Here is a 57,274-nt window from a genome sequence, read left to right as displayed (position 1 = left end):
CGTATGTCTAGGTCATCAGAGTATTGGTCAGGCCTTCGGAGGGCGCATTATCCACGCTAAGCAGATTATGCATGGCAAAACTTCCCAGATTTTTCATCGTAATGTAGGTGTGTTTCAGGGATTGCCAAATCCATTTATAGCGACGCGCTATCATTCGTTGGTGATCGAGCGCGAAACTCTACCGGCGTGCTTAGAGATTACTGCATGGACGGAGGATGGTGAAATTATGGGGGTGCGCCACAATGCACTGCCGATCGAGGGGGTGCAGTTTCATCCGGAGTCGATACTGAGTGAATATGGCCATCAATTGCTTGAAAATTTTCTGCTTGGCAGGCAATGATCTGTACATGCTTTTTATAAAATAATTTAACCAGTGAATCCGCAAGCAATATTGACACGTCTCATCGAGCATCGGGAGATTCCCTACGATGAGATGCTGATCCTTATGAGGAAAATCATGCAAGGGGAGCTTTCACCCGTGGTGATTGCAGCGATCATAATGGGGTTGCGTGTTAAACAAGAAACGGTTGATGAGATTGCTGCAGCCGCTCAGGTGATGAGAGAACTCGCCACGAGTGTGGAGGTGTCTGATTTAACGCATCTAGTCGATACTTGTGGAACAGGCGGAGATGCTTCCCATACTTTTAATGTATCGACTGCTTCAGCTTTTGTTGCAGCTGCCGCGGGTGCACAGGTTGCAAAGCACGGGGGACGCTCAGTTTCCAGTAAGTCGGGGAGCGCTGATGTGCTGGAAGCCATGGGAATCGATCTGGAGCAAACGCCTCAGCAAATTGCCCGCTCGATTGGTGAGATCGGTGTTGGATTCATGTTTGCGCCCAATTTTCATAGTGCCATGAAGCATGCTGCGCCAATTCGCCGTGAATTGGGTGTACGTACGTTATTCAATATTCTGGGGCCACTGACAAATCCTGCTGGTGCCAAAAACCAGTTATTGGGTGTGTTTGACGCCAAGCTCGTCGGTATTATTACGCGTGTGTTGCAGCGCTTGGGAAGTGATCATGTCATGGTTGTGCATGGGTATGATGGCTTGGATGAAATTACCATTACCGGAGAAACGCGTGTTGGTGAGCTCAAGCAAGGCAGGATTCACGAATACACGATCCGGCCTGAGGATTTCGGGATTGCGAGTGCGCCGATAGAAACCATAAAAGTATCCGATTTAGCGCATGCAAAAGAAATGTTGATCTCAGTTTTGGATAATCAGCTTGGGCCTGCAAGGGATATTGTTTTGTTGAATGCAGGTGCAGCTATTTACGTAGCAGGTATAGCGGCTTCTCTTGAAGCAGGTGTGGCCAGTGCGCGCGAGGTGATTGTCAGCGGTGCTGCGATGAAAAAAATGAACGAGCTAATCACGTTTTCAAATCATAAAAGTAATTAGAATCGAAGCATGTCCGATATTCTAAATAAAATACTGGCTGTCAAAGCTGAAGAGGTGGCAGCAGCGAAAGCATCGAAACCTTTGGCTGATATAAAGGCGGAAGCTGAGACAGCGATGTTGCCACGCGATTTCGTTGGTGCGATCCGCAGCAAGATCGATCAAGGGTTGCCAGCCGTGATAGCGGAAATTAAACAAGCAAGTCCTAGTAAAGGGTTGCTGCGTGGGCGAATCAGTTCTTCGTCATCTGCTTCTGATTTGACGATGGGAAATACGCGCGACGTGGTGATCGAAGGATTTGACCCGGCTGAGATTGCTGTAAGTTATGCAAAACAGGGTGCGGCATGTTTGTCTGTTCTGACAGATCGGCAGTTTTTCATGGGAAGTGCGGAGTACTTGCGGCAGGCGCGGGCAGCTTGCGAGTTGCCGGTATTACGCAAGGATTTCATGCTGGATAATTATCAGGTCTACGAAGCGCGAGTGATGGGTGCTGATTGTATCCTGCTTATTGTTTCTGCCTTTTTGTTATTTCCCTATCCGGGTGAGGGAGGCACGGTCGATCCGCTTGTACGAATGCGTCAACTCGAATCGCTGGCTCATTCTCTTGGGATGGCAGTGCTCGTTGAAGTGTATGATGCGGATGAACTTGATCTGGCTTTGCAATTGACTACGCCTATGATTGGCGTCAATAATCGCAATCTGCGCACATTTGAAACGCATCTTGATACTACGCTGCAGTTACTTGATCGGATGCCCTCTGAAAAAATCGTCATAACCGAGAGTGGTATTAAATCGCCCGATGATGTCGCTTTGCTGCGTGCGCACCAAGTAAACGCCTTTTTGGTAGGGGAAACATTCATGCGGGCGGATGATCCCGGTGTCGAGTTGGCGCGCTTGTTTTTCTGATTATTCTGACTATTTCGCCGTCACAATTGGCTTCGATGCTGATTGCCCTGTAAGCTTGACATTGTAAGGTGCACCATAACGGATTAAACTATTTTCCAGAACACCCGCCACCGGTATCAGTCTTTCAATGCAAGTTATCGTGGTTAATTAAACGCTATGAAAACAGAACCTCAGAAAAATAGGCCCAAGTTTCTGAACCTATTTAAGATTAAACAGCCGCTACCCGCTCAGATTTCCATTCTGCACCGCATCAGCGGGGTATTGTTATTTTTTCCCGGTATTCCTTTATTGCTTTATGGTTTGCATTTATCGTTGGCGTCTCCAGAAAGTTTTGCCGGGCTACAAGCAATGATGAATAATCCGCTCGTGAAATGTGCATTATTGCTGCCTGTATGGTTATTTATGCATCATCTTTGTGCAGGAATCCGTCATCTAGCCCTTGATGTGCATCTTGGTGTGTCGCTGGAGCACGCACGGTTCAGTAGCAAGCTGGTATTGTTCATGGGCGGTTTCTTGACAATATTGGTTGGGATTTGGCTATGGTAAAACCTATAAACCGGGTCGTAACCGGTGCGCATTATGGTTTGAGAGACTGGTTAATACAACGTGTCACGGCGATTATAATGTCCGTTTACGTGTTATTACTCGTCATCTTCGTCAATTTCATGCAAATAGATGACTACGCTGGATTGAAATCGTTTTTTTCTCATCAATGGGTCAGGGTGGTCACCTTTTTGTTTTTCATCAGCCTTTGCTGGCATGCCTGGGTTGGGGTGAGAAATGTTTTGATGGATTATGTTCATGTGATTAGCCTGCGTTTAACGTTGCACATCGCTGTCATTATTTCATTGTTTGGTTATCTTATTTGGTTTGCCGAAATTTTGTGGGGGCAAGGTGGCACTCGTTAAGCGTAAATTTGATGTAGTCATTGTTGGTGCAGGGGGGGCAGGGATGCGCGCTGCGCTCCAACTATCGGAGGCAGGCCTTAAAGTGGCAGTATTGTCCAAGGTTTTCCCGACGCGTTCTCATACGGTTGCAGCCCAGGGCGGGATCGCTGCCGCGCTGGGCAATGTCACCGAAGATAACTGGCATTGGCATATGTACGATACGGTGAAAGGCTCGGATTATCTTGGCGATCAGGATGCGATTGAGTTCATGTGCCGGCAGGCGCCAGAGGTCATCTACGAATTAGAGCACTACGGCATGCCGTTTGATCGATTGGATAATGGCAAAATATACCAGCGCCCATTTGGTGGGCAGTCGCAAAATTTTGGGGGGGCACAAGCTACGCGCTCTTGTGCCGTGGCTGACCGAACCGGACACGCAATGTTGCATACACTTTATCAGCGCAATGTCAGCGCCAATACCCAATTCTTTGTGGAGTGGATGGGTCTGGATCTCATTCGTGATGAGCTAGGTGAAGTGCTAGGTGTGACGGCGCTCGAAATGGAAACGGGTGAAGTCATGATTCTGCAAGCCAGAGCGACGTTGTTTGCCACTGGGGGAGCTGGCCGAATTTTCCAAGCAAGCACCAACGCGTTTATCAATACCGGCGATGGGTTGGGCATGGCTGCGCGCGCGGGCATACCTTTGCAAGATATGGAATTTTGGCAATTTCATCCTACTGGCGTGCATGGTGTGGGGGTGCTGATCAGTGAGGCTGTGCGTGGAGAAGGCGGATATTTGCTCAACAAGAATGGCGAGCGTTTCATGGAACGGTATGCGCCACATGCCAAGGATCTGGCGAGCCGTGATGTCGTTTCCCGTGCCTTGACAACAGAGATAAAAGAGGGGCGGGGCTGCGGTCCAAACGCTGATCATCTGTTATTAAAGCTCGATCATCTAGGGGCTGATGTCATCAAATCAAGATTACCTGGTATTCGTGAGATTGCCATTAAGTTTGCGCATGTTGATCCCATCATGCAGCCTATCCCCGTGGTGCCAACAGCACATTATATGATGGGGGGGATTCCAACCAACCTATATGGTCAAGTGGTAGCGCCCTATAAAACAGGACCGGAAGAGGTGGTGCCCGGCTTCTATGCGGTAGGCGAGTGTGCCTGTGTTTCTGTGCATGGCGCAAACCGGCTGGGGACCAACTCGCTGCTGGATCTGGTTGTGTTTGGACGAGCTGCGGGCAATCAAATCATTGAGGATTTGAAGCGTAATTCACACTATAAGCAACTTCCCGCGGATGTTGCGGATAAATCACTCGCACGCCTAGCTCGACTGGATCAGCAGAAAGATGGCGAGAATGTTGCACAAATGGGTGATCTCTTGAGGAAAACCATGCAAACATATTGTGGCGTATTCCGCTTTGCCGATATGTTAAAACAGGGGGTAGACAAAATCAGTGAAGTTGCTCAACGTATTGCTCAGACGGAAATAAGGGATAAAAGCAAAATATTTAACACCGCCCGAGTCGAAGCGCTGGAATTGGATAATTTAATCGAGGTCGCAATCGCTACCATGGTATCCGCTGAAGCGCGCTGTGAGAGCCGTGGAGCGCACACGCGGGACGATTTCCCGGAGCGTAATGACGACAAATGGCTTAAACATACACTCTTTTTCGGCGAAGGTCGGCGTATCGACTATAAACCGGTGCGGCTAAAGCCTTTGACGGTGGATTCTTTCCCACCGAAGGCAAGAACATATTAAGGGTACCTCTTTGAAAATCCCTATTTCGGCGCAATCCATTGCTGTTGACAAAAAATGTTCCAAAGAATGTTCTCTTAACTAGGAGGCTGTGACAACATTTTTGCTCTCGCCTCGTTTTGTTGAAAACGCTGAATTTTTAGAGATACCCTTTAAGTATTAGCGATTCTTGGAGCAATTATTCGAATAGCTTGTCAGCTCAATTTTGATTTGGATAGATTGAGTGCGCGCGATCATTGTTCTCTTTGTTGAGAGCTTTCCTCTTTGTTATTATCGAGTACTTGGAAAAAAACCTCGTCATTCCGTATCATTCCTAGTTCATTGCGGGCTAACTCTTCGATTGCATCGAGCCCTTTTTTAAGATTATTGACCTCAGCTTCCAGTACCGTATTTCTATTTTGTAATTTTTGATTGATCTTACGCTGGGCAGCAACTTCCTGATCGATTTCAAGTACGCTGAGCCAGCTTCCCTTACCATACCACAATGGATATTGTGCTAGAACAATCATGACTACAAGCAGGAAAGCCAGTTTTTTCATTACTTTAATTGATAATAAGCTTTGCGGCCCGGGTATCTGGCCATATCACCTAAATCTTCTTCGATCCGCAGCAATTGATTATATTTAGATAAACGATCGGAGCGAGAAAGTGAACCGGTTTTAATTTGCAGCGCATTGGTGGCAACTGCGATATCGGCTATGGTTGTATCCTCGGTCTCGCCTGATCGGTGTGAAATCACTGCAGTGTATCCTGCACATTTAGCGGTTTCAATCGCGGATAGGGTTTCCGTGAGCGTACCAATTTGGTTGACCTTAATCAATACGCTGTTGGCAATACCACGGGCAATACCTTCTCTTAGAATTTTGGTATTGGTAACGAACACGTCGTCACCCACGAGTTGTACGATTTTTCCAAGTTTGCGGGTCAGGAGCTCCCAGCCATCCCAATCGTGTTCGCTCATGCCATCTTCGATACTGATGATAGGGTATTTATCAACCCAACTAGCAAGATAATCAACGAGCTGAGTGGAAGTCAGGCTCATGCCTTCTGACTGAAAATGGTATTTACCGTCCTTGTAATATTCCGAACTTGCGCAATCTACACCAATCGCAACATCGGAACCTGGTAAATATCCTGCTTGATCAATGGCTTGTACAATAAGTTTGAGTGCTTCCTCATTATTCGCGAGATTAGGCGCGAAGCCGCCTTCGTCACCCACTGTCGTCGGCATATTTTTCTTGTGAATGAGCATCTTGAGGGTGTTGAATATTTCAGCACCACAGCGTATTGCTTCTCGGAAGCTTTGCATGCCTAATGGAACGATCATAAATTCCTGCATATCCAAATTATTATTGGCATGCGCACCACCATTGACCAGATTCATCATGGGTACAGGCAGGGACATCGCACCCACTCCTCCTAGATAACGATAAAGTGGCAGACCCGATTCTTCGGCGGCGGCTTTGGCGACCGCCAGAGAGACGGCTAGAATCGAGTTGGCACCTAGTCTGGATTTATTATCGCTGCCATCGAGATCGATGAGCGTTTGGTCAATGAAAGGCTGCTCGATCGCATCAAGCCCCATGATGGTTTCGGCGATCTCGGTATTAATATTCTCAACTGCCTTCAACACCCCTTTTCCGGAATATCGCTGTGCGTCTTGATCGCGTAGTTCGACGGCTTCTTTTGTGCCGACTGATGCGCCCGAAGGCACTGATGCGCGCCCAAGCACACCGGATTCGAGTAGGACATCCGCTTCGATGGTCGGGTTACCGCGGGAGTCTAAAATTTCACGGGCGATTACATCCACAATTGCACTCATGCTACATTCCTTGTCATTGTTTTACGTTTTATTTAGATATTATTGTTAACTCAATTAATTAAGCTGGTATGGAAAAAACTATTCTGCTTGTGATTCATAACCGTATCTTTTTAGCAAAGAAGTATTAACCAAATCTTGCTGGTGAATTAATAAAATTGAAGGTGTTCGGCGAATATTAGTTAATTTGCCGTCTATCTTTCTTTTCCGATCCGATGCGTTTGCTGGCAAAATCAATGGCAGCCTTTACGTAAGCCATGAATAATGGGTGCCCCTTTCTTGGCGTCGAGGTGAACTCCGGGTGAAATTGGCACGCAACAAACCAGGGATGTTCCGATTTAGGTAGCTCAACCATTTCGCATAGATTCTCTTCGGACGATAAGCCGCTTACCTGAAGCCCCGCCAGTTCTAAATCCGGAATATATGCCGTATTGACTTCATAACGGTGGCGGTGACGCTCGATGATTTTATCCTTGCCATAGATTTCTCTTGCCAACGAGTTTTCTTTAAGAATGCATTCTTGTCCTCCTAGACGCATGGTCCCCCCCAGATCCGTTTTGGACGTTCTTTTCTCGATACGCCCTTCGCGGGTGCGCCACTCAGTGATGAGCCCCAACACAGGGTGGGGCGTAGTGGGATTAAATTCCGTACTATGAGCATCCTTCAATTTAAGTTTGTTGCGAGCATACTCGATTACGGCAAGTTGCATGCCGAGGCAAATTCCCAAATAAGGAATGTGATGCGTGCGGGCATAATGAATGGCTGCAATTTTTCCTTCGACACCGCGCTTGCCAAATCCTCCGGGTACTAAAATGGCATCTTTGTCACGGAGACAATCTGTACCCTGTTTTTCAATTTCTTCTGAGTCGATGTAGCAAATGTCAATCTTGCTACAAGTATGAATACCTGCGTGAATCAGTGCCTCGGACAATGACTTGTAAGACTCTGTCAAATCGACGTATTTTCCTACCAAAGCGATTGTGACAAGATGCTGGGGGTGCTCTAGCGCATGGACGAGCTTCTTCCACACAGAGAGATCGGCTGATTTGGCTAGGATATTCAGCTTATGACAAATGATTTCATCCAACATTTGCTCATGAAGCAATGCGGGGATTTTATAGATACTGTCGACATCGATTGCTGATATGACCGCTTCTTCTTTGACATTGGTGAACATGGCGATTTTTCGTCGCTCATCTTGAGGAAGCATGCGGTCGGCACGGCAGAGCAGCACATCGGGTTGTATGCCGATTTCTCTCAGTTCTTTAACCGAATGCTGTGTCGGTTTTGTTTTAAGTTCCCCCGCAGAGCCAATGTAAGGCAATAACGTCAGGTGGATAAAGCAGGTATCCTGTCGCGGCAGCTGTACGGCCATTTGCCTGATCGCTTCCAAAAAAGGGAGGGATTCGATATCGCCAACTGTTCCGCCGATTTCCACGATCGCGACTTGTGCGTCATCCACGCCATTACGGATGAAAAGTTTGATTTCATCAGTGATATGAGGAATAACCTGCACCGTTCCACCCAGATAGTCTCCACGGCGCTCCTTACGAATGACGCTTTCATAGATTTGTCCTGTGGTGAAATTATTGCGCTTGGTCATTCTCGTACTGATGAAGCGTTCGTAATGACCAAGATCGAGATCAGTTTCTGCACCATCATCTGTAACGAAAACTTCGCCATGCTGAAATGGATTCATCGTACCGGGATCTACATTGATGTAGGGATCCAGCTTGAGCATGGTAACTTTAATGCCACGACTTTCTAAGAGAGCAGCTAGCGACGCGGCAGCGATACCCTTCCCCAAGGAAGATACTACACCACCGGTCACAAAGACGTATTTAGTCATGGGGGGCAATGTTAACTCAAAAAACGAGCAAATGAAACTCCCAACACCAACACATTCCTCAGTAAATAAATGTATTATTTTCGATACTTAATGGCACAGCTCGTTCTGGTATCGTTGTTAAATGAGGGAACTGTAGAATGCGTAGATTGAGAGAAAGCGCTCTTTAAATCAATATGTAATATAAAATTGTTTTGGTAATGCCATCAGTGATGTAGCATGTTTCCATGCAGGCAATCTACGCAGGCTGTTCATTATCGCTTTGTAAATGACAAAAAAGTTATTCGCATCTTTCGATAAGCCGTTAGGCGCAGTGTGCTCATACGTCAATTATAGTATTAACCGACTGCTTTTGCTTGGCATGGATGCTAACTTCACTAAGAGTTTGCCCATACAATAGCATTAAATGATGACGATCTAATCTATTTTGAGGGGTAATGAGCAAACTGCCTCTAAATCAGCGATAAACTTGAGTGCGGCGATCATGTGGCGCTATTCCAGAGTATACTCATCGCACCTCAAAATTCGGCAACTATACCTTCTCCCGCTGGGAGAAGGTTGGATGAGGGATGATAAAAAATCGAATTTTGAGGTGCGAAGTGTATATCTTCTCTATAGGAATAGGCGCATTTTAAAGCAATATTTTTTGTTTTAGCAGTAAAGAAAATGCATGGTGACGTTGTTTGTTCTCATTCTTGGGTCGGATCGGTGATAAAGCCGATTTTTGTGATTCCAGATTTGGCGGCCAGGCTCATGATACGGGCTACATGCTCGTAATGCGTCAGTTTGTCGGCGCGAATATGAAGTTCGATTTTTGGATCATTTTCTGCCGATTGCGTGAACCTTGGTGCGAGTTGCTCAAGCGTAATGGTCTCGCCATTCCAGAAATAACTGCCATCATCACGTATGGCAAACTCGATATGCTCGGGCTGGGTCGTATTCGGATTGCTGGAGGCTTTGGGGAGATCGATTTTGACTGAATGTGTCAAGAGCGGCGCGGTGATAATAAAAATAATCAATAAAACGAGCATGACATCCACGAGTGGGACGACATTGATCTCAGACATGGTCGTTTGCCCTTGATAACGGTCGGAGCTGCCAAATGCCATTATTGTCTCCCTTCGAGAGCAGGTGCCGCTGATGTAGCAGGTGCAAATGACGTTTCTCGGTTATCTGCTGACGATACTTTGACATCGTCACCCACTTTGCTGCCAACAGTCACAATTGTGAATAAATCATGCGCAAAGGCGTCCAGCTTGGCCATCCATAATCGGTTTCTTCTGACAAAAGCGTTATAGGCCAATACAGCCGGAATGGCCACGGCCAATCCCAGTGCGGTCATGATTAAAGCCTCGCCAACGGGCCCAGCCACTTTATCGAGCGTACCTTGACCGGAAAGTCCAATCTGAATGAGTGCGTGATAAATTCCCCAAACAGTGCCAAATAGCCCGATATATGGTGCAGCTGACCCTGCTGAGGCAATGATAGTGAGACCATTTTCAATACGGGTAGCTTCTTGGTCAATTCCATTACGCAAAGTGCGTGTCAAAAAATCACCAGCTCCTCCTGCCATCGCCAGTTTCTCAAGGCCATGTTTTTGTGAGTTAGTGGTAACGTCCAGGGCTAATTTTGCGAGTTGCGCAAAAGCATTATTATCGGCTGAAACATTTTTCATTTCTGCTTTTAACTCTTGCAGTGAATCAACTTCCCAGAATCGTTTCAGAAAAGTATTGGCTCTCCGAGTGGCCAAATAATTGCTGATGCTTTTAGTGATGATCAGATACCAACTCGCAACTGACAGAGAAAGTAGCAGAGCGAGCACGCACATGCCTACATGGTCTATCTGTGCTAGAAAATGAGAAAAGCCAAGAGATTGTTCCATTACATTAATTTCCTTGAATTACAAAATTAAAAGGTTGCAATGCGATAGCCCGGACAGGTTGACCATCACGGACGGCAGGTCGGCATCGCCAGGTTTTTACTGCTGCCAAGGCTGCGTTATCAAGGCGTGAATAGCCGCTGCTATTAATGATGCGTGTATTGCTAATACGACCAGACTCATCCAACTCGACTTGCAACATGAGTTTTCCTTCTTCACCCAAACGACGCGAGAGTGCTGGATATTCGGGCGCACTTAATTCTGGGCACGAAACCGATAATTCTGACGAAAGTGTCACAGGGCCTGTTTGCATTTGCTCTGGGCGAGCCGCAGCAACGGTTTGTTTCTCCTGTTTTGCGGGTGCTGGTTCGGGTTCCGTGACAGGTTCCGGAGGAGTGGGCGCAACAAATTCCTCTTCAAGTTGAACGGGCGTGTTGGCCACTATTTGCCGCTGCTTGGGTTGCGGCTGTACTTTTTTGACTACCTTGGGTTTTTCGGGCGGTGGAGGGACATGCTCTGCTTTTAAATCAACTTTGGTGGCTTCGGGCGATTCAATCTTGGGTTGTGGAGGGACGATCAACTCTGCTGAAAGCGTAACCGTTGGCGGCATGGTTGAGGGTAGACGATGATGCCACATGCCATAGATCAAGGCAGCATGGATCATGAGAACAAATATTAAGCTGATAATTGAGATCGCGGAAACGGTCGAATTGCGTTTTGTATGCTTCATGCAGTCAACGCCCTACAAGCGAAAAATGGTCTGGTCAAATTGTGTTTCAATTGGAGCTGAAAAGCAGGAATCGTAAATTTTCTGAGCGGCTTAGCTGTTCTTCAGAGGCTAATAAATTGATACGCTATATTAGCGTAAACGATAATAATTATCAATCATTGTGCGTGGTTATATCAACAAAAAGAAGTTGAATGGATTGATTTCTCGAGCAAAAGATGAAATGCTCGCCAAGAATGTCATACAATGCGCCATGCAAGACAGGAATCAGCCACGACCAATTCAGTACATTATAAAATAGCTCACGCAGTTTTAAGAGCTAGTTAATCTGCTAGTTAATCTTTATGACAAATTCGACCCCCCGTTTCTGGCGCCGTACACTCAGCATGTTTTACGATTTTTTACTGCTGCTTGCCATATGGTTTATTGCCAGTTTTATTTTTCATCTTGTATTTCGTGATACCACCGCTGTTTATTTTAGGCCACTCTTTCAGTTCTACCTACTGTTTGTGGCGGGCATTTACTTCATCTGGTTTTGGACGCACGGTGGTCAGACTTTGGCCATGCAGACCTGGAAAATGCGCGTCGTGACGAGTAACGGTCAGCGATTGACAACCCGGCAGGCGATCACACGCTACCTGCTTGCCGTCATTGGCATTACTTTTTTCGGGTTTGGCATTATGTGGGCATTGTTTGATCGCGATCGTCAGTATTTGCATGATCGGCTTGCCGGAACGCGTATCGTGAATGTAGAAAACTGAATGACGGCTGAAATTTATTTGCTGGTGTTTATACCCGTAATCGGTCAGAGGGATTCATGTTGAAAATATCGCTCAATACACAAATACTGTTAGGCGCATTGATCGGAATTTTACTCGGGCTGGGGTTGGCTACGCTGGATCAGGAATCATCGCTATCCCAAAACAGCTTGTATATCGCTGGCTTGATGAGCACGTTATTCATCGATTTATTGAAAATGGTGCTGGTTCCATTGGTTTTTACCTCCATTGTGGTTGGCGTAGCCAATTTGCGCGCCCACCATCAAATCAACCGGGTCTGGACAACCGCGATCAGTTTCTTTGCGGGAACGATGGTGCTTGCCATTCTTTTGGCGCTGATCGTCGCCAATTTGTTCCGGCCTGGTGAAGGGCTGGAAATTGCAATGTTCAAAGATGCGATGCAAAGCTTTGAAGTCAGGCAGATGACCTTGCGGGAATTTTTCGCGCATTTCCTGCATTCATTGTTTTTGAATCCGCTCGCGGCGCTTGCACAAGGTAATATCATTGCTATCGTTGTATTTGCGTTATTGCTTGGCATTGCCTTGGTAGTAGGAGGTGAGCGGTATCAGAATATTCTTGTGCTGATGAAAGAGTTTCTCGAGCTGATCCTCATGCTGGTCGGTTGGATCATGCGTCTTGCGCCATTCGGAATCATGGCGTTGTTACTGCAACTGGTGGTGGCGCAAGACATGACGCTGTTGACCACGTTGATCAAATTCATCCTCATTGTGATTGGCACGACTCTGGTGCATGGCTTGATCTTATTGCCACTCATTCTTTATTTGACGACAGGGATGACGCCGCTGCGGTTCTGGAATGGCGGACGTGAAGCGTTGATCACAGCGTTTGCGACCAGTTCAAGTGCCGCAACCATGCCGATCACGATGCGGTGCGTGGAACAGCATCTACACGTCAAATCGGATGTGGCGGGTTTTGTAATCCCCCTCGGCGCAACCATGAATATGGATGGAACAGCGCTTTATGAAGCTATCGCCGCGCTGTTCATTGCAAACTTGGTGGGAATCGAGCTGGATATCATGCAACAACTCATTGTTTTCCTGACCGCCATGCTGGCTGCCATCGGAGCGCCGGGCATTCCCAGCGCCGGGATGGTCACCATGGTGATGGTATTGCAAGCGGTGGGCTTGCCAGCAGAAGCGGTCGCTATTTTGCTGCCGATCGACCGTTTGCTGGATGCATTTCGTACCATGGTCAATGTCGAAGGGGATATGATCGGCAGTCTGGTGGTACAGAAATGGATAAAAAATACTTAATTATAATATCAATAAGCTACTGATTTTATTCATTAGTATCACTTGAGATGTGAATCCATCAAGGTGTATCAGTTTTCATTCTTATTTTCAGGTGGCTGTAGTGGTGTAACGCGTATGACACGCGGGTCATCCGCGAATTCAAGTAATAATCGACGAACACGCGCCTGCCAGGTATTGGCAAAAGTAGCGCGCGTGTCATCATCTGCGCGGTTTTGTAAAATTGCCATCAGCCGTCCGCTTTGTGCAGGATCACCTGGCACCCAGGAAACATCAAGTTCCACGGCTACGCAGGCGCCGGTATCGAGACGCTTAAAACAGATGGCTTCCCCTTCCTGATGGTCGGCAAAACTTAAGAGACCCATACGCTTAAAGCGACCTTGGATGCCCTGGAAGCCATTGGCGGCAGCTGCCCCTGTCAACAGGGTTAAAACCTGTGCCATGACCCCTGTTGTTCCTTCATGTTCAGGGGCAGGCATATGAACGGCAATCGCGCCGCGTTCAGCGAGTTCGTCTGGATAGAGCGCATTCAATGCAGCGCGGCCAATGAGGAATGCGCCGGCAACAGTCGGGCATGAATGACCAGCAAGCCGTACGGCATCAAGATAGCGGTATTCCAATATACCGTCATGCGCTGCACCGAGCAGAGCGGCGAATGGATCACGTGTTCGTATGACGGGTGCTAAATCATAAAAATCGGGAAAATTCACTGTGATGGCCTCTTTATATAATAATTATTCTGTTAATTCAATAATGGGGGTGCAGCTCAGCTACGAAGCGCCTTGTTATAGCGATACAAGCGCAAAGCCGGTTTACTGATATTGCGTTGTGATTACGATCTTATCGTTTTAAGTGCTTGCGCCCATTTATAAAGCTCATTGAGTAGCGATGCGCCTGAGTTGATATGATGTTCACTCGGCTTAAACCGCTTGTCTTCATCAAGGTGTGAAGAAACGTTCTGAATAGCCACAGCTTCTACCATAGGCATCATTTTTAAAGTCGTCAAGGTCAATTTCTCGACCAGTGCAGAGCGGAGCCCACCTGAAACACCACCATAGCTGACCATACCGGCAGGTTTATAATTCCACTCTTTGTAAACATAGTTGAGCGCATTCAAAAGCGATGGAGGTGGGCCAAAGTTGTATTCGGGGGTAACGAAAACATAAGCATCTGCTGCATTGACACTGGCAGCCCAGTTTTTAGTGTGTTCATGCCGATACCGTTGCAGAACAGGATGTTCCGGCTCATCATATACCGGAAGGTTAAATGTAGCGAGGTCAATCAGCGAGACTTCAAACTGGCCATGCTGTAATGCTATGCCATGGAACCATTGAGCGACATACGGCCCAATCCGTCCAGGTCGTGTGCTGCAGATAATAATTTGGAGTTTTAACTTCATTGTTTTTCTTGTTCACGAGAGTAATGATGAAATCCTGAAAGGAGGAAATAGTCGGGCGCTATTGTTTCTTATGGTGGTTTCCGTTCAGTGGATAATCCACATTTTATCTTTTATCAGGTAAGCATCGTCGCATTAAAAGGGTAGTGGCGTGGGGTATGTTGAACGGTTATCCATTGATCGGTCGTGAATGCAGCAATGGCCCAAACACCATTGAAACGGCCAACTCCTGAATTTTTCTCACCACCGAAAGGGTTGTAGGGCAGATCATTGACCGGCTGATCATTGACGTGAGCCATGCCCGTTTCGAGTCGCTGCGCAAAGCGGAGCCCGCGTTCGGCATCCCGTGTAAATACAGCGGCGGCCAGCCCTAATTCAGTATCGTTAGCGATGTTCAATGCCTCTTCCTCATTCCGCGCGCGTATGATCGGCGCGATCGGACCAAAAGATTCCGTTTGTGCCAATGCCATCTGGTTGGTGACTTGAGAGAATAGATGCGGCGGAAGAACAAGACCTTGCGCATCGCCACCGACGACCTGGCATGCGCCTGCTGAGATGGCATCCTGGATTTTGCTACGCAGTCCATTGAGCTGAGATTCATTGATAACGGGACCGATCAAGGTATCAGGGGCAGCTGGATCACCCACTTTCAATTGTCGTACCCGATTAGCCAAGCGCTCCAGAAATTCATCGTGGACGCGTTCATCGACAATAAAGCGGTTGATACTCATGCAGGTCTGCCCTTGATGGAGAAATTTACCGAACACGGCGGCTTCCACGGCTTGTTCCAGTTCGGCGTCTTGCAGAACGACAAAAGGGCCATTGCCACCTAGCTCCAGTTCGAGTCGCTTCAACACTGAACTTTCTGCTGACAGTTTGGCAATATTCCGCCCAACGGGCGTTGAGCCCGTGAACGAAATGACGCGTGGAGCAGGGTGGGTGACAAAGGCATCGCCAATTTCACTCCCTGCACCGACTATCACGCTGAATACACCGGGAGGGAGTCCCGCTTCTTCGAAAATTTTTGCGAGCAGCAACCCGCCCGTGATCGGCGTGTCGCTGGCAGGTTTGACGACTACAGCGTTACCGACAGCGAGCGCGGGGGCAGCCGACCGGACGGTCAGTTGTAAGGGCCAATTCCAGGGGCTGATGACGCCGACAACACCGACTGGTTTGCGGTACATGCGGCTTTCCTTACCGGGAATATCGGCAGGCAGAATCCGCCCTTCTACCAAATAAGGCAATGTGGCCGCTTCCAGCAGCACGCCATGCACTGCCTTCCATTCCAAGTTGGCTTTGATGCGTGTGCCGCCCGATTCATGGATCAGCCAGGCGACAATCTCTTCCCGCCGAACTTCCATGATGTGTGCGGCCCGCCGCATGACGGCTGCCCGCTCGCCTGGCAATAACGATGCCCAGGAAAGTTGTGCCTGTTGAGCGCCACGGTAAGCTTCATCCAGATCGTCGCGATTGGCGTGAGGTATTTCGACCAGCGTGCTGCCATCATAGGGGTTCAAGTCGCGAAGAACTTTCGCGCCCTTCCCATGCCGCCATTGTCCGTTGATAGGGAGTTGATCGAAATTTGTATAGGGTAAATGGGATTGTTCATTTATTGTCATAGTCTGTTTTCTCCCTGTGGGCAAATTCGGAGGCAGAAGCCGCGATCAGCGAAATGAAATTTCACATGGGGAGTGAATGCAATCGAATAATGGGCTTGATCGTCACGCCTTTCTCGCTGTCTTCAGCCGCCTGGTTGATTTGGTCGAGTGAGTAAAATTTCACCAGTTTATCGAATGGAAATCTCCCTTGTTTATAAAGTTCGACGAGGGCAGGAATAAAAAGATCGGGCTGGCTGTCACCCTCGATAATTCCAATGATGCGCTTTCCCGTCGTCATCACGCCATTCACATCGAAGTTCGCTTCAGTGCCTAATGCGGGCGCGCCGACGATTCCGCATGTACCGCGTATCGCGAGTGCATCGATCGCTTGACGCAAAACGGCAGGCCGTCCGCTTGATTCCAGCGCGAAATCAGCGCCACCGGCAGTTATGGCATGAACGGCTTCGACGGGATCGGCTTCACGGCTATTTATCGTGTGGGTTGCACCGAGTTCCATCGCCAGCGCCAGACGAGAAGGGACCACATCGGCAGCGATGATGGTTGTCGCACCTGCCACACGCGCGGCCATGATGGCGCTTAGCCCAACTGCGCCGCCGCCAAATGCTACGAAACTGCTGCCAGGGTTGACTTTTAATGCATTCATGACCGCGCCTGCGCCCGTTTGAATACCGCAGCCAAGTGGACCCAATAATTCAAGAGGTGCGTCTCTCGATACCTTGATGACGTTACGTTCATGTGCCAGAGCAAATGTAGCGAAGGATGATTGGCCAAAAAAATGATCGTGTACCGAGGTTTGCGCGGAATTTGATTCAAAAGTAGACGTACTGCCATCTTCGCGTGCACCTCCAAAATTGAGCGCGTAAAAGTGGGAGCAATAGGTTGAATCACCACGGAGGCAGGGTTTGCAGTGTCCGCACCACATATAGGTCAGAACGACGTGATCGCCCACTACTACTTTGTTTACACTACTGCCCACTTGTTCAACGATACCTGAGCCTTCGTGCCCAAGTACTACTGGGAGCGGCACGTCATAAAGCTGATCGCGTGCGACCATATCGGTATGACACATGCCCACGGCGATGATGCGAACACGCACTTCATTTGAGTGGGGTTCATCCTGCAATAGCTCCTCGATCTGAAAAGGTCCGCCTTTTTGACGGACAACCGCGGCTTGGATTTTTCTCATCTGCCCTCCTGATTGAAGGTGGTTATTGTTTCCTTGTCAGCAATAGCGCTGCTACTTGCAGGTATTCGAATCGATGTTATCGGCAATGGGCGTGGCAGATACTATCGAATTCCCGATTTTCCCGGTGCGAGTATGCCGTTCGGATCCAGTGCATCTTTGAGTGTTTTATGAATTTTGCGCTGTACCGGCCCGTAGGTTTCCGCCACTTTGTCCATAAAAGCGGTATTGACGCGGTAGGTACCATAGCCTTGCGCCGAGAATACGGTAAGCAACTCATCAAAGCACTGGTATGCTGCTTGGGTCTGCGCAGGATCGGTCTTATCGTATAGCACATCGACAATGTGGTGCATGTCACGCATACCCACGATGAATTCACCCGAGTAATCCAACCCGTATTTTGCAAGAATCTGCTTGGTCAGTGCCATCTGCTTGAGTGTTTCGCTGCCACGTGCTTGGGAAACAGGCGCAAACCACATAGAGCCCCCGCCCCCGCGCCAGTTGTATAAGGAAAATTCCGTCAGCGTCATATCTCCACGCATCAGTTTGGCACGGTAGTTAAAGGCTGGATCATCACCCATTTCTTGTTCGGTCAGGATCTTGGCTTTGCCTGATTGCTTAAAGGCCTGCGTAACAATCTGCCAGTTCACATCGATTTGCTCCTGCGTTCCATAGAGCGCGGCATAGACATTCCAGATACCCAGTTTATGATCTTTGCTGATTTTACGGACGGCTTCATCCGGAATTGCACCTGGCCCTGACACATAATCGCTGCGTCGGGCTTTCACGGGTGCTTCATACAGTGCGTGTGCAATCACGATTGCGTTGGGAATGACGCCACTGATGCGCAGGGGGCGGATCGTTTCGACGATCTCCACGATATCCTCTTCATGCTCGTATTGAATGACGAAGGGTTTATATGCCGGTGGAGCCGGCATGAGCCAGAAACCGAATTTGGTGACAATACCGTAGTTGGATTGTGTGAAAATCCCATCCAGATAGGGACCATACCCCCATTTGAAGACTTGCCAAGTATTGGAATTGGGCATCGAGCCCATGCCGGTGCGCAATACCTCACCATTGGCCAACACGACTTCCATACCACAGGCGAACAAGAAGTGTTCGCCATAGGGCGTGTAACCCACCCCGCGATCCAGTGTATTGCCAACCGGTCCGGCGATCGCGGAGGGTGCAGGCACGGATAACCATAAGCCTAACTGATGTTCATCGATATAATCGTATAGCTGCTGGTAGGTCACGCCAGGCTCAACCAAAGCGTAGGCCAAATCTTTATCGACTTCAAGAATGCGGTTCATGCGCTTGAGGTCGAGCACGACTTGACCGCGTTCTACGGGTGCTGCAGAACCATAACCAAAGTTTTTGCCTGTTGAAATCGTCCAGATCGGCACCTTGTATTGATTACAGATGGCAACGATTTTCTGGATCTGTTCGACCGTCGTCGCAAGCAGTGCGGCTGAAGGCGCATGATCGGCATCGGGAACGGGCATCATGGTCTTGATATAAGGTGCGAGCTGCTCTGCGTTGGTAAGGACGGCGGTGTCGCCAAGTATCTCTCGGAAACGGCTAATGGCCGTATCGAAAACTGTCTCAGACACGCCCTTGGGCAGTGCAATATATTTACTGGCCATGCTGTATTCTCCCTACACGTCAAATATAAACGAGACAAAATGCGTGCCTGCAAATACTTCTGTATGCAGGTTACGCTGATTCGATCTGCAAACGAAAGCGCGGCTCGTGCACGATGTTTGATGGCTATTGATGCCCAGTGCAGTTGTCACTAAGGCAAAGCTGGTCATTTCTACCCAGTTCTCAAGTTTGGGTACATCCGGGCCGCCAGAGGATGTGCCGGAAAAGCGGGGCTGCCAGCTGTGCGCCGTCTTTTCACCGATTAATACATTTGCCTCACTGGGGGGAAGGCCTGCGCAATGAAGATCGCGGACATCTTGCTCGGTTGACCGATAAGCGCTGAAACCAGCTATGGGCAGCGCCTCATCCTCATTACGAACGACTGGTTTTTCAAGAAAGTTTTCAACGATAGAAAATTGAGGCTGGTTTTGAATGAGCATCGTCGCGAGTTTTTCTCCCACGCTGTACGCGGGTGATGCAGTTGTCCAGCGATGGCGAAGCGGTATGAGCGCATCATTGGCGGAATAAATATGAAAACCGAGCGCGAGCAGCCGGCCGTCGATGTTACGGATCAATTCAGTCAATATCGCGGCATGGGCTTCATCGGTGATTGCGATCCAACGGAGAGGGCGGGGTTGTCGTAATAGGTCAGCAGTACCTGCTGGATTATCGAAGAGAATATCTTCTAGCTTCGCTATCGGCAATAATCCTTGCTGGCTATGGGTGTGGGCAGCCCAAGCTGCATTGGCACCCTTGATGAAGACTTCGCTGATCGGTGTATTTCCGAGAAGTAAACGGCTTGGGTGAACGCTTCCGCTCGCTACTGGGTTCACGATAATTGCTGGTGCCATGCCGGGTACACCGAGTGCGAGCAAAGTGCCGCCGGTGAGCATGCCTTTAATGAGATTGCGTCGAGTTTTATCCATAATGAGGGGCTCCCTTAATATCCCGTTTCGCTTTTTGAAACGAAGTCAGCAAGCTTGGCTAACGACTCGTCATCAATTACCGAAGCGCGAAAAGCGGGCATCGCCCGGTTTCCATTACGGACAACTGCACGGATATACTCGGGAGGCAGTGAGCGATTGCGTATAGGGGGAGCTACCTGGGCTTCATGACAATAAGCGCAAATCTTGGCATAGATTTCCGCACTATCCTTCCATGCAAAGCCTTGGGGAGAGGTATCTGGCGGTGCTGACCAAGCATGGCCGTTCACAAAGATGGCTGTAGATATAAGTATGAATAGATTTTTTCCCCACTTTGCCATATTCATATTGACCCTCCGGAGAAATCTAATAAAAATTTAGAAGTGGATCTAAATTAAATTTGGGATGTGTTCGTCCAATCCAATCTTAGGTGCATCCCTGCTGGCTTTTGCGTTATAAGAAAGCCTATTGCAGATTAGCAGAGTTTTCAGTATTCCTCAAAATGTTTTTAGCAGGCCTGTTTCCGAGTCAAATACCGTATTGACGCGTACTTTGAAAATTTAATGAATGCACAATAGGTTGCCGTGCTGTTATCACCCGCAGGTAGCTACGCGGAACGGCCCCGTGCTAAACGATGATCTGCGAGGTAAATCAGATCATAGATTCCTTGTTGTGAATATGGTTGGCAACTTAGTCGATTTGACTATCGAGCCCGCTTTCTGCAATCTCGGCGGCACGCAATAGTGCTTTTGCCTTGTTTTGTGTTTCAACCCATTCGCTTTGTGGCACCGAGTCGGCCACGATGCCGGCACCTGCTTGGACATGTAATTTACCATCCTTGATGATGCCGGTGCGGATCGCGATGGCAAGGTCCATGTCGCCATTAAAGCCAAGGTAGCCGACTGCACCGGCATAAATACCGCGCTTGGAGATTTCCAGCTCATCGATGATCTCCATGGCTCTGACTTTGGGCGCGCCGCTGACGGTGCCGGCTGGGAAAGTGGCGCGTAAGACGTCAATGGCATTCAGTCCTGGCTTGAGCTTACCTTCCACGTTAGAGACGATATGCATGACGTGCGAGTAATGCTCGATTTGCATGTTTTCAGTAACATTGACTGTGCCAATTTGGGCAACTCGTCCGATATCATTACGTCCTAAATCCATCAACATGACATGCTCAGCACGCTCTTTGGGGTCAGCCAGTAAATCCGCTGCTAAAGCCGAATCTTCTTGTAAGTTTTTGCCGCGTGGGCGTGTTCCAGCAATCGGCCGCACTGTGACGGTGTCATTTTCCAATCGTACCAAAATCTCGGGTGAAGCGCCGACGATATGGAAATGTTCCAGATGATAGTAGAACATGTAAGGTGAGGGGTTGAGGCTGCGCAGCGCACGATAAAGTGCGAGCGGAGAGGCAGAATAGGGTTTGCTGGTGCGTTGAGAAAGCACAACCTGCATGATGTCGCCTTCGACGATATAGTGTTTAGCACGTTCTACCGCAGCGATAAATTCAGCTTCGCTGAATTCACACACAGCCGAACCTGACTCGGTCGGCTTTTCGATTGGAATGGTGAGGGGTTGACGCAGTCGGCTTAGTAGCTCCTTGAGCCGTTTCCTGCCTGTCTCATAAGCATTATCCAGGGTTGGGTCGAGATAGATAATGAGGTAAAGTTTTCCGGAAAGGTTATCTACGACCGCTAATTCTTCGGATAGCAATAACAATACATCGGGTGTATGCAAGGTATCCGGACGCGCGCGGCCGGCTAGTCTGGGTTCGATGTACCTGACCGTGTCATATGCGAAATAACCCACCAATCCGCCGCAAAAGCGGGGCAGATCGGTATGGGGTGCAATGTTGAAATCAGCAAGGTAGGATTCGATAAAATCCAGCACATTGTTGACACTGATTTTCTTAGAATCTGCTCCACCGATAATTTCGATCTCGTTCCCATACGCTTCTAGGCGTGTTTTTGCGGGCAAGCCTATGACAGAATAACGCCCAAAACGCTCACCGCCCAGCACGGATTCCAATAGGTATGAATACGGTTGATTGGCCAGTTTGAGATAAACTGAAAGAGGGGTATCGAGATCGGCGAACGTTTCCAGTACCAAGGGAATGCGATTGTATCCTTGCGCTGCCAAATCGTTGAATTCACTCTGTGTCACACATTCACCTTTTCAAAACTGGATGTGGCTTAAAAATAGATGGATCATGGGAAATCATCGAAGCGCGTATTTTACAGGCAGTGAACGGTGTGAAGATCGTGAAAATTCAAATCACTTTTTTGATTAATTTAGACGCTTCAAACAGCGTAGGTACGATTGCATCACAATCTAACTCGCGTACATCACGCCCTTCATTATACCCATAGGGGACGCAGAAAATGTTGCAGCCTGCCGCGCGTGCTGCAATCGCGTCATTGAGCGAATCGCCAATCAACAGCAATTCATGTGGTACTATGTGGAAGTATTTGCAGGCATGCAACAGAGGCAATGGGTCTGGTTTCTTTTTAGGCAAACTGTCACCCGATAAGACGAGCTCAAAATACGCCAGCAAGTTTGTCGCCCGCAATAATGGTAAGGTGAATGCCTCTGCTTTGTTGGTGATACAAGCCAATTGAAACCCATTCTGTTTCAGCGCATTCAATCCTTCGACCACACCGGGGTAGGGGCGGGTATACGTGTATAAATGCTCACGATAATTCCGCTCATAGATGGGCAGCGCTTTGGCGAACAATTCGGCGTCCGGTTCGGTATCCAGGCTATTGGTCAGCGATCGTTTTACCAATTTTTGTATACCCTTGCCAATAAACGATTGAATGGTAGCGAGTGGTAATTCGGGTTTGCCGAGTTCCAGCAGCATTTTGTTCGCTGCATGAGCGAGATCGGCGGCTGTATCGAGTAACGTCCCATCCAGATCGATAACGACGACTTTAATCGGGATAGGGAATGCTATTTTATTCGTGTAGTTAACAGCGCGTTGTAAATTATCTTGATCCATTAGTGATCTGTTTGATTGATATAGGGTAATTGTGCAAATTTAAACTTTTGCCAGCTCGGCGCGCATGGCCGAGACGATGGTGTCATAGCGATGCGGGTCGCTATCTTTACCGGCGCCATAAATAGCGGATCCGGCAACAAAAGTATCCGCTCCTGCACGGGCGATTTCGGCGATGTTATCAACTTTCACTCCACCATCGATTTCTAGCCAGATATCTTTTCCGCTGGCATCGATACGCTTCCGTACAGCTTGTAATTTATTGAGTGCCTCAGGGATAAACGCTTGGCCGCCAAATCCGGGGTTAACCGACATGATGAGCACTAAATCCAATTTATCCAAAACGTGGTCGAGATAGCTGAGTGGTGTGGCCGGATTGAATACCAAGCCGGCTTTACACCCTTGTTCCTTGATCAGACCAATGGTACGGTCGATATGCCTGGATGCTTCGGGGTGGAAGGAAATAATGTTTGCGCCAGCCTTGGCAAAATCAGGAATGATACGGTCTACAGGTTCAACCATCAAATGAACATCGATAATCGCCTTGGTCAGAGGGCGAATCGCCTCACATACCAATGGGCCAATCGTCAGATTAGGGACGTAGTGGTTATCCATGACATCAAAGTGAATGATATCCGCGCCCGAATCGAGCACATTGGTGATTTCCTCGCCTAGCTTAGCGAAATTTGCCGATAGAATACTCGGAGCAATGCGATACATGATTGAATTAGCCTCTAGAATATTAAATCGTGCATTTTAACCGTAAATGAGCATTTCGCGTTAATGTTAATCTTCTGTTACTCATTTCTTTGTCATCCGTCACACCCGCAGCCGAGTAAAGCTTTGGCTTTGGCCCGCTACAGTGCGCTCATTGAGGAGAAGAGCATGATCTGCTAGAAGCTGATTTGTCACGTGATGATTGGCTACTTTGGCTTCCCGACCGAGGCGCAACCTCATTCGCTTTTATGATGTGCTTGTTGCACTGAACGCCAATCGATGTTCCGAGATTATTTCCTTGCAGCAATAAAAATAAAATGCCCCTTCAGGCATATTTGTAGTTAGAATGAGCAGGGCTACGTCCATCCGATTCGAATCATCAATTACCGGATACGCCGAACTAGTTGGAACAAAATTTTGGCTGGACGACAGAATAAAGTATGGCTGCCCAATATCACCTACATCTGGAAAACAGGCTGGCTTTACTTATGCTATGTACTCGCTGTTCAGCTATGAAATGGTAGGATGGTCAAGAGGGGGAAGGACGGCTCAGGATATCATGCTGGATGCGCTGAGAATGATTAAATTTCAGGCATCGGCCAACCTATGGCGTAATTTTCCATTCAGATAGTAAGAATACGACAACCCGTTTCAATAACGGGTTAATTCAATTATTGAATGAGTTAGAGTGAACCAGGAATTTGTTTCCCCGATCGCTATTTTCAAGGGAGTTTTGCTATGTCTGAAAGTGTTTACAAAGTTATCGAGTTAGTAGGGACCAGTTCCGAGTCTTGGGAAAAGGCGGCAGCTGCGGCCGTAGAGCGTGCCGCCCAAACATTACGCGATCTGCGCATTGCCGAGGTGGTAGAACTAGATATGCAATTGGAAGACGGCAAGATTGTTACCTACCGGGCCAAGGTCAAGGTGTCATTCAAATACGAAGAAGGTTGAGTTAGCAGTGGCGCAGATAGAAACCGGCTACAACCTATGTAGACATCGAACCAGAACTTGATATCGCCAGCCAAGCAAAAACAGTCACCGACGCCCGAGAAAATCTTGGAGAGGCGTTTGCACAGCACAATGGGGTCTTGAACACAATGAGTGATCCCGTTTTTGCTAGAGGATTTTCGGGCTGGCACTAAATATATCCCAACAACAAAAGCGGCCGATGGCAAAGCTTTTGTCTGAAATTGCAGCGCAATACAAAGACCGCAAAACGGCGATCATTACTGCTTACAAAACAGGTGCACAGCCAGCGAGAAATTGCAGAGTTTTATTAATTGCACCCAACGACGATTGGGGTTGTTGTTCGCAAGAATAAAAATTCTTGGTTCTGAATCTGATCTGTTTTGGTAGCGTATCCCCCATTTTTATGCAAACGGCTGACCACCTGAGCGAGCAATTTGAGCTGCTGCGAATGCTTGGATGCGGTTGACATAGTGGGTGTGGCTGATAACTTGGTTATCTAAACTCAAGGTAGATTAAAAAATATGCAACTTATCGATTTGGGGCAAGATTTGTTTCCCCATAGTTTCCCAATACTATTTTATCCGCCGGCATCAATGAAGATTTAGTTGTTTATTGGTGTCTACTTTACGTTCGGCAGAAAGACTTTCGAGATTTAAGGTAATGGCATGAAGATTAAAGATCTAATCAATGAAGCAGAGTCTTTGCCTGTGGAAGAGCGGGCTATGGTGGTTGACGCGCTTCTTCGCAGTCTGAATCCGCCGGAGTCAGGAATTGATAAGAAATGGGCGGCAGTTGCTCGGAAACGTCTGGAAGAGATCCGGTCGGGTACTGTGGCAGCCGTCCCGGGCGAGTAGGTTTTTGCTATGGAAAAGGTTTGAAGGATGAGTTTTCACTTTCATTCGGACGCGGAGGCGGGGTTTTCTGAAGCCATTCAATACTACGAGGACGCGGAGCCGGGCCTCGGGCAGGATTTTGCAGTTGAAGTGTATTCGGCGCTCCAGCGCGCCATCACCTATCCGCGTGTCTGGATGGTCCCCGAAGGGGAAGTCCGACGCTCATTGGTGCGGCGGTTACCGTATGGAGTTTTGTACTCCGAAGAAGGTGATGGAGTTCTGATCGTCGCGGTAATGCATTTGCATCGTGAGCCAGGCTACTGGAAAGGGAGGGTGTGAGTTGCCGAACGAGTAAGGTTAGGTCGTGCTAGCTACGACTTAACCTTACTCGTCATACTGCTGAACAAAAGGTTGGGAATATTCATGTTCCATCGTCATTCTCCTCATGGTAAAGTCACAAATAAATCCCTGTAGGGATGAGGAGATTATGATGAATGAATCGAAAAATTGGGGAAAACTTCTCCGCGATAGCGGTTCGTTCACCATCGCGTGGAGCTAACAGCGTGCCCGCTGGCGCGTTCACGCTGCAGCTCACGCATGTCGTTAGACTCCTGCCGGATTGAGAATGACTGATTTGGAAAATGTCGGATGAGGTAGCGAAATGCAGCGGAAATTCACGCTTGAATATTGGATTGATGATGGATGGTATGTAGGTAAATTGAAGGAAGTGCCGGGAGTATTCAGTCAAGGTGAGTCACTTGAAGAACTCGAGGAAAACATTAGAGATGCCTACTTACTGATGATTGAAGAAGAAACTCCTATTGTTCATCCAGGAGTAAAAACTAAAGATATTGCTGTGGATGTCGTGTGAAACGAGGGAATTTTATTCGAGAGCTGGTTGATGCAGGTTGTTACTTGAAGCGCCATGGAAGGATGCATGATCTCTATATAAACCCACGGAACGGCAAACAAGCTCCGGTACCACGGCATCCGGAAATCGGAGAGTCTTTGTGAACTTATCAGAAAGCAGTTGGGGTTCAAAGGCAAGTGATTGGACTAATCACGATAAATTTGTTCTCCCCCTGAAATCAAAGCGACCGATTGCGGGTAGAGTTAGAAGTCATACGAAGATTGTCGAAGACCAGACGGGTATTGCGATTCAACTGCTGCATTTTCTGAGAGATGCTGGATTTTCCCTTGGAGATGAGCTGAATAACACCACACGCGAAACATCGTAGGCGAGTGGCATTCTCAGGGCCGGCCGTGACCGGTACGGATGCGACTGCGATCCTCATCGAAATGCCAGTCGATCACATAGTGGCAGTGATTCTCGATTGTCCAGTGACCGCGATTCACTTTGAGAATGCGCTGCGGGCTTGCCTGTTCTGGAGTACGACTGGTTATCCCCAAAACGACTTCGAGGGTCACTTTTCCGTTTTTCGTATAAATGGTCTCCCGCTCGATCTGGCACACTTGCCCGACATGCGGGAAATCGAGGTATTCATTCAGTGCTGCACTGCACCAGATGCGACGGATATCAATTCGACCGTGATTAGGCGGCGTGATCTCGACAAAATCCGATTTCTTTCGATTCTCGAAAAGTAATGCGATGTCGTTCTTGAGCGTGGCTCGATTACCTTTGACCGTAAAGTGGTAGTGCGCCTTTCGCTCTACTACAAAGGAGGTGAATTTACGCTGTGTGAGAAGCGCATCGGTGGTGATGTCTTTGCCTTGAATATCGATATTGCCCAACAACGGGATGAATGTCCCGATTTCATTGGTTTGCTTGGCTTCATCGCCACCTTCAACAGCTACCGTGTCGACTTATTTTGAGTGATGCACAAAGCCGTCTTATGACCCACAACACATCATGATGTGCATTTGCCGCCCTGCTTACCCTGGTAGAGGATTGCGTCGTACAAGACGATGGAAGATTCCTGCCTATCTATACCATTCAACAGCCTTATATTGGGTGGATGTTCGCGTTAAAAATTTGTTCAGTCTTTAAAATTAACCGTCGTATATAGACAGCAGGTGCATTAAAAGCATGGACCGTGTGTATCGTACTTCCACTGTGATTTTTGCTAACTTCAAAAGGTGTTGATCCCTCTCTATAGCCTTGCCTTTGTATCAGGCGTTTGCTTATTGCAGCTTCAGGCTGAATTACCTGCTATGCAATGGGCTATCGTATTGTTGCCAGTTGCCTTGGGATTAGCTTTTTGTGCCTATAAAGTTCCTGCAGCATTGAGGCTAGTTTATACCTTTCCGGCCGGTATATTTTTTGTTGGATTGGGTTTTTTCTGGGCCGCTATGCTGGCGCATTGGCGGATGGCGGATGCTTTACCACACGAATGGGAAGGACGGGATATCGATCTGATTGGGGTGATTGCAGAGCTGCCCCAGCGGAATGATCTCAGTGTGCGTTTCCGATTCGATGTAGAGCAGGTATTGACCTCGGGCGCGCAGGTGCCAGCACGCATTCTATTGAGTTGGTATCAAACGCGTCGGAGAGGAGCGGGACGCAATGACGCTTCACTGCCTGATGTTAATGTTGGCGAACGATGGCGATTGACGGTGCGGTTGAAGCGGCCTCGCGGCAATGCCAATCCTCATGGATTTGATTTTGAGGCCAAGGCCATCGAGCGCAATCTGCGAGCAACAGGTTATGTCCGCGACTCTGAATTGAATCACCGGTTGGATGAATGGGTGAATCACCCCGCCTATTGGGTGGAACGGATTCGTCAGCAGATCAGGGCACGATTTGCTGAATTATTGACAGGACGAGATTATGCAGGTGTATTAATCACACTGGCTGTGGGCGATCAGCGCAGCATCCCGCGTGAGCAGTGGCAAGTTTTTACCCGCACCGGCACGAATCATCTTATGGCAATTTCTGGATTGCACATCACAATGGTCGCGGGGCTCGCTTTTGCAAGCATTTATTGGTTATGGCTTAGAAGCGCCCGTCTGATTGCCTTCTTGCCAGCCCGTAAAATAGCCACTGCGGGCGGGTTGGTGGCTGCGTTGTGTTACGCGCTCTTGGCCGGATTTGCGGTGCCTACCCGACGAGCATTCTTGATGTTGTTGATCATTGCCCTCGCACTCTGGTGTAATCGGAAGATTTCGTTACCGACGGTTCTCGTTGGGGCGTTGTTGATGGTGGTGATGTTGGATCCCTGGGCTGTAATCGCACCCGGCTTCTGGTTGTCATTTGGTGCGATAGCCTTGATCGCTCTTGTGACATTTGGGCGTATCGGGAGATTGGGTGCAATCAGCGGTTGGGTTCGTGTGCAATGGGTGATTACGCTTGGATTGGCGCCTTTGCTGCTCATCATGTTTCAACAAGTGTCACTGGTTGCGCCGCTGGCGAATGCGATCGCGATCCCTTTGATCAGCATGGCGGTGGTGCCATTGACATTGCTGTCAATCACTCCGTATCTTGATTTTCTATTATTCCCTGCACATGCGCTATTGAGCGCTGGAATGGTTTTGTTGCAATGGTTCAGTGAAATGCCGCAAGTCGTTTGGCAGCAGCACGCGCCGCCATTGTGGACGGCAGTAGTAGGGTTGGCAGGTATCATTTGGTTGTTTCTGCCAGGAGGATCGGGTTTAGGTATTTTTTCTGGCTTTCCGATGCGATGGCTCGGAGTGGTCGCGCTGCTACCATTGTTTGCTGTCACATTCCCTAAACCAGCAAGCGGCGATCTGTGGTTGACGGTACTCGATGTTGGACAAGGCCTGGCTGTCGTAGCACGTACCGAGCATCACACCCTGCTATACGATACCGGACCACCTTTTGGAGGAACCGATAGTGGAGAACGTATCATCGTACCGTTTCTACGGGGAGAAGGTATCCGGCAACTCGATCTCATGATGATTTCGCACGCGGATTCAGACCACAGCGGTGGTGCGCTGTCCGTGTTGTCGGCCCTGCCCGTGAAAGCGTTGTCTTCGTCACTGAATGAGGATCACCCCATCCAGCGGGCCGTGCTCGATAGTAGGCGATGCGAGGCTGGGGAATCATGGCAATGGGATGGTGTGCATTTTGAATTACTGCATCCTCTGCCGCAACGTTATGAGCAGGCCGGCCGGAAAACCAACAATGCGAGCTGTGTGTTGAAAATCTCCACACGCCATGGCAGCGTGCTGTTGCCTGCCGATATCGAAAAAGAATCTGAATGGGCCTTGCTCGAGCGTGCCGGGCATCTGCTTCCTTCGACAGTTCTGATCGCGCCGCATCATGGTAGCAAGACTTCATCGACAGATGCTTTTGTGCGGCAGATCAACCCTCGTCTTACGATTTTTACGATCGGTTACCGTAATCCATTTGGCCATCCTCGTGAAGACATTGTAGCGCGCTACCGTGATTTGGGGAGTTTGGTGATGCGCAGTGACCGTGATGGTGCAGTTTTGTTGAAATTCAATAGTGCTGGGATAGAAATTGGCAGTTGGCGTGAAATCAATCGGCGCTACTGGCATGATCGATAACTATTTGTGCTTTAATTTCGGTTCTCACTTCTTGAATGACAGTAAGAATTTCATTTCTGAATTGTTCCCGGCTAATTTTCTCCTCCAATTCAATCAACATTTTATCAACGGCAATACCGGCACTCAGTCCGCCGATGATACCGCCGACGGTTGCGCCGATGACGGTACCGGCGCCTGGGGCGATCGATCCTATTGCAGCACCGGTAGCCGCACCAGCACCTACACCGGCTGCGGCACCAGCCAATTTGCCAGCAGTGATTTTGAACAGTGCGCTGGCTGCAAGTTTGAGGATATTTTTTCCAGCTAATTTTCCGATGATTTTTCCGGTGACGGCTGCGGTTACTGCGCCTGCGACTGTTCCGCCCCCTAAACGGTACGGCAAGCTGATTACATCTTGTGGAACAATTGGATTGAAAACATCTTGGAGCGTTGTTTGTTGAATGACCTGAATGGGATTATCGCTAGGATCTAGGCGATTGGCTTGCATGATCCGCTGCGCCGTTTCCTGGTAAGTATGTGCTGCTGCTTGATGGGTGGACACTAAATCATCTAGCAGCGCCTGAAAGTCTTGGAAAGGGTCTCCGTACATCAATGACTGTTCGAGTTTTTCGATCATGAAGGCCTCAAGCTCGCCTATCAGCAATTTGCCGATGCGTGTGTATTCGCCGACCAGACTGTAATACCAGTCGAGATAATGATCTACGTTCATTTCCAGCCGATCAAAGGCCGAGTCGATTTGATTTTCCAACTTCGTTCGTGAATGCTCGACATGACGAAGGACATTGAATCTTGCTTCTGTAAGTTGGGCAATCGTACCTTTTTTATAGAAAACATCGCCGATTTGTTCGACTTTTTGTACGACCAATACTTCGGCATTTTGCCTAGAATCAGCAATAGCCGGTGTGTGGCGTACCCATTCTTCCATGGCTTTAAAAGCATAAAGATAAATAAAAACAGTGACGAAAGTGAATAGGGCGGTAGCGGTGGCGATATGGCCAGGTGAAAGGGGTGGCGGGGTGTCCGTATGGCTTGCTGGTTGAAATAGTCGCCGGAATTCTGTTGGTGGAATCAGAAAACAGCTCAGAATAGCGCACGCGTTGTAATAGATCATGAACTCGATCGCTCCGATCAATAGCCATCCCCAGAATGAATTTTGCGTACCGATCTGCCCAAGCAGGTAGGCCTTGATCCCATTGTAAATAGCCAGAAACTGGGAGGTTTCCGAGACGAGTGCACTGCTCACCAAGCCCTCGAATTTGATTTTCTGCGCGCTAATCGCCTCATGGATAAACAGATATTCCGGCCACTTTACAAGCTGTGCCATAAAAACAAAGTGAATGATCAACATGAGCAGGGGGCATAGCCTCCGTGCGGAGGTCAAGGCCATTTCTGTGACCAGGTAGGGCGCGATTTCTTGTGCGATAAAATAGCGGCAAAACTTGTAAGCGAGCCAGAAAACGGGAATAACCAGAAAAAATGCCAGCCATTCCAGGTCGTTATAGCCATGAAATTGAATGAGCATGAAAAACGATGTGCCCAGGGCCCACAGTGCCCAGAATATGGATTTAAAAAAACGACTGGACAACCATTTGAATAACCAGCCTTGTTTTCTAAAAATCGTCAATCGCCAAATCTGGCGGATAGTATTGCCATATATTCCGCAAATGACGATCGGTATACTGAATAGCAGGACGCTGAGCACAACCAGCCAGAAGTGATGACTCGCAAATTCCTTGGCGATATAAAAGGTGAGCGTTCCCCAAATAACTGCTTTGCCGAGGTAAGCCAAAAAGCGCGTGTCGGGTTTGCGTGGCTCGTGGGCAGCCTGTATAGATCGAGTTTTACTTAAGGGCACCGCTAAAAATCCATATTTGCGAGCATCCGCCTCGCGGATTGCCTGCTTACCCCGTTTCGTCACAATACGTCGTTGTTCACAAAAAATGTTTCCTTACATATCAATCATATGCTGCGTCAACATTTTTTGTTCTCGCCTCGTCTTGTTTATAACTCTGAATTTTTAGAGATGCCCTTAATATGTTCTGTGTATTCATTACTTTCAGGAGCACATTACTCCATTACCGCATGGTCAAGATGGGTTTGACCGCGATGCGCTGGGTGATTTGTTCAGCGGTTCTTCTGGCAGTTTCGTGGTTGGTATAGGGCCCGGTACGTATTTTATATAACCCGCCCTCGTTGGTAATATCGGTTTTATGCTTGATCGACGGTAATTCAGAACGAATTTGTGAAAGGAAGCTTTGTGCGTTATTGGCTGACCCGAACGCCGCCAATTGTAAATAGATTCGATTACCTGCCCGAGCAGGCTGAGAAGCTGTCACCGTTTTGATTTGTGGAGAAGATGCCGTTCCTGGAATAATCGTTTCGACCACGACGGGTACGCTTCCGTTGGCAAGCACATCTAACTTATAGGCCGCGGTGTAGGATAGATCAACGATTCGGTTAGCTAAAAAAGGGCCGCGGTCATTGATGCGAACGATAACCGATTTACCATTGTGGAGATTCGTTACCCGGGCGTAGCTGGGGATGGGCAGTGTCGGATGGGCCGCTGTCATGGCAAACATATCATATGTCTCCCCCGATGCGGTTGGTTTTCCATGGTAGCGACGTCCATACCAGGAGGCAATTCCTTGTTCACGATAGGGAGTGAGTGATGTCATTGGCCTAAAAGTTTGGCCCAGCGCACTATAAGGCCGCATATTGGCAGGTCTTAAAGACTCAACACGTGGGATGGCATCGGGAATGGCATGCAAATTGGTAGGAGGGTTGTCAGGCGGACCATCGTCGAGATAATAGCCGCCTCCCCTCGCTTTTGTTGAGAATGTCGAAGCCTTGGAGGGGTCCCCCGGGCCTGCGTAACGCGATGTGCTGCCGCAACCCACGAGTGTAATCAGTAAAAATAAGCCTATGGCCTGTGTGAAGTAGGATAATTTTTGGTAAGAAAACGAGTGATGTGCTGCAGCGCTCATGGATTCAGCCTTTCTTAAGTTTTTACCAGTTTAGGGTGGGTTTGTATACTCATCAAGATGCCGAAGCCGAGTAGCATGGTGACCAATGAAGTCCCGCCGTAACTGATCAAGGGGAGCGGGACGCCCACAACGGGCAAGATTCCACTGACCATACCCATATTGACGAAAACATAAGTAAAAAATGTAAAGGTAATCGACCCTGCAACAAGACGGGTAAATTGTGTCGGGGCATTGGCAGTGATGATCATACAACGTCCGATGACGGCTAGATAAAGCAATAATAACAAACCATTACCGATTAAACCAAATTCTTCTGAGAATACTGCAAAAATAAAATCTGTACTTTGTTCCGGCAAAAAATCAAGCTGGGATTGCGTACCTTTCTGCCAACCTTTTCCGGCGATTCCACCGGAGCCAATCGCGATACTGGACTGAATGATGTGATAGCCGGCGCCCAAAGGATCTTGAGAAGGATCCAGCATAGTCAGGACACGCTTACGTTGATAGTCATGCATCGCAAATGTCCAGAACAGGGGTAATATCGCTGCTGCGGAGACCAATAAACCCGCCATGATACGCCAGGATAACCCCGCAAAGTAAAGGACATAAAAACCACTGGCCGTAATCAACAAGGCTGTTCCTAAATCAGGTTGACGCGCAATCAGCAGTACCGGCAATAGTAAAATCAAAGTGGCGCCAGCGTAATCGCGCAGGCGGAGTGTGATCTCCGATTTATCGAAGTACCATGCCATCATGAGGGGAACGGCAATTTTTAGCAGTTCGGAGGGTTGTATGCGGGTAATTCCGATATTAAGCCAGCGGCGGGCGCCATTGTGAATCTCGCCAAATAAGGCTACGGCGATCAATAAAACGATACCCACGATATATAAAGGCAGCGCAAGTCGCTTAATTTGCTGAAGTGGAATATTCGCCATCAGCCACATCACTGTGAGCGCTACGGCGATATTGACGATCTGGTTACTGATGCGCCCTAGATTCCCTCCACTGGCGCTATAAAGCACAACCAGTCCGATCAACATCAGCAAAAATATCCCACCCAACAAGAAATTATCGACGTAACGTGTCAAGTAGTGCCATAGGCGATTGAAGTCGATCATGCAAATTTAATTAAGCGTGTGGTGTGATTCGTCTAATAATATAGGGTTGCGATACATCGTTAGCGCTGCGGGTTGCCCGCAGTGCCAGCAAGTAAAGGTTCGGGCATTTTGCCGAGAAAAAAATAATCCAGTACTTGCCGTGCTATGGGAGCCGCTGTCGAACCGCCAGAGCCACCATTTTCGACCAATACCGTCAGCACGATTTTGGGATTGTCTGCAGGTGCATACGCCGTAAATAATGCGTGGTCACGGTGACGTTCATTGATTTTATTGGCATTGTAGCGTTCACCTTGTTTGATATTAATGACTTGCGAGGTGCCTGTTTTCCCGGCAAAGGTATAAGCTGCGTTTGCGCCTGCACGTGCTGCTGTCCCGCCAGGGCGTGTCACATCGACCAAGGCATTTCTGACATGCGCCATATTTTCTTTTTTGATATCCAGTGTATACATCGGTTTTGCTTTGTGCGCATAAACCTGGCCATTTTTGTTATCGTGAATTTGTTTCACAAAATGAGGACGGTATGCAATGCCCTCATTGGCAAGCAGCATCGTGGCAAAAGTTAGTTGAAGCGGGGTGGAAAGGTTATAACCTTGTCCGATGCCAACGGAAATGGTGTCGCCCGGGAACCAATTTTGATTAAAACGCTTTTTTTTCCAGTCAGGGGAGGGAAGCAGCCCTGCGACTTCACCTGGAATATCGATCTCGGTCCGTTTTCCAAATCCGAATTGACTGATGTAGCTGAAAATATTATTGATACCAAGATCGTGGGCTAACATGTAATAGTAGGTATCGCAGGAAACCACAAGGGATTTGTGTAAATTGACTCGGCCGTGACCGCCCGGTTTCCAGTCCCGGAAACGATGCTGACTGCCGGGCAGGCTGAAATAGCCAGGATCGCTGATCGAATAGCTGAAGGTGCGTTTGCCCAATTCCAATCCCGCCAGTGCCATAAAAGGCTTGAAGGTCGAGCCCGGTGGATAGACCCCTCTCAACGCACGATTGTTGAGCGGTCTGTCGATGGATTCATTGAGTAAACGCCAGTTTAAATGATCGATGCCATCTACGAATAAGTTTGGATCAAACCCGGGTTTGCTTACAAAGGCAAGAATTTCACCATTTTCGGGATCCATTGCGATTAATGCGCCCCGATAATCGCCAAATGCGGTTTCTGCAGCTTGTTGCAGTTTAATGTCGAGAGAAAGCGTCAAATCATTTCCTGCAACAGGTGGTGTTCGTGATAAGGTCCGAACATGGCGTCCGGCTACATCGATCTCGACTTCTTCAAAACCCGTAATGCCATGCAATTCTTTTTCATAGCTCTGTTCCAGACCTATCCTGCCAATATGTGAGGAACCACGGTAGTTTTCCAAAGCGTTGTCACGCTCGAGTTGTTCAAGATCTTTATCGCTGATGCGGCCTATATAGCCGATGACGTGCGATAACAGCTCAGCGTAGGGATAGTGGCGAAGCAGCCGCGCTTTGATTTCTATACCTGGGAATCGGTAGCGATTTGCAGCAAAGCGGGCAACTTCAGCATCCGATAAACGCGTTCGGATGGGTAAACTTTTAAAGCGGGTGTTTTCTCGCTTTAATTTATTGAAACGCCGATGATCCTCCGGCGTGATCTCGATCAATGTCGCTAATTCCTCTATCGCTGCTTCTAGATTGGTCACTTTATCGGGAATGATTTCCAAGGTGTAAGTCGTATGATTTTGTGCCAACGCAATCCCGTTCCGGTCAAAAATGAGCCCCCGATTAGGAACGAGAGGCATGATGGCAATCCGGTTGGCTTCAGCCAACGTCGTATAGTGCTCGCTCCGAATCACTTGCAGATAAAAAAAACGTGCGAGCAGCAGGCAAAAAAGCAGGACGACAAAAATGGCAGCGATCGCAAGTCTTATGTGAAAACTGCGCAGCTCCTTTAAGTGATTTCGTAGCTCGACATCATAATTCATAGCTCGTCAGGATCACTCTTGGGTTTTTGGGGTATGCTCAAAATGAATGAAATAATTGGCCATATTAACGCACCGGTCGCACTCGGAAAAAAATAATACCAGTCGGGGAAATAAGTTCCACCTAACATACCTGTCAGAAATACCACAAATTGAACAAATAGCAGCATCCAGAAAATTTGTGGTGCCTGCTGGAAGATATTGAATAGTCGTAATCGCCTATGCAAAATCATTGCAAAAAAAGTGAGCAAACAATATGCCAGGGCATGTTGGCCGAGGATGCTGCTGTTACTGACATCCATGATCAAACCGGCCACAAAGGAGACAGTCATGCCGATCCGTTGCGGTTGATTGATGTTCCAGTAAAGTAATGTAATGGCAACAAAATCCGGACGAAGTAACAGAATGGTCTCTTGTAATGGCAAAAGATTGAATAACAACGCAATCAACAGGCTCAAAAAAATGAAGCTGTTTTTTGCGTGCAGTGTGATCTCCTGCTCAAGGTAATCATTGGACACGGCTTTTCCTTAGTCCACTCTGCGGAGTGGGATTTTCCATTTCTTCTTGTGGTTGATCGGGAAGAGGCTGAGATAAAGAAAGGATGAGTACCTGTCTGTTTCTGTTAACACCTGCAATAGGTGTGCAGGTGATATATGCAAAATCATGCGAATGATCATATTCGATATGATTGACGCGTGCTACGGGCAGCCCGGGCGGGTAAAAACCACCGATGCCAGAGGTGACGAGCAAATCATCTTGTTGAATGTCGGCATTAATCGATAAAAAGCGTAATACCAGTTCATTGTTTTTCCCGGTACCGGAGACAATCGAGCGTAATCCGTTGCGAGCGACTTGCACTGGTACAGAATGGTCTTTATCGGTAATCAGCGTGACTTCGGATAACCAAGGGTGCACCTGGGTAATTTGCCCGACGACACCGAGGTCATCAACAACCACCTGGCCATCCTCGACATCGTGCGCACTTCCCTTGTTAAGGGTTATTTTGCGGTTAAAAGGATCACGAGGAACATATAGGATTTCTGCCATAATCGCTCTTGCTTCCGTTTGTTGGGCTGCTCCCAGCAATCTTCGCAAATGTTTATTTTCTTCTTCGAGCATCTGTAGCTGAAAGAGCCTTTGCTGGTTAAAGAAATATTGCTGTTTTAAAAAAGCAATCTCTTTAGTGAGGTGGAAATCATTGATCAGTTCGCGGGCATGGTCAAATAAGCCAACCGGCGCGTGAGCGAGTCGTTGCAGTGGATAAATAATGACACCGATTGCCTGACGCACGTTAGCCAAGGCGCTATAACGTGTATCGGCTACCATCAATAAAATGGACAACAATATAAAAAAAATAGCCGTGCCTGTGGACTTGGACCGATCCTGAAGAATTGTGGAACTGTCTCCATCGCAATCTAATTCAAAATAATAGTCATTTGGGTATTTTGAGAACCCAAATAAATCGGAGTCCTGTTAAATTTCGCGGGCAAAAATTCCGATCGATCGGTCGATATTTTCGAGCGCAATTCCTGCTCCACGTACTACGCAGGATAAAGGATCTTCCGCAATAATGACTGACAAGCCAGTTTCTTCCATCAACAAACGATCGATATCGCGGAGCAAGGCACCTCCACCGGTCATGACCATGCCCATCTCAGCAATATCTGAGCCGAGCTCAGGTGGGGTATGTTCCAAGGCCGTTTTGACCGCGCTGACGATATTGTTCAATGGCTCTGATAAGGCTTCTAGAATTTCATTGCTGGAAATCGTAAAGCTACGGGGGATACCTTCTGCAAGATTGCGGCCTTTGACTTCGATTTCCCGCACTTCTGAGCCAGGATAAGCCGAACCGATTTGTGTTTTGATGATTTCGGCGGTAGCTTCGCCGATCATCATGCCGTAATTGCGGCGAATATAGTTAATAATGGCTTCGTCGAATTTATCGCCTCCGACACGGACCGAGTTAGCGTAGACAATTCCTCCGAGCGAAATGACTGCAACTTCGGTTGTGCCGCCTCCAATATCAACCACCATCGAACCGACGGGTGTCTCCACTGGCAAATCTGCGCCAATGGCCGCAGCCATGGGTTCTTCTATAAGTTCCACTTTCCGTGCACCAGCGCCAAAGGCCGCTTCTCGGATAGCGCGCCGTTCTACTTGTGTTGATCCACAAGGAACTGAAATTACAATGCGTGGATTGGCGGAAAAAATACGCGGTGGATTTACTTTCCGGATGAATTGCTTGAGCATCTGCTCTGTGACGGTGAAGTCAGCGATGACCCCGTCTTTCATAGGACGGATAGCCGTAATATTACCCGGTGTACGCCCTAGCATTTGTTTGGCTGCGAGTCCGACTTGCTGAATTACCTTTTTGCCACTGGCGCCACCATCCTGTCTAATAGCAACGACGGAAGGCTCATTCAAAACGATACCACGTCCACGAACATGAATCAGTGTGTTGGCGGTGCCTAAATCAATCGCCATATCCGTTGAGAAATAATGTCCGAGGAAGTTGTTATTCAGGAGGTTAAACATGGTGGCAGAATTCCATTAAGTGAAAAAAAACAATAACAATTAAGAAATGCTTGGTATCGTGACTAAATACGTAAAAAGTATCGCTTATACGGTGTGTCATGATACTCTATTACGCATTTAAATATAAAGTTCTAGACATTAGATTAAATGACCCTTTCGTTAGATGATGTAAAACGTGTGGCGAGTCTTGCTCGCATTGAAATTAGCGAGGATGAGGCGCAGCAAATGCTGACGCAATTATCTGGAATTTTCAGCTTGATCGAACAAATGCAGGCGGTTGATACTTCTGGAATTGAACCGATGAGCCATGCGCAGGATATGATGCAGCGGCTGCGGGAGGATGTTGTGACTGAATCGGATCAACATCTTTTGTTTCAGTCTGTTGCACCGCAAGTTGAAGCGGGATTGTATCTCGTTCCGAAAGTCATCGAATAGCCAGCTATACCCAGCTATACCCAGCTATACACATACACGTTTGGCATTTATTTCTTATCCATCCACTACTTTAAGTAATTCACGATTCCGAACCTCATGTTGAATGCTAGTCTCAAGCAACTGGCGCACCAGCTTGCAGCAAGAAAAATTTCCAGTATCGAATTAACAGAAATATTTCTTGAGCGTATCAAGACGCTCAATAAAGATCTTAATGCGTTTATAACGGTAAACGAAGAGATGAGTCTCGATCAAGCTCGGGCTGCTGATAAAATGATTTCATCAGGGCAGGTTCAACCACTTACGGGTATTCCGGTTGCACAAAAAGATATTTTCTGTGCGAAAGGGTGGCTGACGACATGCGGCTCGAAAATGCTCTCAAATTTTGTTTCCCCTTATGATGCGACCATCATCGAGCGCTTTAATCAAGCTGGTGCGGTCATAATCGGTAAAACCAATATGGATGAGTTTGCGATGGGTTCGAGTAACGAGACTTCCTATTATGGTCCCGTCAAAAACCCATGGGATATCTCAGCCGTACCTGGAGGCAGTTCGGGGGGCTCGGCCTGCGCTGTTGCTGCACGCATGGCGCCTGCCGCAACGGCGACCGATACCGGAGGGTCCATCCGTCAACCGGCAGCTTTGTGTGGTATTTCAGGTATCAAGCCCACTTATGGACTAGTGTCTCGCTATGGCATGATTGCATTTGCATCAAGCCTGGATCAAGCGGGACCCATGGCTAAATCAGCCGAAGATCTGGCGTTGTTGATGAATGTCATGGCTGGCTTCGATGCGCGTGATTCGACCAGTATGCAACGTCAAACTGAGGATTATAGCCGCGATCTAGAAAAACCATTAGATAGGCTGCGTATTGGGTTACCCAAGGAGTATTTCGCCAAGGGCATGAATCATGATGTGGCGAGCGCAGTAGAAGCGGCTATTGCCGAATATCGCAAGCTAGGTGCGACCATCGTTGAGGTTTCCTTACCTAACACCAAGCTGTCTATTCCCGTCTATTATGTACTTGCGCCTGCGGAAGCGTCGAGCAATCTATCCCGTTTCGATGGTGTGCGCTACGGTTATCGTGCGCCACAATACAGTGATCTCGAGGATATGTACAAAAAAACACGTGCACAAGGTTTCGGCGCGGAAGTGAAACGTCGAATTCTGATTGGCACTTATGTGCTATCGCATGGCTATTACGATGCCTATTACCTGCAAGCGCAAAAGTTGCGCCGTTTGATTGCAAACGACTTTACCGAGGCATTCAAACAATGCGATGTGATCATGGGGCCGACTACGCCAGCAGTTGCGTTTGATTTTGGAGAAAAAAGCGACGATCCGATCCAAATGTATTTGTCGGATATATATACCAGTGCAACGAATCTGGCTGGATTACCTGGTATGTCCATCCCTGTAGGGTTCGGTGACAAGAATCGGCCGGTAGGACTGCATATCGTCGGTAATTACTTTAGGGAAGCGCAGATGTTGAACATCGCACACCAATATCAACAAGTGACCGACTGGCACCTGCGGGCACCGGAGCGCTTGCCTGTGGCATAACTCAGATTGCCTGACAGTTTTTTTGGCTTTTTTAGAAATATAAGGGGTTTCTTGAACATGCAGTGGGAGATTGTTATCGGCCTTGAGATACATGCGCAGCTCTCGACTCGATCGAAAATTTTCTCAGGCGCTTCTACCGCTTACGGGGCGCAACCGAATACCCAAGCGTGCGGGATTGACATTGCGTTGCCGGGTGTATTGCCTGTGTTGAATTATGGTGCAGTGGAGCGTGCGGTTAAATTTGGTGTGGCGGTTGGTGCAAAAATCAATTCGCCTTCGATTTTTGCACGAAAAAATTATTTTTATCCCGATTTACCCAAGGGCTATCAGATCAGTCAGTACGAAATTCCCGTGGTGGAGGGAGGCAGTATCAAAATTCAGGTAGGCGACGCTGAAAAAACGGTACGGCTTACCCGCGCTCATTTGGAAGAAGATGCAGGTAAATCGCTGCACGAGGATTTTCATGGGATGAGTGGTATCGATTTGAACCGTGCCGGTACGCCACTGCTGGAAATCGTTTCCGAGCCGGATATGCGCAGCAGTACCGAAGCCGTTGCCTATGCCAAAGCGTTGCATACGCTGGTTCGTTGGACAGGAATTTGCGATGGCAACATGCAGGAAGGATCATTCCGGTGCGATGCGAATGTTTCTGTCCGTCCTCGCGGTACCGAAACACTTGGCACGCGTTGTGAGATTAAAAATCTCAACTCCTTCCGTTTCCTTGAGAAAGCTATCGACTTTGAAGCCAGGCGACAGATTGAAATCCTGGAAGAGGGTGGTCACATTAGGCAGGAAACACGCTTATATGATGCCCAGCGGGATGAAACGCGCACGATGCGTAGCAAGGAAGATGCGCATGATTACCGTTATTTCCCCGATCCCGACTTGCTGCCATTGGCAATTTCCGAAGAGTGGATCGAGCAAATAAAGGCATCGTTGCCAGAATTACCCGAGGTAAGACGCCATCGCTATATACGGGATTTTGGATTGACGAACTACGATGCCGGTGTACTCACTTCTGCCAGAGAAATGGCTGATTATTTTGAAATGACCGTCAAACAGCTCCCCATGCAGGCAAAACTTTGTGCCAATTGGATCATGGGTGACGTCAGCGGCAGGCTCAATAAAGAGAATATCGAGATTACGCAGTGCCCAGTCAGCCCAGGGCAACTTGCTGGATTGCTTTTGCGCATTAGCGATGGCACGATTTCTGGAAAGAGTGCCAAGGATGTATTTGAGAGCATGTGGCAGGGCGAGCAGGGAGGTGACGCGGATGCAATTATCGCTGCGAAAGGACTCAAACAAATTTCCGATGATAGTGAAATTGAACGGCTGATCGATGAAGTACTTGCCACCTTTCCACAACAAGTGGCTGATTATCGAAGCGGCAAAGAGAAAGCTTTTAATTCGTTAGTAGGCCAAGTGATGAAAGCAACTAAAGGGAAGGCAAATCCAGGGCAGGTCAATTCGATTCTTAAGAAAAAATTGGAATAATCTTGATTAGTTTGAAGTTTTCCCCGAAGCCATGTCCATTCGCCGAGCCGGTTATCGTTTTCTACTGAGTCATTTCCTTCCGGCATTCAGGAAAATACCGGTTAAGCGGCAGTTTATTACTTCGTGCAATGAAAATTATCCCATTTTGGTATATGAACCATGGGAAACCAATCGTCGTACCATTATCGCGTTTTCAGGTTTTTCTGTGCACGGCTATCAAGACGAACGCTTGGCTGCAGTTTCACGGGCGTTTACTCGTCTGGGGTTTCGTGTCGTGACCCCTTGCATTGCAGATATCGATCAGTTGCTGATTCGCCCGGCGACGATCGATCAATTTGCAGCGGTTATTCAAGCAATCCATGCAGATTCACATCTCAATCCTACACGCCAGTCATTAGGTATTTTCGCACCGTCCTATTCGGGGGGTGTGGCTATGTTGGCCTCCGTACGCGCGGCTATTGCACCCCGTGTCAGAGCAATTTGCTTGTTGGGAGCGTTTTCTGATTTCAGGAATGTCTTGCAGTTTACCATCGAACATCAGGAAATCGACGAATATGCCCGATACATTTTGTTGCGTAACTTCCTTCAGCAGAGCAGATTTCATAGTGACGAGGCTGTTGAATTACTTAATATCGCAATCCAAGATAATGGACTTAAAAGGAAAAAGCCTCTTCTGCCTGAGCGTTTACAAACTGCTTCAATTACTACGTCTCAATTTTTTCGACAATTAATGCAGGATACATCGTTTAGAAGTAAATTATCGTATCAAGCCTTTGAGGAGATCGATCATAGAGAGAACTGGATGGATCATTTCAATCTGAATGGTAAGCTTGCTAATGTCAATTTCTCGGTTAGCTTGATCCATGGCCATGGCGATCGCGTCATCCCAAGCACTGAATCGGTTCAGCTGCATGAAGCATTGCATAGACTGGGGAAGAATAGTCAGCTTACCTTGACCAGGCTTCTCGATCACGGTGATCTCATTTTGGATAGGGAATTTGTGAAAGAGGTCAATAAGCTCGCATCAGGGTTTGGTTTTTTTATTGATAGTTTGCGCATCCCTCAGTTGCCTTGATAGGTAAGGAAACGGGGAGCGTAAACTCGAGTCGCACTCAGTTTATCGAGTTCCATATTTTGTTATCGAAATGGTTCGCTGGTAGGGAATCTAGCAAAAGTGAGGGTAGGGTGTTTTGCCTGTCGCAGCATTACTATTTATGCTGCGATTTGCTAAAAAAACGGTTTTTTTTGAGGAGTACGATTACCAAGGAATAGGCTGGCCATCGTAGGCAAGAAATTTTCCCGAATCAGCTACCGTTAAGCGATTCAATATAGTGCGCATACCACTCACGCTTTGTTCTGCTGTAATCAAAGCATCTTGCCCACCCATGTCCGTTTTTACCCAGCCAGGATGTAATAACACAGAAGTGATGCCTCGTGGCTTCAAGTCGATGGCAAGGCTCTTGCCAACCATATTGACGGCTGTTTTGCTCGAACGATAGATATAGCTTCCTCCGCGCTGATTATCATCGATACTGCCCATTTTACTAGTGATTGTGGCAATTATTTTCAACTTACTGTTACTGATCTGGTTGATAAACGCTTCAGTCATTTTTAGTGGTGCCATTGTATTGATTTGGAAAGTTTTTGCCCAAGCAGCGTAGTCAATGTTGCCAAACCCACCATTGTCGGAAGGTGGATAAACACCTGCATTGTTGATCAATAGATCGATGGGTTTACTAGCAAGTGATCGAGATAGTTGTTCAATTTGCTGATGGTCTGCAACATCTAGCGCAAAGATGCTGATGTGGTCAGGAAATTGCTCTGAGATACGATTAAGATGATCGGCTTTGTTAGGTTGGCGGCAACAGGCAATCACCTGCCAGCCATCTTGTGCATATTGGCGAACGAATTCCAATCCAATTCCGCGATTCGCTCCAGTGATCAGAGTGGTTGTCATAATGCGATTACTCCTTTTTGTCGTCAAAGACGCTATTTTACGTGATTCAATTTTGCGTTATAACAATACATACTGCCAATTCGGCAAAATAAAAAGGTATTTTTAAGGTTGCAGAGTGAAACCTGAGTGAAACCATCGTAGCCACGAGACTGGAATGATAGTGTTATACTCATGATTCAAACAGTAATTTGGAGATAGATATGAAGAAAATACTGACACTTCTGACATTAGCGATGTTTACCTTTACTTTGCTTCCATTTGATGCTGAAGCACGGCGGATGGGTGGCGGTAAAAGTATTGGCAAACAGCGAGATTCCATTAATCAGCAAGCCGCTCCCAAACCCGCACAATCTCAATCAGCTACTTCTAATTCAACAGCTGCACCTGCTTCTGCAGCAGCTGCGGGTGGTGCAAGTAAATGGGGAGGGGCGTTGGCCGGCCTGGCGGCGGGCGGGCTATTGGCTGCCTTATTTATGGGGGGTGCGTTTGAAGGCATCAATATGGCAGATATCTTGATGCTGGTCGTATTAGCGGCTGTGATCTTCTTCATTATACGGATGTTGCGGAGACCCCGGACAGATCAGGCTTCTCGCCCCATTCAGTTTTCTGGTGCTGGCGTGGATCGTGCGAGTGGCGGATTTACCCCGAATACGGTGGCGCCAGCCCCGGCTGGCGATAGGGAAATCTCTCCCGTGCCAAGCGATACGAGCGGTACAGTAAATAGTATTCCTGCAGATTTTGAAGTTGAACCCTTTTTACGTAATGCCAAACTCTCATTCATACATTTGCAAGAAGCGAATGGTGCGCGTGATTTGGAAAGTATCCGTGAATATACGACACCAGAGATGTTTGCCGAGCTGAGTGCACAAATCAATGATAGTAATGATCCTCCACAAAAAACAGAGGTCATGTTTATCGATGCTAATTTGCTGGATGTCACAGTCACAAACGATAGGGCAATTGCGAGTGTACGTTTCAATGGGCAATTGCGAGAGTCTCCCGATGCGGAACCAGAATCGTTCGATGAAATCTGGCATATACAAAAAGATCTCAAGGGTCGAAATGGAGCCTGGTTACTTGCAGGAATTCAACAACCTTCCTAGGGCAGTGATGGTTTTTTTCTGATCTGACCTTCGTTTATTGAGAGGAAGCCCCGCCTGACTCGGTTTAGAGGAGGCGGGGTATTGCATTCTAATAACGCCTAAATTAGCAATGTGCAAGCAGGGTTTAGGTTTTTCAGCTGAGAAGGGGGTGTGATGAGAATCGCGGTAGTTTCGGATATTCACGGCAATCTGGCCGCGCTTGAAGCTGTTGTGGCTCATTTCAAACACTTTGGCGTCGATCAAGTCATTAACCTCGGTGACAGTTTGTCGGGCCCTTTGCTGCCACTGGAAACAGCTCAATTTTTGATGGCACAAGATGGCTGGATACAACTTGCAGGTAATCATGATCGACAGATTCTTGCGCATGGTACGGAAGTGTGCACGGATGTCGATGAGCTTGCCTATACTCAGCTATCGTCAATGGAGTTGACTTGGCTAAAAACACTTTCTCCTACAATGAATTTGGGCACAGACATACTGCTTTGTCATGGCACGCCCACAAGTGACATGTCGTATTTCCTGGAAACTGTTGAAATGCATGGCGCGCGTATGGCCACACGGAAAGAAGTCGATGAACGTCTTGGAGCTACTCAAGCAAAAATTATATGCTGTGGACATACCCATAAGCCGCGCGCCATTCGTACTTCATTGGGGCAACTTGTGGTGAACCCAGGAAGCGTCGGTTTGCCTGCTTATGATGATGCGACACCTTATTTTCATGTGATCGAGACTGGTTCGCCAGATGCCCATTATGCGCTGGTGGAACGTATAAAGGATCGTTGGATAGCCTCACTGGTCTCTGTTCCCTATGATTACGAAGCGATGGTCAAGCTGGCGCATGCACGCGGCTATCCAGACTGGGCGCAGGCACTTGCAACAGGTTACATGTCATAAACATTATCTCAGGTAGTGAATTGGTGGGAAATTACGTGCATGGCCATCAGGGACAAAATCTGTTTTTACAGATTTGGTTAATTCTTTTTGGCCAACTAGCACATCACTTATGTGATGGCTGTTTTATAATCTGAGCTTTTTCTTGCCGTTTTAATGAGTGCTAACTCGCCACTTGCTTGGCATCCTGCTCCAATCACTGCGCCGATTGACATCCGCTGGTGGCTATTGCACCGGGATTCACTGACACGTTTGATTCAGCAGCGGTGTGGCCAATTCTCGGTTGATCCGGTTTTTCAATCATTAGCACCCGCCTGTAACGATGAATTGAATATCATGAATTTACGTCGCGATGAACTGGCTTTGGTGCGCGAAGTGTATCTTTATTGTGGCGATACGCCCGTTGTTTTTGCGCATTCCGTTGTTGCCAGGAAACATCTGCAGGGTGCCTGGCGTGGTTTGAGTCGGCTAGGTAATCGATCACTAGGCACGATGCTATTCAGCAATCCATTGATCCATCGTGCTGAATTTGGCTATAAGCAATTGAATTCGTATCACCCGCTATTTAAACGGGCCTGCCAGAGGTTGCGGGCACCCCCAGCTCATTTGTGGGCGCGGCGCTCACGATTTACTTCAGAGGAGCAGCCCATTCTGGTAACTGAGGTATTTTTACCGGCTATTCGGGAATTGACAATTTAATGAATAAACAAAAGATTATTTCGTACGCAAAATTAATCCGGCTAGATAAACCAATCGGTATCCTGCTATTGTTATGGCCTACCTTGTGGGGGTTGTGGCTTGCGGCTGATGGTTTGCCTGATTTGGCAATTCTAGCCATTTTTATTGCGGGTACTGTATTGATGCGCTCGGCAGGGTGTGCGATCAATGATTTTGCCGATCGTCGTATCGATCCCCATGTCGAACGAACTAAAAACCGCCCGCTGGCAACGGGCTTGGTCAGCACAAAAGAAGCGTTATGGCTCGCAGCTGGGTTGAGTTTTTGTGCGTTTCTACTGATATTGCCATTGAATCGGCTGACATTGCTGCTTTCAGTCGGCGCATTGTTTTTGGCGGGTACTTACCCTTTCACTAAGCGGTTTTTTGTCATGCCACAAGCCTATTTAGGGATTGCATTTAGTTTCGGTATACCTATGGCGTTTGCTGCGCAAACAGGTGAATTACCAGCCATTATCTGGCCGCTCTTAATTGCCAATTTATGCTGGGTCATTGCTTATGATACCGAGTATGCGATGGTTGATCGCGCAGATGATCTCAAAATTGGTATCAAGACATCAGCAATTACCTTTGGGCGTTTCGATGTGGCGGGCATTATGCTATGTCAAGTCATTTTTTTAGGCATGATGGTTTATGTGGGATGGCTGTTGCAACGGGGTGCTCCTTACTATGTGGCGCTGTTGGGTGCTTTGATTCTAGTGATTTATCAGTATTACCTGATTCGTGGCCGTAACCCAGCGCAGTGTTTCAAAGCGTTCTTGCACAATAATTGGGTCGGTGCGGTGGTATTTGTCGGCATCGCATTGGATGCCGCTTTAGCTCTAAATTTCTGAAGTACTTAAATCGATGAAATATAAAGACCTGCGTGATTTTCTCGTACAACTCGAAGCCCGGGGAGAGCTGAAACGAGTTGCCATTGAGATAGACCCTTATTTGGAAATGACTGAGATTTGTGATCGTTTGCTCAAGCAGGGAGGGCCTGCGGTCTTATTTGAAAATCCGAAAGGGCAACGTATTCCTGTATTGGGCAATTTATTCGGTACGCCTGATAGGGTCGCGCTTGGAATGGGACAAGAGTCTGTAAATGCGTTGCGAGAAGTGGGTAAATTACTTGCTTATCTCAAGGAGCCTGATCCACCCAAGGGATTAAGGGATGCATGGGAAAAATTGCCTGTACTGAAACAGGTACTCAATATGGCGCCTAAAGTTGTATCCAGTGCGGTTTGTCAAGAAATCGTATGGGAAGGCCAAGCGATCGATCTGGGCAAACTCCCTATCCAAACATGCTGGCCAGGTGATGTGGCGCCGTTGATAACTTGGGGGCTGACTGTGACGCGCGGCCCGCATAAATCACGCCAGAATCTTGGTATTTACCGGCAGCAAGTCATTGCGCCAAATAAAGTGATCATGCGCTGGCTTGCGCACCGCGGAGGGGCATTGGATTATCGTGATTTCTGTATAGTCAATCCGGGCCGGCCTTATCCTGTTGCCGTTGCATTGGGAGCCGATCCTGCGACGATATTGGGTGCAGTCACACCCGTGCCGGATAGTCTCAGCGAATATCAGTTTGCTGGTTTATTACGCGGTGCAAAAACGGAAGTTGTTAACTGCCTTAGTCATACATTGCAAGTGCCCGCCAGCGCAGAAATCGTGCTAGAAGGTTTTATTTATCCGGGTGAAACTGCAATCGAAGGGCCTTATGGAGACCATACAGGATACTACAATGAACAAGAAACGTTTCCGGTTCTGACTATCGAGCGCATCACAATGCGCCATAACCCGATTTATCATTCGACCTATACCGGCAAACCGCCTGATGAGCCTGCGATTCTTGGCGTCGCGCTGAACGAAGTTTTCGTGCCTTTGCTACAAAAGCAATTTACCGAGATCGTGGATTTTTATCTACCGCCAGAGGGGTGCTCCTACCGCATGGCCGTAGTCAGCATGAAAAAGCAGTACCCTGGGCATGCGAAGCGCGTAATGTTTGGCGTATGGAGTTTCTTACGACAGTTCATGTATACCAAGTTCATCATCGTTACAGATGACGATATTGATATCCGTGATTGGAAAGAGGTGATCTGGGCGATTACGACACGAGTCGACCCAGCACGGGATACCCTTATTGTTGAAAATACCCCAATCGATTATTTGGATTTTGCCAGCCCTGTCTCAGGTTTGGGTGGAAAAATGGGACTGGACGCGACTAACAAATGGCCTGGGGAGACGGTGCGCGAATGGGGTAAGCCTATCGAAATGGATGCAACAGTCAAAGCGCATATTGATCAACTCTGGGATAAGCTTCCATTTTGACTGAAATAATGAAAAATATTACTCATGGCTAACGAAAAATCGCCACTTAAAGTGTATTACAACTCAGCCTGCCCAATATGTAAAGCGGGCATCGAGAATCAAAAAGGCAAGATGGAAGGGTGCCCGGTTGAGTGGAAAGATGTGCATATAAATACGCAACTGGTCACTGAAATTCATTCGGAAATCGAGCAAGTGCGTGAGCGGTTACATGTGGTCGATGAATATGGGCGAATCCATATCGGCTTCGACGCTTTTCTGGTGATTTGGCAACATTCCCCTCGCGAAAAATGGAAAGCTGTTTTGCTGGGCCTGCCTGTTATCAAACAACTTGGTCGAATTGCCTATAATCTCTTCGCAGCAAGGCTTTATAAATGGAATACGAAAAAAAAGCATTGGTAGTTTTATAGCGAGCTGTTGCCTGGTAAAAAATATATATGAAAACTTACCCATTTGCTGAAGCTATGGGGGGATAATTGTAAACTTGCAAGCATTGCTACAGAAGCTATTAGTAAATAAATACTTCCTGAGTCAATAATAGTTTTTACGAAAATAATTATTCGAAGAACGTGATGGATATTGCTAAGGCTTAAAGAAAATAAATTATTTCTTACGGTATATTACCCTGTTATGCAAAGGGTTATGCTATAATTACAAAGATATGCGCCTGATGGGCGCATATTCCTCTTTATACGTGGAAAAATAGATATTTGAGTCTTTGGTTCTTATCGTTTGAATATAAGAGTCAATTCTGAATAAGAAATTCATTAAATGGAATTATTAAAAAAATGGCAGACAGCGGTGGTGAGATGAATAGTCGGCGTCGTTTTCTAGTGCTAGCCACATCTGTAGCGGGCGGGATTGCTGGTGTGGCGGTGGCGACACCATTTATGTTAAGCATGATGCCTAGCGAACGCGCTAAAGCGGCAGGGGCGCCTGTAGAGGTCGATATCAGTAAGCTAGAGCCTGGTATGCTGCTGATGGTTGAATGGCGCGGGAAAGTAGTTTGGGTGTTGAAGCGCACACAGGATATGTTAGAGAATTTGGAGAAATTAGAGGTTGTATTGGCTGATCCTAATTCAGAGAAAGACCAGCAGCCTGCTTATGCAAAAAATAGAACACGATCTATTAAACCAGAAATTCTGGTAGTTGAGGGGGTCTGTACGCACCTAGGATGTTCTCCGGTATATAGAAAAGATATCGCTCCTGCAGATCTGGGAGCTGACTGGTTGGGTGGCTTTTTCTGCCCATGTCATGGTTCTAAATTCGATTTGGCGGGGCGCGTTTATAAGGGTGTTCCGGCGCCCACTAATCTAGTTGTACCTCCTCACACCTATCTGAGTGAGAATCAACTTTTGATCGGCTCTGAAAGCAAGGAATCAGCATAAAATGAGTAAACAAAAAGGTTCGATTGTCGAGTGGATTGATGAACGTTTTCCGTTGACTGCTACTTGGAGAGCACATCTTTCTGAATACTATGCTCCCAAGAATTTCAATTTCTGGTATTACTTTGGCTCATTGGCATTACTTGTGCTCGTTAATCAATTGATTACCGGTATTTTCCTTACCATGAGCTACAAGCCCGATGCAAATTTGGCTTTTTCCTCAATTGAATACATTATGCGAGATGTTAACTTTGGTTGGTTGATTCGCTATATGCATTCAACCGGTGCATCCATGTTCTTTGTGGTTGTTTATCTGCATATGTTCCGAGGAATGATGTATGGTTCTTATCGGAAGCCACGCGAGCTTTTATGGCTGATCGGTATGGCAATTTTCTTCGTGCTGATGAGTTTGGCCTTTACAGGCTATATTCTGCCGTGGGGACAAATGTCTTACTGGGGTGCTCAAGTTATTGTGAGTATGTTTGGTGCGATACCCTTCATTGGGGAAACATTGTCAAACTGGATACTCGGGGATTTCATGCTCTCCGATGCTGCATTGAATCGTTTTTTTGCATACCATGTAGTGACATTGCCAATATTGCTGGTTGTGTTGGTCTTTGTTCACGTCATTGCATTACATGAGGTAGGTTCCAATAATCCGGACGGAATAGAAATTAAAGCTAATATTGATCCTAAAACGGGTACGCCCGTTGATGGAATACCGTTCCATCCTTACTACACCGTGAAAGATATAGTTGGAGTAGTGGCGTTTCTAATTGTATTTTGCGGGATAATATTCTTTGCGCCCGAGATGGGGGGGTATTTTTTAGAGTATAATAATTTTATTCCTGCCAATACGCTACAAACTCCTGATCATATTGCGCCTGTATGGTATTTTACGCCTTACTATTCCATGCTCAGGGCGGTTACCGTCAATTTTCTTTGGATTGATGCGAAACTATGGGGCGTTATATTGATGGCGGCTGCTGTGATTATATTCTGTTTCTTGCCGTGGCTAGATCGTAGCCCCGTTAAATCAATACGTTACAAAGGGCCTTATTTCAAAATTGCGCTAACACTGTTTGTGATTAGTTTTTTTGTTCTTGGGTGGCTTGGCACTAAAGCACCTACGCCTTTGTATACATTGTTGGCTCAAATATTTACAGTTATTTATTTTGCATTTTTCATTCTTATGCCGTGGTATAGCAAGATAGATAAAACAAAACCAGAACCGAAAAGAGTGACAAAATGAGATTGATTAAATGCTTGCTTTTTATTGTTAGTTTGGTACCAGTCATTGTTTTTGCAGCTCCAGCGGATGTAAAACTTGATAAAGCGCCAATAGATACTTCCGATAATGCTTCGTTGCAACGGGGGGCACAAAGTTTTGTTAACTATTGTTTGACATGCCATGGTGCAAGCTTTATGCGGTATAACCGGCATCAAGATATAGGATTGACTAATCAAGAAATCAGCGAAAAGCTTATTTATACTGAGCAAAAGGTTGGAGATCTTATGCTCACAGCTATGAAAAAGAACGAAGCTGAGGAATGGTTTGGGGTTGCTCCACCAGATTTATCCGTAATTGCGCGTTCTCGTGGTGCGGATTGGCTATATACGTATCTTAGATCCTTTTATAGAGATAGCACTGTACCTACTGGATGGAACAATTTGATTTTTGAGAGCGTAGCAATGCCTCATGTGTTATATGAGTTACAAGGTCAACAAGTGGTTGATAGTAATAAGGACATACCTGAAATCAAAGAGCTGAAATTAAGTGTGCCTGGTGTACTTTCTAAAGAAGAGTATGATCGTTTTGTTGCAGATCTGGTAAACTATATGGTTTATTTGGGTGAGCCTCATGCAAATTACCGTAAAAAGCTCGGGGTTATAGTAATAATTTTCTTGCTTGGCATGCTTGGACTAACTTATTTGTTAAAGCGTGAATATTGGAGAGATGTTCAATAAAGATAAGCATCGGGTAGGAGATTTTGAAGATAAATAAATCATTATGATGACGCTGTATTCCACTGCAACATGTCCTTTTAGTCATCGATGCCGTATTGTATTGCATGAAAAGGATATGGATTTTCAGGTCATTGATGTGGATCCACATAATAAACCAGAAGATCTCGCTGTAATTAGCCCTTATGGACGTGTACCCGTCTTAATTGAGCGAGATCTTGTATTATATGAATCAAACATTATCAACGAATATATTGATGATCGTTTTCCACATCCCCAGCTAATGCCAGCTGAGCCGGTAATGCGCGCGCGTGCGAGATTGCTCCTTCATCGATTTGAGCAGGAATTATTTTGCCATATCGATGCAATTGAGCAGAATGATCAGAAGGTGGCAGATAAAAAACGGGTAGCTATTGCGGACAGTTTGACCTTAATTGCCCCAATATTTGAAAAGCAGAAATTTATGCTTGGTGACGAATATTCTATGCTGGATGTGGCGATAGCTCCTTTGCTGTGGCGCCTTGATCATTATGGTATTCGTTTGCCGAAGCAGGCGGCGCCACTACTCAAATATTCAGAAAGGTTATTTAGTAGGCCTTTGTTTATTGATGCGTTGACGCCATCAGAGAAACTGATGCGTAAGTAAATGACAACTACTACCAAACCCTATCTAATACGTGCAATCTACGATTGGTGTGATGATAATGCATTGACTCCATATATCTTGGTCGATGTCATTAAGGATGTGGTGGTGCCTGAAGATTATATAAAGAACGGGGAGATTACTCTTAATATCAGTCCCGTAGCAACCCAAGATTTAGTTATCGGGAATGAAGTTATTCAATTTACAGCTCGATTTAATGGTTTACCGAGAAAGATATTGATACCAGTCAACGCAGTGAAAGCAATATTTGCAAAGGAAATTAATCAAGGATTATATTTTAGCGTTGAAACTGAGCAGAAAACTCCGCAAACTCAGACGCAAGAAAGTGCGGACTCTCCGGAATCAGGAGTCGCTCATGATTTATCACAAGATAGTCGACAAAACCAAGTTCACTTGAAACTTATCAAATAAAGTATTTCGATTTAGCAAATTTTAGAAATATTAAAAACCCCCTATGCCGGCATAGCTCAGATGGTAGAGCAGCTGATTTGTAATCAGAAGGTCCCGAGTTCGATTCTTGGTGCCGGCACCATTAAATCAATAAGTTGCATAACGAAAGAATTTTTCATGCTTACTCGGGGTTACGCTGGGGTTACATTGTAATATCCTGGTAACCATTATCGACACACTCTTTTGCTTTCTTTCCAGGCGATCAAATCAGATATCTTGTACCTGATCTTGCTACCTATTTTGTAAAAAGGGATGATCTCCTTCTTTGTGCAGCGCCATGAGGCAAGCGTATTCACTTTTACTCCGATAATTTTTGCGGCCACCACTGGATCAACTTCTTCCGCATTTTCGCCGGACTTGATTATTTCGCTTAGGGTCAAATTTGTTTCACTCATGTCTCTAACTCCAATGCTTATCGAATTGTCGTGAATTTTTCTTCTCAATTACCGGTAAACTTCCGACTTAGTTGCTACATTCTTTACGCACTAGAACCATTTTGTTTTTATATTAATTTTTTATTGCTAGCTCAAGATTACAAGAACCAATACCGCAGAAACCAATACCAGAACGGCAGCCAGTAAATTCATAATGGCCGCCTGCCTGGAAATTCGGGTCAGATCACGGATCTCATGATTAATTGCGATTTTGACTTTCTCGCTGATTAATTGCATGCTCTGATCTATTGGCTGATCGTTGCTTTTGCTGATATTGTTTTGTTGTGCGCTGATCAGTGCATTGGCTTTTTTGCTGGCGACCGTCTGCCATTGATTGAAACTTTCCTGCAGGATCGCTTCGTATTTGTTCAGCAAATCAGCATGCGCTTTTTCATTCTGTTCCAGCAGTACTTCATTGAGCGTATGCATCATCAAAATCGGATCATCTTTTGTCAGAACGATGCTATGTTCTGATGCGATCCGTTTGATCAATGCCTCCAGCCCGTCGTTGTTCATGACAAAACCGCAGCCACGTTTTCAAGAGTGGTAAACAGTTGTCTGCGTATAATGGTCAATCGCTGGCGAACCATCACTGGCAAAGTGCTGCTTTTCAGCGCTTCATCAAACGTGAATTTCGACTGCAGGATTTCGCTTAAATCCTTGCCGAAGGTTTCCGGTTTGTAGTGCGGAATTCTAATGATGGCCGATACGCGAGCTTTGTTGTCGACATAGGCCTTCATTTCCTCGAACTCTTTGCCGTTCATGATGATCTCGCCCCAGTAAGGATTAAGCCAGACAACGAATAATGCTTCCTTCGGAAACTGTTTGACGAGATGCACAAAACCATTGAGTGTATCGAGCAATGCCTGGCTTCCGGTAACCACCGTATGAACAATCAGTTCATGTCCCATATCCAGCAGCAAAGCCGGAATCTGGTTGCTGATCAGGTAATGCGACATCGGCACGAAGGTGCTCGCGCCGTTATCGATAATGGCATCGGTTTCAGTATTGGCGATGAGCTCGATCAAGTCATCGAACTTTCTTGGATCGATCTCATCGTTGTTCATCACATTAACCTGCTTTACATTCAGTTTCTTGAATCCATAGAATGTAGCGTTAACCGGATCGGTATCGATACATAAAGGATTTTTACCTTTGGCGATCTTATGCTGTGCCAGTGTCGATGAGATGAACGATTTACCCACACCCCCTTTGCCTTGCAGAATCATATGTATCTTAGCCATCAGATAAGCTCCTCTTTTTCAGTTGTAGAATTAAAACGAAATCCATCATGATCGGTGATCGCTGGTTTGTTGGATGCGGTGCGTAATTTCTGTTTTCTGTCATCACCGATATGGCGCTTGACCAAGGTTCTGAACCATTGATAAGAGCATTTGATTCTTCCCTCGTCATGCAGCGTGTTCCAAATCTGACGCACTGTCCACCCGTCCTTTAACGCCTGCTCGATATCCGGCTTCAATGCGATAAACGCCGGTAGAAACGGCTTGCCGGTGTTTTTGTTCCTGTCTGTAAATAGCGCGATACGTTCCGATAAGGTTTTGGTCATCACCATGTTTCCCGCATCCAATTATTCTTTGGTGGAATTTTTTGTTTTTAAAACTTGTTCGCCACACCTCTGTGCTTCTTTTGCTGGCAATCGAATTGCTTACAACTTCAATTCGTTTCACTTTGTTTCTTTTGCTTTTTATTTGCTTTCCTTCTGTTACAAAAGCGCTTTATTTTGCTTGAAAGAAGCGTTTTGCAAGTATTTTTAAAGCATCTGAAATTATGATATAACGAAAATAAACTACTTGCAAACTTATAATATAATGGTAGTATATTTTAAAAAATCCACACAACAGGGCAAGATATGTGGAGATGGCCATCTCCACGCAAACTTTATTCGCACATTACTGTGCTCAACGTTGATCTTGCTCTACGAGGTAAGTGAAATGACGGATCCAGAGCACCAAAGAAGTGATGAAAAACTGCATGCTGTGAATAGAAGCAAAGGAACGCGGCGCGCCAAACGGGACAAGGTGCTCAGAATTCCTGTATTGCCGGAGGAGGAGAGGGTGATCAAAGCCAAAGCATATGAAGCGGGATTGACGGTTGCGGAATATCTGCGCAATCTGGGTCTGGGTTACAACGTGACCAGTATCATCGATAACCGGCAGGTGGATGCGCTGCTCAAAATCAACGCCGATCTGGGTCGGCTTGGTGGCTTGATCAAGCTATGGCTGACCAATGACGAGCGCACGAAATATATCGGCAAGTCACAGCTCTATATGACCCTGGATACAATCCAGGAAACACAAAGTGTGATGCTCAAAGAAATCATAAAACTCAGGAAATAATATTCGGAATAACCAGATTATTTAAGCTGCTTAAATGCCGTGATCGCTAAAATCGTTCCTATCAAATCGCTACGCAAAAGCAATTTCTCTGCGTTGGTAAAGTATCTTACCGATCCGCAAAGTAAAAGTGAGCGCATAGGGCTGGTTTCAATTACAAACTGCTATACCGATGAACTGACATCAGCCTTACTGGAAATTCAGAACACCCAGGAAATGAACAGGCGTGCCCGATCCGATAAAACCTGCCACCTGGTCTTGAGTTTCCCGGAAAGTGAACGGTTGTCCAATGCCGATCTGAAGGCAATCGAAGAACGGTTTTGTGAAGCATTGGGATTTCGTGAACATCAGCGTATCAGTGTCGTGCATGACGATACGGATCATCAGCATATCCATATTGCGATCAACAAGATTCATCCCCGCAAACTGACAATCCACAATCCCTATTACGATTACAAAAAGGTTGCCACGCTATGCGAACAGATCGAGCAGGAGTACGGACTGACCCAGGTCAACCATGAAACCCAGCTAGACAAATCTTTGCGTATCATCCAGGACATCGAAGCCAAAGCGGGTATTGAGAGCCTGCTTGGCTGGATTCGGCGCGAATGCCTCGATGACATCAAGCGGGCCAACACTTGGCAGGGTTTGCACCAACTGCTGCAAAACCATGGCCTGGCAATCAAGGAACGCGGCAATGGCCTGGTGTTTGTTTCCAGCCATGGCGTGGCCGTTAAAGCCAGTTACGTCGATCGGTCTCTATCGAAACCGAATCTGATCAAGCGATTGGGTGCCTTTGAAGCGGCAACGCATACGGCACAAACGACGTCTGTCCAATCCAAACAGTATCAACCCAAGCCGCTGCAGAACACCATCGATACCGCCAGGCTGTTTGAGCGCTAC

General features: G+C 47.2%; 59 protein-coding genes, 1 tRNA gene and 1 pseudogene (1 of these 61 cut by a window edge). 32 read left to right on the top strand and 29 right to left on the bottom strand.

Translation table 11 applies throughout. From position 1 onward, the window contains the following. The 6 genes from C8R30_RS11010 to sdhA all read left to right on the top strand — a co-directional run. Positions 1–340 carry the 3' portion of an anthranilate synthase component II gene (locus C8R30_RS11010; protein ID WP_090670783.1) on the top strand. 230 nt of this gene lie to the left of the window's left edge, so the window shows 340 of its 570 coding nt (coding positions 231–570); the start codon falls outside the window, past its left edge; its stop codon occupies positions 338–340. Between the two features lie 33 nt (positions 341–373). Then, on the top strand, positions 374–1,399 hold the full coding sequence (trpD, locus tag C8R30_RS11005) for an anthranilate phosphoribosyltransferase (RefSeq protein WP_090670780.1): 1,026 nt from the start codon (positions 374–376) through the stop codon (positions 1,397–1,399). Positions 1,400–1,408: 9 nt separating this feature from the next. Further along, positions 1,409–2,302, top strand: coding sequence for an indole-3-glycerol phosphate synthase TrpC (locus tag C8R30_RS11000; RefSeq protein ID WP_107790127.1), 894 nt, complete (start codon positions 1,409–1,411; stop codon positions 2,300–2,302). A 156-nt stretch (positions 2,303–2,458) separates the two neighbouring features. Further along, entirely contained in the window at positions 2,459–2,848 is a 390-nt protein-coding gene (sdhC, locus tag C8R30_RS10995; protein ID WP_090670774.1) for a succinate dehydrogenase, cytochrome b556 subunit, read from the top strand. Beyond that, on the top strand, positions 2,842–3,210 hold the full coding sequence (gene sdhD, locus C8R30_RS10990; RefSeq protein WP_090670771.1) for a succinate dehydrogenase, hydrophobic membrane anchor protein: 369 nt from the start codon (positions 2,842–2,844) through the stop codon (positions 3,208–3,210). The genes sdhC and sdhD overlap by 7 nt, the downstream gene beginning before the upstream one ends. Further along, positions 3,197–4,960, top strand: a complete 1,764-nt coding sequence (gene sdhA / locus C8R30_RS10985; RefSeq protein ID WP_090670767.1) for a succinate dehydrogenase flavoprotein subunit — start codon at positions 3,197–3,199, stop codon at positions 4,958–4,960. The genes sdhD and sdhA overlap by 14 nt, the downstream gene beginning before the upstream one ends. 230 nt (positions 4,961–5,190) lie before the next feature. On the opposite strand, the gene ftsB is transcribed toward sdhA, so the two are convergent. The 6 genes from ftsB to C8R30_RS10955 all read right to left on the bottom strand — a co-directional run bounded on the left by ftsB (position 5,191) and on the right by C8R30_RS10955 (position 11,231). Next, entirely contained in the window at positions 5,191–5,496 is a 306-nt protein-coding gene (ftsB, locus tag C8R30_RS10980) for a cell division protein FtsB (protein ID WP_090670763.1), read from the bottom strand. Further along, a complete protein-coding gene (gene eno / locus C8R30_RS10975; RefSeq protein ID WP_090670760.1) occupies positions 5,496–6,779 on the bottom strand; it encodes a phosphopyruvate hydratase in 1,284 nt (427 codons plus the stop codon). The genes ftsB and eno overlap by 1 nt, the downstream gene beginning before the upstream one ends. Before the next feature lie 175 nt (positions 6,780–6,954). After that, the gene (locus C8R30_RS10970) at positions 6,955–8,625 is read right to left on the bottom strand and encodes a CTP synthase (RefSeq protein ID WP_090670757.1); all 1,671 of its coding nucleotides are present in this window, start codon (positions 8,623–8,625) and stop codon (positions 6,955–6,957) included. A 686-nt stretch (positions 8,626–9,311) separates the two neighbouring features. Continuing rightward, complete coding sequence (locus C8R30_RS10965; RefSeq protein WP_090670755.1) at positions 9,312–9,731, bottom strand: ExbD/TolR family protein; 420 nt, start codon at positions 9,729–9,731, stop codon at positions 9,312–9,314. Beyond that, positions 9,731–10,504, bottom strand: coding sequence for a MotA/TolQ/ExbB proton channel family protein (locus C8R30_RS10960; protein ID WP_090670752.1), 774 nt, complete (start codon positions 10,502–10,504; stop codon positions 9,731–9,733). The genes C8R30_RS10965 and C8R30_RS10960 overlap by 1 nt, the downstream gene beginning before the upstream one ends. 4 nt (positions 10,505–10,508) lie before the next feature. Beyond that, positions 10,509–11,231: an energy transducer TonB gene (locus C8R30_RS10955; protein WP_107790126.1), complete on the bottom strand. Its 723-nt coding sequence runs from the start codon at positions 11,229–11,231 to the stop codon at positions 10,509–10,511. 341 nt (positions 11,232–11,572) lie between these two features. Between C8R30_RS10955 and C8R30_RS10950 the strand changes: the two genes are divergently transcribed. Together C8R30_RS10950 and C8R30_RS10945 are read left to right on the top strand one after the other, a co-directional pair. Beyond that, on the top strand, positions 11,573–11,989 hold the full coding sequence (locus tag C8R30_RS10950; protein WP_107790125.1) for an RDD family protein: 417 nt from the start codon (positions 11,573–11,575) through the stop codon (positions 11,987–11,989). Positions 11,990–12,045: 56 nt separating this feature from the next. After that, positions 12,046–13,281: a dicarboxylate/amino acid:cation symporter gene (locus C8R30_RS10945; RefSeq protein ID WP_107784095.1), complete on the top strand. Its 1,236-nt coding sequence runs from the start codon at positions 12,046–12,048 to the stop codon at positions 13,279–13,281. A gap of 68 nt (positions 13,282–13,349) precedes the next feature. Here C8R30_RS10945 and C8R30_RS10940 read toward each other — a convergent pair whose 3' ends face one another. From C8R30_RS10940 to rpe, 10 genes are all read right to left on the bottom strand, one after another. Beyond that, positions 13,350–13,988: a hypothetical protein gene (locus C8R30_RS10940; RefSeq protein ID WP_107790124.1), complete on the bottom strand. Its 639-nt coding sequence runs from the start codon at positions 13,986–13,988 to the stop codon at positions 13,350–13,352. 122 nt (positions 13,989–14,110) lie between these two features. Continuing rightward, positions 14,111–14,677, bottom strand: a complete 567-nt coding sequence (locus tag C8R30_RS10935; protein ID WP_090670738.1) for an NADPH-dependent FMN reductase — start codon at positions 14,675–14,677, stop codon at positions 14,111–14,113. 113 nt (positions 14,678–14,790) lie between these two features. After that, a complete protein-coding gene (locus C8R30_RS10930; protein ID WP_107790123.1) occupies positions 14,791–16,293 on the bottom strand; it encodes an aldehyde dehydrogenase family protein in 1,503 nt (500 codons plus the stop codon). Positions 16,294–16,354: 61 nt separating this feature from the next. Then, positions 16,355–17,479, bottom strand: a complete 1,125-nt coding sequence (locus C8R30_RS10925) for an NAD(P)-dependent alcohol dehydrogenase (RefSeq protein ID WP_107790122.1) — start codon at positions 17,477–17,479, stop codon at positions 16,355–16,357. Positions 17,480–17,580: 101 nt separating this feature from the next. After that, on the bottom strand, positions 17,581–19,125 hold the full coding sequence (locus C8R30_RS10920; protein WP_090670730.1) for an FAD-binding oxidoreductase: 1,545 nt from the start codon (positions 19,123–19,125) through the stop codon (positions 17,581–17,583). A gap of 12 nt (positions 19,126–19,137) precedes the next feature. Continuing rightward, positions 19,138–20,049: a hypothetical protein gene (locus C8R30_RS10915; protein WP_090670727.1), complete on the bottom strand. Its 912-nt coding sequence runs from the start codon at positions 20,047–20,049 to the stop codon at positions 19,138–19,140. Positions 20,050–20,063: 14 nt separating this feature from the next. Further along, entirely contained in the window at positions 20,064–20,393 is a 330-nt protein-coding gene (locus C8R30_RS10910) for a c-type cytochrome (protein ID WP_090670722.1), read from the bottom strand. Between the two features lie 343 nt (positions 20,394–20,736). After that, the gene (gene trpE / locus C8R30_RS10905; RefSeq protein WP_090670719.1) at positions 20,737–22,209 is read right to left on the bottom strand and encodes an anthranilate synthase component I; all 1,473 of its coding nucleotides are present in this window, start codon (positions 22,207–22,209) and stop codon (positions 20,737–20,739) included. Between the two features lie 106 nt (positions 22,210–22,315). Further along, on the bottom strand, positions 22,316–23,044 hold the full coding sequence (locus C8R30_RS10900; RefSeq protein WP_090670714.1) for a phosphoglycolate phosphatase: 729 nt from the start codon (positions 23,042–23,044) through the stop codon (positions 22,316–22,318). Positions 23,045–23,083: 39 nt separating this feature from the next. Then, positions 23,084–23,761, bottom strand: coding sequence for a ribulose-phosphate 3-epimerase (rpe, locus tag C8R30_RS10895; RefSeq protein ID WP_090670711.1), 678 nt, complete (start codon positions 23,759–23,761; stop codon positions 23,084–23,086). A gap of 735 nt (positions 23,762–24,496) precedes the next feature. On the opposite strand from rpe, the gene C8R30_RS10885 reads away from it, so the two are divergent. The 5 genes from C8R30_RS10885 (at position 24,497) to C8R30_RS10860 (ending at position 26,798) form a co-directional block, all read left to right on the top strand. Then, positions 24,497–24,709 (top strand): dodecin family protein, encoded by a 213-nt coding sequence (locus tag C8R30_RS10885; RefSeq protein WP_090670704.1) that lies wholly within the window; start codon positions 24,497–24,499, stop codon positions 24,707–24,709. A 683-nt stretch (positions 24,710–25,392) separates the two neighbouring features. Further along, entirely contained in the window at positions 25,393–25,581 is a 189-nt protein-coding gene (locus C8R30_RS10880) for an addiction module protein (protein WP_107790121.1), read from the top strand. A 129-nt stretch (positions 25,582–25,710) separates the two neighbouring features. Beyond that, positions 25,711–25,899, top strand: coding sequence for a hypothetical protein (locus C8R30_RS16175; protein ID WP_204800469.1), 189 nt, complete (start codon positions 25,711–25,713; stop codon positions 25,897–25,899). A 322-nt stretch (positions 25,900–26,221) separates the two neighbouring features. Continuing rightward, on the top strand, positions 26,222–26,431 hold the full coding sequence (locus C8R30_RS10870) for a type II toxin-antitoxin system HicB family antitoxin (RefSeq protein WP_090670697.1): 210 nt from the start codon (positions 26,222–26,224) through the stop codon (positions 26,429–26,431). Between the two features lie 139 nt (positions 26,432–26,570). Beyond that, the gene (locus tag C8R30_RS10860; protein ID WP_090670690.1) at positions 26,571–26,798 is read left to right on the top strand and encodes a hypothetical protein; all 228 of its coding nucleotides are present in this window, start codon (positions 26,571–26,573) and stop codon (positions 26,796–26,798) included. Between the two features lie 13 nt (positions 26,799–26,811). Here the strand turns inward: C8R30_RS10860 and C8R30_RS10855 are convergent. Next, positions 26,812–27,339, bottom strand: a pseudogene (locus C8R30_RS10855) (ISAs1 family transposase); the annotation flags it as partial. Between the two features lie 366 nt (positions 27,340–27,705). Here C8R30_RS10855 and C8R30_RS10850 point away from each other — a divergent pair. Beyond that, positions 27,706–30,048 (top strand): DNA internalization-related competence protein ComEC/Rec2, encoded by a 2,343-nt coding sequence (locus C8R30_RS10850; protein ID WP_338065856.1) that lies wholly within the window; start codon positions 27,706–27,708, stop codon positions 30,046–30,048. Here C8R30_RS10850 and C8R30_RS10845 read toward each other — a convergent pair. The 7 genes from C8R30_RS10845 to C8R30_RS10815 all read right to left on the bottom strand — a co-directional run bounded on the left by C8R30_RS10845 (position 30,020) and on the right by C8R30_RS10815 (position 38,637). Further along, positions 30,020–31,966 (bottom strand): hypothetical protein, encoded by a 1,947-nt coding sequence (locus tag C8R30_RS10845; RefSeq protein WP_107790119.1) that lies wholly within the window; start codon positions 31,964–31,966, stop codon positions 30,020–30,022. The two genes, C8R30_RS10850 and C8R30_RS10845, sit on opposite strands and share 29 nt — an antisense overlap. Positions 31,967–32,123: 157 nt before the next feature. Then, entirely contained in the window at positions 32,124–33,032 is a 909-nt protein-coding gene (locus C8R30_RS10840; RefSeq protein ID WP_107790118.1) for a septal ring lytic transglycosylase RlpA family protein, read from the bottom strand. 14 nt (positions 33,033–33,046) lie between these two features. Then, positions 33,047–34,150: a rod shape-determining protein RodA gene (gene rodA, locus C8R30_RS10835; RefSeq protein ID WP_090672112.1), complete on the bottom strand. Its 1,104-nt coding sequence runs from the start codon at positions 34,148–34,150 to the stop codon at positions 33,047–33,049. Between the two features lie 59 nt (positions 34,151–34,209). Beyond that, a complete protein-coding gene (gene mrdA / locus C8R30_RS10830) occupies positions 34,210–36,105 on the bottom strand; it encodes a penicillin-binding protein 2 (RefSeq protein ID WP_107790117.1) in 1,896 nt (631 codons plus the stop codon). Next, positions 36,102–36,620 carry a rod shape-determining protein MreD gene (mreD, locus tag C8R30_RS10825; protein WP_090672106.1) on the bottom strand — a complete coding sequence of 173 codons (519 nt, stop codon included), beginning with the start codon at positions 36,618–36,620 and terminating at the stop codon, positions 36,102–36,104. Before mreD ends, mrdA begins: the two co-directional genes overlap by 4 nt. Beyond that, on the bottom strand, positions 36,610–37,428 hold the full coding sequence (gene mreC, locus C8R30_RS10820) for a rod shape-determining protein MreC (RefSeq protein ID WP_258192013.1): 819 nt from the start codon (positions 37,426–37,428) through the stop codon (positions 36,610–36,612). The genes mreD and mreC overlap by 11 nt, the downstream gene beginning before the upstream one ends. Before the next feature lie 147 nt (positions 37,429–37,575). Then, positions 37,576–38,637, bottom strand: a complete 1,062-nt coding sequence (locus C8R30_RS10815) for a rod shape-determining protein (protein ID WP_090672100.1) — start codon at positions 38,635–38,637, stop codon at positions 37,576–37,578. A gap of 147 nt (positions 38,638–38,784) precedes the next feature. Here C8R30_RS10815 and gatC point away from each other — a divergent pair, with 147 nt between their 5' ends. The 4 genes from gatC (at position 38,785) to C8R30_RS10795 (ending at position 43,201) form a co-directional block, all read left to right on the top strand. Continuing rightward, on the top strand, positions 38,785–39,072 hold the full coding sequence (gene gatC, locus C8R30_RS10810; protein ID WP_090672097.1) for an Asp-tRNA(Asn)/Glu-tRNA(Gln) amidotransferase subunit GatC: 288 nt from the start codon (positions 38,785–38,787) through the stop codon (positions 39,070–39,072). Between the two features lie 96 nt (positions 39,073–39,168). Then, a complete protein-coding gene (gene gatA, locus C8R30_RS10805; protein ID WP_090672094.1) occupies positions 39,169–40,632 on the top strand; it encodes an Asp-tRNA(Asn)/Glu-tRNA(Gln) amidotransferase subunit GatA in 1,464 nt (487 codons plus the stop codon). Positions 40,633–40,689: 57 nt separating this feature from the next. Further along, on the top strand, positions 40,690–42,126 hold the full coding sequence (gatB, locus tag C8R30_RS10800; protein ID WP_090672091.1) for an Asp-tRNA(Asn)/Glu-tRNA(Gln) amidotransferase subunit GatB: 1,437 nt from the start codon (positions 40,690–40,692) through the stop codon (positions 42,124–42,126). 31 nt (positions 42,127–42,157) lie between these two features. After that, complete coding sequence (locus C8R30_RS10795) at positions 42,158–43,201, top strand: alpha/beta hydrolase family protein (protein WP_107790116.1); 1,044 nt, start codon at positions 42,158–42,160, stop codon at positions 43,199–43,201. A gap of 183 nt (positions 43,202–43,384) precedes the next feature. On the opposite strand, the gene C8R30_RS10790 is transcribed toward C8R30_RS10795, so the two are convergent. Continuing rightward, positions 43,385–44,083, bottom strand: a complete 699-nt coding sequence (locus C8R30_RS10790; protein ID WP_107784111.1) for an SDR family oxidoreductase — start codon at positions 44,081–44,083, stop codon at positions 43,385–43,387. 200 nt (positions 44,084–44,283) lie between these two features. Here C8R30_RS10790 and C8R30_RS10785 point away from each other — a divergent pair, with 200 nt between their 5' ends. From C8R30_RS10785 to C8R30_RS10730, 12 genes are all read left to right on the top strand, one after another. Continuing rightward, on the top strand, positions 44,284–45,186 hold the full coding sequence (locus C8R30_RS10785; RefSeq protein WP_090672081.1) for a Tim44 domain-containing protein: 903 nt from the start codon (positions 44,284–44,286) through the stop codon (positions 45,184–45,186). Positions 45,187–45,339: 153 nt separating this feature from the next. Next, positions 45,340–46,080 (top strand): metallophosphoesterase family protein, encoded by a 741-nt coding sequence (locus C8R30_RS10780; RefSeq protein ID WP_090672078.1) that lies wholly within the window; start codon positions 45,340–45,342, stop codon positions 46,078–46,080. 153 nt (positions 46,081–46,233) lie between these two features. Then, entirely contained in the window at positions 46,234–46,776 is a 543-nt protein-coding gene (locus C8R30_RS10775) for a chorismate--pyruvate lyase family protein (protein ID WP_090672075.1), read from the top strand. Next, on the top strand, positions 46,776–47,645 hold the full coding sequence (gene ubiA / locus C8R30_RS10770) for a 4-hydroxybenzoate octaprenyltransferase (RefSeq protein ID WP_107784114.1): 870 nt from the start codon (positions 46,776–46,778) through the stop codon (positions 47,643–47,645). Before C8R30_RS10775 ends, ubiA begins: the two co-directional genes overlap by 1 nt. A 13-nt stretch (positions 47,646–47,658) precedes the next feature. Then, positions 47,659–49,122: a 4-hydroxy-3-polyprenylbenzoate decarboxylase gene (gene ubiD, locus C8R30_RS10765; protein WP_107790115.1), complete on the top strand. Its 1,464-nt coding sequence runs from the start codon at positions 47,659–47,661 to the stop codon at positions 49,120–49,122. A 24-nt stretch (positions 49,123–49,146) separates the two neighbouring features. Beyond that, positions 49,147–49,521: a thiol-disulfide oxidoreductase DCC family protein gene (locus tag C8R30_RS10760; RefSeq protein ID WP_107784116.1), complete on the top strand. Its 375-nt coding sequence runs from the start codon at positions 49,147–49,149 to the stop codon at positions 49,519–49,521. Between the two features lie 386 nt (positions 49,522–49,907). After that, the gene (petA, locus tag C8R30_RS10755) at positions 49,908–50,507 is read left to right on the top strand and encodes a ubiquinol-cytochrome c reductase iron-sulfur subunit (protein ID WP_090672064.1); all 600 of its coding nucleotides are present in this window, start codon (positions 49,908–49,910) and stop codon (positions 50,505–50,507) included. A 1-nt stretch (position 50,508) separates the two neighbouring features. After that, positions 50,509–51,756 (top strand): cytochrome b, encoded by a 1,248-nt coding sequence (locus tag C8R30_RS10750; RefSeq protein WP_090672061.1) that lies wholly within the window; start codon positions 50,509–50,511, stop codon positions 51,754–51,756. Then, positions 51,753–52,472 carry a cytochrome c1 gene (locus C8R30_RS10745; protein ID WP_090672058.1) on the top strand — a complete coding sequence of 240 codons (720 nt, stop codon included), beginning with the start codon at positions 51,753–51,755 and terminating at the stop codon, positions 52,470–52,472. The genes C8R30_RS10750 and C8R30_RS10745 overlap by 4 nt, the downstream gene beginning before the upstream one ends. A 43-nt stretch (positions 52,473–52,515) precedes the next feature. Beyond that, complete coding sequence (locus C8R30_RS10740) at positions 52,516–53,115, top strand: glutathione S-transferase N-terminal domain-containing protein (protein ID WP_090672055.1); 600 nt, start codon at positions 52,516–52,518, stop codon at positions 53,113–53,115. Continuing rightward, positions 53,116–53,544 carry a ClpXP protease specificity-enhancing factor gene (locus tag C8R30_RS10735; protein WP_090672052.1) on the top strand — a complete coding sequence of 143 codons (429 nt, stop codon included), beginning with the start codon at positions 53,116–53,118 and terminating at the stop codon, positions 53,542–53,544. Between the two features lie 45 nt (positions 53,545–53,589). After that, positions 53,590–53,665, top strand: a tRNA-Thr gene (locus C8R30_RS10730). 85 nt (positions 53,666–53,750) lie between these two features. On the opposite strand, the gene C8R30_RS10725 is transcribed toward C8R30_RS10730, so the two are convergent. The 4 genes from C8R30_RS10725 to C8R30_RS10710 form a co-directional block, all read right to left on the bottom strand. After that, entirely contained in the window at positions 53,751–53,978 is a 228-nt protein-coding gene (locus C8R30_RS10725) for a helix-turn-helix domain-containing protein (protein WP_107790114.1), read from the bottom strand. A 126-nt stretch (positions 53,979–54,104) separates the two neighbouring features. Further along, positions 54,105–54,533, bottom strand: coding sequence for a conjugal transfer protein TraM (locus C8R30_RS10720; protein WP_107790113.1), 429 nt, complete (start codon positions 54,531–54,533; stop codon positions 54,105–54,107). Then, positions 54,530–55,261 carry a nucleotide-binding protein gene (locus tag C8R30_RS10715; protein ID WP_107790112.1) on the bottom strand — a complete coding sequence of 244 codons (732 nt, stop codon included), beginning with the start codon at positions 55,259–55,261 and terminating at the stop codon, positions 54,530–54,532. The genes C8R30_RS10720 and C8R30_RS10715 overlap by 4 nt, the downstream gene beginning before the upstream one ends. Further along, entirely contained in the window at positions 55,261–55,584 is a 324-nt protein-coding gene (locus C8R30_RS10710) for a TraK family protein (protein WP_107790132.1), read from the bottom strand. Before C8R30_RS10710 ends, C8R30_RS10715 begins: the two co-directional genes overlap by 1 nt. A 385-nt stretch (positions 55,585–55,969) precedes the next feature. Here C8R30_RS10710 and traJ point away from each other — a divergent pair, with 385 nt between their 5' ends. Together traJ and traI are read left to right on the top strand one after the other, a co-directional pair. Beyond that, entirely contained in the window at positions 55,970–56,374 is a 405-nt protein-coding gene (gene traJ / locus C8R30_RS10705; RefSeq protein WP_258192012.1) for a conjugal transfer transcriptional regulator TraJ, read from the top strand. Positions 56,375–56,413: 39 nt separating this feature from the next. Further along, on the top strand, positions 56,414–57,274 hold an 861-nt coding region (gene traI, locus C8R30_RS10700; protein WP_181258733.1), incomplete at its 3' end, for a TraI/MobA(P) family conjugative relaxase.

It is taken from the genome of Nitrosomonas nitrosa, from assembly GCF_003051105.1.
In the GTDB taxonomy this organism is placed as follows: Bacteria; Pseudomonadota; Gammaproteobacteria; order Burkholderiales; family Nitrosomonadaceae; genus Nitrosomonas; species Nitrosomonas nitrosa.
This window is presented reverse-complemented; position numbering and strand designations above follow the sequence as displayed.

What these genes read in the sequence shown, in the direction of transcription:
- mrdA (WP_107790117.1), bottom strand. Translation starts at nt 36,105, where the DNA reads ATGAATTATGATGTCGAGCTACGAAATCACTTAAAGGAGCTGCGCAGT.
- C8R30_RS10910 (WP_090670722.1), bottom strand. Translation starts at nt 20,393, where the DNA reads ATGAATATGGCAAAGTGGGGAAAAAATCTATTCATACTTATATCTACA.
- sdhC (WP_090670774.1), top strand. Translation starts at nt 2,459, where the DNA reads ATGAAAACAGAACCTCAGAAAAATAGGCCCAAGTTTCTGAACCTATTT.
- C8R30_RS10815 (WP_090672100.1), bottom strand. Translation starts at nt 38,637, where the DNA reads ATGTTTAACCTCCTGAATAACAACTTCCTCGGACATTATTTCTCAACG.
- gatB (WP_090672091.1), top strand. Translation starts at nt 40,690, where the DNA reads ATGCAGTGGGAGATTGTTATCGGCCTTGAGATACATGCGCAGCTCTCG.
- C8R30_RS10750 (WP_090672061.1), top strand. Translation starts at nt 50,509, where the DNA reads ATGAGTAAACAAAAAGGTTCGATTGTCGAGTGGATTGATGAACGTTTT.
- C8R30_RS10935 (WP_090670738.1), bottom strand. Translation starts at nt 14,677, where the DNA reads ATGAAGTTAAAACTCCAAATTATTATCTGCAGCACACGACCTGGACGG.
- mreC (WP_258192013.1), bottom strand. Translation starts at nt 37,428, where the DNA reads ATGGTAGCCGATACACGTTATAGCGCCTTGGCTAACGTGCGTCAGGCA.
- C8R30_RS11000 (WP_107790127.1), top strand. Translation starts at nt 1,409, where the DNA reads ATGTCCGATATTCTAAATAAAATACTGGCTGTCAAAGCTGAAGAGGTG.
- C8R30_RS10870 (WP_090670697.1), top strand. Translation starts at nt 26,222, where the DNA reads ATGCAGCGGAAATTCACGCTTGAATATTGGATTGATGATGGATGGTAT.
- C8R30_RS10965 (WP_090670755.1), bottom strand. Translation starts at nt 9,731, where the DNA reads ATGGCATTTGGCAGCTCCGACCGTTATCAAGGGCAAACGACCATGTCT.
- C8R30_RS10715 (WP_107790112.1), bottom strand. Translation starts at nt 55,261, where the DNA reads ATGGCTAAGATACATATGATTCTGCAAGGCAAAGGGGGTGTGGGTAAA.
- C8R30_RS10915 (WP_090670727.1), bottom strand. Translation starts at nt 20,049, where the DNA reads ATGGATAAAACTCGACGCAATCTCATTAAAGGCATGCTCACCGGCGGC.
- rodA (WP_090672112.1), bottom strand. Translation starts at nt 34,150, where the DNA reads ATGATCGACTTCAATCGCCTATGGCACTACTTGACACGTTACGTCGAT.
- C8R30_RS10775 (WP_090672075.1), top strand. Translation starts at nt 46,234, where the DNA reads ATGAGTGCTAACTCGCCACTTGCTTGGCATCCTGCTCCAATCACTGCG.
- C8R30_RS10885 (WP_090670704.1), top strand. Translation starts at nt 24,497, where the DNA reads ATGTCTGAAAGTGTTTACAAAGTTATCGAGTTAGTAGGGACCAGTTCC.
- C8R30_RS10790 (WP_107784111.1), bottom strand. Translation starts at nt 44,083, where the DNA reads ATGACAACCACTCTGATCACTGGAGCGAATCGCGGAATTGGATTGGAA.
- C8R30_RS10930 (WP_107790123.1), bottom strand. Translation starts at nt 16,293, where the DNA reads ATGACAATAAATGAACAATCCCATTTACCCTATACAAATTTCGATCAA.
- C8R30_RS10760 (WP_107784116.1), top strand. Translation starts at nt 49,147, where the DNA reads ATGGCTAACGAAAAATCGCCACTTAAAGTGTATTACAACTCAGCCTGC.
- C8R30_RS10710 (WP_107790132.1), bottom strand. Translation starts at nt 55,584, where the DNA reads ATGACCAAAACCTTATCGGAACGTATCGCGCTATTTACAGACAGGAAC.
- sdhD (WP_090670771.1), top strand. Translation starts at nt 2,842, where the DNA reads ATGGTAAAACCTATAAACCGGGTCGTAACCGGTGCGCATTATGGTTTG.
- traJ (WP_258192012.1), top strand. Translation starts at nt 55,970, where the DNA reads ATGACGGATCCAGAGCACCAAAGAAGTGATGAAAAACTGCATGCTGTG.
- ubiA (WP_107784114.1), top strand. Translation starts at nt 46,776, where the DNA reads ATGAATAAACAAAAGATTATTTCGTACGCAAAATTAATCCGGCTAGAT.
- ftsB (WP_090670763.1), bottom strand. Translation starts at nt 5,496, where the DNA reads ATGAAAAAACTGGCTTTCCTGCTTGTAGTCATGATTGTTCTAGCACAA.
- C8R30_RS10720 (WP_107790113.1), bottom strand. Translation starts at nt 54,533, where the DNA reads ATGAACAACGACGGGCTGGAGGCATTGATCAAACGGATCGCATCAGAA.
- C8R30_RS10955 (WP_107790126.1), bottom strand. Translation starts at nt 11,231, where the DNA reads ATGAAGCATACAAAACGCAATTCGACCGTTTCCGCGATCTCAATTATC.
- gatA (WP_090672094.1), top strand. Translation starts at nt 39,169, where the DNA reads ATGTTGAATGCTAGTCTCAAGCAACTGGCGCACCAGCTTGCAGCAAGA.
- petA (WP_090672064.1), top strand. Translation starts at nt 49,908, where the DNA reads ATGGCAGACAGCGGTGGTGAGATGAATAGTCGGCGTCGTTTTCTAGTG.
- rpe (WP_090670711.1), bottom strand. Translation starts at nt 23,761, where the DNA reads ATGTATCGCATTGCTCCGAGTATTCTATCGGCAAATTTCGCTAAGCTA.
- C8R30_RS10745 (WP_090672058.1), top strand. Translation starts at nt 51,753, where the DNA reads ATGAGATTGATTAAATGCTTGCTTTTTATTGTTAGTTTGGTACCAGTC.
- C8R30_RS10920 (WP_090670730.1), bottom strand. Translation starts at nt 19,125, where the DNA reads ATGGCCAGTAAATATATTGCACTGCCCAAGGGCGTGTCTGAGACAGTT.
- ubiD (WP_107790115.1), top strand. Translation starts at nt 47,659, where the DNA reads ATGAAATATAAAGACCTGCGTGATTTTCTCGTACAACTCGAAGCCCGG.
- C8R30_RS10900 (WP_090670714.1), bottom strand. Translation starts at nt 23,044, where the DNA reads ATGGATCAAGATAATTTACAACGCGCTGTTAACTACACGAATAAAATA.
- C8R30_RS10735 (WP_090672052.1), top strand. Translation starts at nt 53,116, where the DNA reads ATGACAACTACTACCAAACCCTATCTAATACGTGCAATCTACGATTGG.
- C8R30_RS10945 (WP_107784095.1), top strand. Translation starts at nt 12,046, where the DNA reads ATGTTGAAAATATCGCTCAATACACAAATACTGTTAGGCGCATTGATC.
- eno (WP_090670760.1), bottom strand. Translation starts at nt 6,779, where the DNA reads ATGAGTGCAATTGTGGATGTAATCGCCCGTGAAATTTTAGACTCCCGC.
- C8R30_RS10925 (WP_107790122.1), bottom strand. Translation starts at nt 17,479, where the DNA reads ATGAGAAAAATCCAAGCCGCGGTTGTCCGTCAAAAAGGCGGACCTTTT.
- gatC (WP_090672097.1), top strand. Translation starts at nt 38,785, where the DNA reads ATGACCCTTTCGTTAGATGATGTAAAACGTGTGGCGAGTCTTGCTCGC.
- C8R30_RS10780 (WP_090672078.1), top strand. Translation starts at nt 45,340, where the DNA reads ATGAGAATCGCGGTAGTTTCGGATATTCACGGCAATCTGGCCGCGCTT.
- C8R30_RS10970 (WP_090670757.1), bottom strand. Translation starts at nt 8,625, where the DNA reads ATGACTAAATACGTCTTTGTGACCGGTGGTGTAGTATCTTCCTTGGGG.
- C8R30_RS10740 (WP_090672055.1), top strand. Translation starts at nt 52,516, where the DNA reads ATGATGACGCTGTATTCCACTGCAACATGTCCTTTTAGTCATCGATGC.
- C8R30_RS10950 (WP_107790125.1), top strand. Translation starts at nt 11,573, where the DNA reads ATGACAAATTCGACCCCCCGTTTCTGGCGCCGTACACTCAGCATGTTT.
- C8R30_RS10840 (WP_107790118.1), bottom strand. Translation starts at nt 33,032, where the DNA reads ATGAGCGCTGCAGCACATCACTCGTTTTCTTACCAAAAATTATCCTAC.
- C8R30_RS10795 (WP_107790116.1), top strand. Translation starts at nt 42,158, where the DNA reads ATGTCCATTCGCCGAGCCGGTTATCGTTTTCTACTGAGTCATTTCCTT.
- C8R30_RS10725 (WP_107790114.1), bottom strand. Translation starts at nt 53,978, where the DNA reads ATGAGTGAAACAAATTTGACCCTAAGCGAAATAATCAAGTCCGGCGAA.
- C8R30_RS10880 (WP_107790121.1), top strand. Translation starts at nt 25,393, where the DNA reads ATGAAGATTAAAGATCTAATCAATGAAGCAGAGTCTTTGCCTGTGGAA.
- C8R30_RS10960 (WP_090670752.1), bottom strand. Translation starts at nt 10,504, where the DNA reads ATGGAACAATCTCTTGGCTTTTCTCATTTTCTAGCACAGATAGACCAT.
- C8R30_RS10785 (WP_090672081.1), top strand. Translation starts at nt 44,284, where the DNA reads ATGAAGAAAATACTGACACTTCTGACATTAGCGATGTTTACCTTTACT.